The sequence below is a fragment of the Sphingomonas phyllosphaerae genome (assembly GCF_029623345.1).
GTDB lineage: Bacteria > Pseudomonadota > Alphaproteobacteria > Sphingomonadales > Sphingomonadaceae > Sphingomonas > Sphingomonas phyllosphaerae_C.
Genome location: NZ_JAPYKH010000001.1, coordinates 341,779 through 395,923 on the forward strand (window position 1 = coordinate 341,779; position 54,145 = coordinate 395,923).

At 70.5% G+C, this 54,145-nt stretch carries 52 protein-coding genes and 2 tRNA genes (1 of these 54 cut by a window edge); 24 read left to right on the forward strand and 30 right to left on the reverse strand.

Annotated features, from left to right (window positions below):
* Together QBJ89_RS01520 and QBJ89_RS01525 are read left to right on the forward strand one after the other, a co-directional pair.
* Positions 1-776, forward strand: partial view of a M48 family metallopeptidase gene (locus QBJ89_RS01520; RefSeq protein ID WP_277978767.1) — the 3' portion only. The gene continues 400 nt to the left of window position 1, outside the view; the window shows 776 of its 1,176 coding nt (coding positions 401-1,176); the start codon falls outside the window, past its left edge; the stop codon is at positions 774-776.
* Positions 773-1,366, forward strand: coding sequence for a hypothetical protein (locus QBJ89_RS01525; protein WP_277978768.1), 594 nt, complete (start codon positions 773-775; stop codon positions 1,364-1,366). The genes QBJ89_RS01520 and QBJ89_RS01525 overlap by 4 nt, the downstream gene beginning before the upstream one ends.
* 39 nt (positions 1,367-1,405) lie before the next feature.
* Here the strand turns inward: QBJ89_RS01525 and QBJ89_RS01530 are convergent, their stop codons facing one another.
* Positions 1,406-1,606, reverse strand: a complete 201-nt coding sequence (locus QBJ89_RS01530; protein ID WP_277978769.1) for a hypothetical protein — start codon at positions 1,604-1,606, stop codon at positions 1,406-1,408.
* An 11-nt stretch (positions 1,607-1,617) separates the two neighbouring features.
* A complete protein-coding gene (locus tag QBJ89_RS01535) occupies positions 1,618-1,779 on the reverse strand; it encodes a hypothetical protein (RefSeq protein WP_277978770.1) in 162 nt (53 codons plus the stop codon).
* Between the two features lie 112 nt (positions 1,780-1,891).
* Between QBJ89_RS01535 and QBJ89_RS01540 the strand changes: the two genes are divergently transcribed.
* The 5 genes from QBJ89_RS01540 to clpX all read left to right on the forward strand — a co-directional run bounded on the left by QBJ89_RS01540 (position 1,892) and on the right by clpX (position 7,109).
* Positions 1,892-1,976, forward strand: a tRNA-Leu gene (locus tag QBJ89_RS01540).
* A 58-nt stretch (positions 1,977-2,034) separates the two neighbouring features.
* The gene (tig, locus tag QBJ89_RS01545; protein WP_277978771.1) at positions 2,035-3,738 is read left to right on the forward strand and encodes a trigger factor; all 1,704 of its coding nucleotides are present in this window, start codon (positions 2,035-2,037) and stop codon (positions 3,736-3,738) included.
* A gap of 141 nt (positions 3,739-3,879) precedes the next feature.
* Complete coding sequence (locus QBJ89_RS01550; RefSeq protein WP_277978772.1) at positions 3,880-4,842, forward strand: glycosyltransferase family 2 protein; 963 nt, start codon at positions 3,880-3,882, stop codon at positions 4,840-4,842.
* A 56-nt stretch (positions 4,843-4,898) separates the two neighbouring features.
* Complete coding sequence (locus tag QBJ89_RS01555) at positions 4,899-5,588, forward strand: ATP-dependent Clp protease proteolytic subunit (protein WP_277978773.1); 690 nt, start codon at positions 4,899-4,901, stop codon at positions 5,586-5,588.
* 255 nt (positions 5,589-5,843) lie between these two features.
* Positions 5,844-7,109, forward strand: a complete 1,266-nt coding sequence (gene clpX / locus QBJ89_RS01560) for an ATP-dependent Clp protease ATP-binding subunit ClpX (RefSeq protein ID WP_277978774.1) — start codon at positions 5,844-5,846, stop codon at positions 7,107-7,109.
* A 279-nt stretch (positions 7,110-7,388) separates the two neighbouring features.
* Here the strand turns inward: clpX and QBJ89_RS01565 are convergent, their stop codons facing one another.
* Positions 7,389-8,822 (reverse strand): MFS transporter, encoded by a 1,434-nt coding sequence (locus tag QBJ89_RS01565; protein ID WP_277978775.1) that lies wholly within the window; start codon positions 8,820-8,822, stop codon positions 7,389-7,391.
* Positions 8,823-8,910: 88 nt separating this feature from the next.
* Between QBJ89_RS01565 and QBJ89_RS01570 the strand changes: the two genes are divergently transcribed.
* From QBJ89_RS01570 to QBJ89_RS01580, 3 genes are all read left to right on the forward strand, one after another.
* On the forward strand, positions 8,911-11,016 hold the full coding sequence (locus QBJ89_RS01570; RefSeq protein ID WP_431522492.1) for a prolyl oligopeptidase family serine peptidase: 2,106 nt from the start codon (positions 8,911-8,913) through the stop codon (positions 11,014-11,016).
* Positions 11,017-11,116: 100 nt separating this feature from the next.
* On the forward strand, positions 11,117-11,440 hold the full coding sequence (locus QBJ89_RS01575; RefSeq protein WP_277978776.1) for a WYL domain-containing protein: 324 nt from the start codon (positions 11,117-11,119) through the stop codon (positions 11,438-11,440).
* Positions 11,441-11,445: 5 nt separating this feature from the next.
* Positions 11,446-11,874, forward strand: a complete 429-nt coding sequence (locus tag QBJ89_RS01580) for a DoxX family protein (protein ID WP_277978777.1) — start codon at positions 11,446-11,448, stop codon at positions 11,872-11,874.
* Between the two features lie 56 nt (positions 11,875-11,930).
* Here QBJ89_RS01580 and QBJ89_RS01585 read toward each other — a convergent pair whose 3' ends face one another.
* Both QBJ89_RS01585 and QBJ89_RS01590 read right to left on the reverse strand, forming a co-directional pair.
* On the reverse strand, positions 11,931-12,425 hold the full coding sequence (locus QBJ89_RS01585; RefSeq protein ID WP_277978778.1) for a hypothetical protein: 495 nt from the start codon (positions 12,423-12,425) through the stop codon (positions 11,931-11,933).
* Positions 12,426-12,468: 43 nt separating this feature from the next.
* Entirely contained in the window at positions 12,469-14,802 is a 2,334-nt protein-coding gene (locus tag QBJ89_RS01590) for an ATP-dependent helicase (protein ID WP_277978779.1), read from the reverse strand.
* 108 nt (positions 14,803-14,910) lie between these two features.
* Between QBJ89_RS01590 and QBJ89_RS20165 the strand changes: the two genes are divergently transcribed.
* From QBJ89_RS20165 to QBJ89_RS01605, 3 genes are all read left to right on the forward strand, one after another.
* The gene (locus QBJ89_RS20165; protein ID WP_431522493.1) at positions 14,911-15,696 is read left to right on the forward strand and encodes a GFA family protein; all 786 of its coding nucleotides are present in this window, start codon (positions 14,911-14,913) and stop codon (positions 15,694-15,696) included.
* Positions 15,627-17,120: an inorganic phosphate transporter gene (locus QBJ89_RS01600; protein ID WP_431522495.1), complete on the forward strand. Its 1,494-nt coding sequence runs from the start codon at positions 15,627-15,629 to the stop codon at positions 17,118-17,120. Before QBJ89_RS20165 ends, QBJ89_RS01600 begins: the two co-directional genes overlap by 70 nt.
* A gap of 275 nt (positions 17,121-17,395) precedes the next feature.
* On the forward strand, positions 17,396-18,706 hold the full coding sequence (locus QBJ89_RS01605; RefSeq protein ID WP_277978781.1) for an MFS transporter: 1,311 nt from the start codon (positions 17,396-17,398) through the stop codon (positions 18,704-18,706).
* A 7-nt stretch (positions 18,707-18,713) separates the two neighbouring features.
* Here the strand turns inward: QBJ89_RS01605 and rsmD are convergent, their stop codons facing one another.
* Together rsmD and QBJ89_RS01615 are read right to left on the reverse strand one after the other, a co-directional pair.
* A complete protein-coding gene (gene rsmD, locus QBJ89_RS01610) occupies positions 18,714-19,253 on the reverse strand; it encodes a 16S rRNA (guanine(966)-N(2))-methyltransferase RsmD (RefSeq protein WP_277978782.1) in 540 nt (179 codons plus the stop codon).
* Entirely contained in the window at positions 19,250-20,662 is a 1,413-nt protein-coding gene (locus QBJ89_RS01615; protein ID WP_277978783.1) for a pseudouridine synthase, read from the reverse strand. Before QBJ89_RS01615 ends, rsmD begins: the two co-directional genes overlap by 4 nt.
* Positions 20,663-20,758: 96 nt before the next feature.
* Here QBJ89_RS01615 and QBJ89_RS01620 point away from each other — a divergent pair, with 96 nt between their 5' ends.
* Positions 20,759-21,202: a response regulator gene (locus QBJ89_RS01620; RefSeq protein ID WP_277978784.1), complete on the forward strand. Its 444-nt coding sequence runs from the start codon at positions 20,759-20,761 to the stop codon at positions 21,200-21,202.
* Between the two features lie 694 nt (positions 21,203-21,896).
* Positions 21,897-23,231 (forward strand): AmpG family muropeptide MFS transporter, encoded by a 1,335-nt coding sequence (locus QBJ89_RS01625; RefSeq protein ID WP_277978785.1) that lies wholly within the window; start codon positions 21,897-21,899, stop codon positions 23,229-23,231.
* Positions 23,232-23,424: 193 nt separating this feature from the next.
* Here QBJ89_RS01625 and QBJ89_RS01630 read toward each other — a convergent pair whose 3' ends face one another.
* The 10 genes from QBJ89_RS01630 to QBJ89_RS01675 all read right to left on the reverse strand — a co-directional run bounded on the left by QBJ89_RS01630 (position 23,425) and on the right by QBJ89_RS01675 (position 33,395).
* Positions 23,425-23,859 carry a DUF6628 family protein gene (locus QBJ89_RS01630; protein WP_223010637.1) on the reverse strand — a complete coding sequence of 145 codons (435 nt, stop codon included), beginning with the start codon at positions 23,857-23,859 and terminating at the stop codon, positions 23,425-23,427.
* Positions 23,860-23,928: 69 nt separating this feature from the next.
* Positions 23,929-25,257 (reverse strand): bifunctional folylpolyglutamate synthase/dihydrofolate synthase, encoded by a 1,329-nt coding sequence (locus tag QBJ89_RS01635; RefSeq protein WP_277978786.1) that lies wholly within the window; start codon positions 25,255-25,257, stop codon positions 23,929-23,931.
* An 18-nt stretch (positions 25,258-25,275) separates the two neighbouring features.
* Entirely contained in the window at positions 25,276-26,139 is an 864-nt protein-coding gene (gene accD, locus QBJ89_RS01640) for an acetyl-CoA carboxylase, carboxyltransferase subunit beta (protein WP_277978787.1), read from the reverse strand.
* A complete protein-coding gene (gene trpA, locus QBJ89_RS01645; protein ID WP_277978788.1) occupies positions 26,136-26,945 on the reverse strand; it encodes a tryptophan synthase subunit alpha in 810 nt (269 codons plus the stop codon). The genes accD and trpA overlap by 4 nt, the downstream gene beginning before the upstream one ends.
* Entirely contained in the window at positions 26,942-28,195 is a 1,254-nt protein-coding gene (gene trpB / locus QBJ89_RS01650) for a tryptophan synthase subunit beta (protein WP_277978789.1), read from the reverse strand. The genes trpA and trpB overlap by 4 nt, the downstream gene beginning before the upstream one ends.
* Positions 28,192-28,830 (reverse strand): phosphoribosylanthranilate isomerase, encoded by a 639-nt coding sequence (locus QBJ89_RS01655; RefSeq protein WP_277978790.1) that lies wholly within the window; start codon positions 28,828-28,830, stop codon positions 28,192-28,194. Before QBJ89_RS01655 ends, trpB begins: the two co-directional genes overlap by 4 nt.
* A 213-nt stretch (positions 28,831-29,043) precedes the next feature.
* Positions 29,044-29,718 carry an orotidine-5'-phosphate decarboxylase gene (gene pyrF / locus QBJ89_RS01660; protein WP_277978791.1) on the reverse strand — a complete coding sequence of 225 codons (675 nt, stop codon included), beginning with the start codon at positions 29,716-29,718 and terminating at the stop codon, positions 29,044-29,046.
* The gene (locus QBJ89_RS01665) at positions 29,718-30,089 is read right to left on the reverse strand and encodes a hypothetical protein (RefSeq protein ID WP_277978792.1); all 372 of its coding nucleotides are present in this window, start codon (positions 30,087-30,089) and stop codon (positions 29,718-29,720) included. Before QBJ89_RS01665 ends, pyrF begins: the two co-directional genes overlap by 1 nt.
* A gap of 307 nt (positions 30,090-30,396) precedes the next feature.
* On the reverse strand, positions 30,397-32,700 hold the full coding sequence (locus tag QBJ89_RS01670) for a patatin-like protein (protein ID WP_277978793.1): 2,304 nt from the start codon (positions 32,698-32,700) through the stop codon (positions 30,397-30,399).
* A complete protein-coding gene (locus tag QBJ89_RS01675) occupies positions 32,697-33,395 on the reverse strand; it encodes an endonuclease/exonuclease/phosphatase family protein (protein ID WP_277978794.1) in 699 nt (232 codons plus the stop codon). Before QBJ89_RS01675 ends, QBJ89_RS01670 begins: the two co-directional genes overlap by 4 nt.
* A gap of 110 nt (positions 33,396-33,505) precedes the next feature.
* Between QBJ89_RS01675 and QBJ89_RS01680 the strand changes: the two genes are divergently transcribed.
* Together QBJ89_RS01680 and QBJ89_RS01685 are read left to right on the forward strand one after the other, a co-directional pair.
* A complete protein-coding gene (locus QBJ89_RS01680) occupies positions 33,506-33,994 on the forward strand; it encodes a flagellar basal body-associated FliL family protein (protein ID WP_277978795.1) in 489 nt (162 codons plus the stop codon).
* 140 nt (positions 33,995-34,134) lie between these two features.
* Positions 34,135-34,305 carry a hypothetical protein gene (locus QBJ89_RS01685; RefSeq protein ID WP_277978796.1) on the forward strand — a complete coding sequence of 57 codons (171 nt, stop codon included), beginning with the start codon at positions 34,135-34,137 and terminating at the stop codon, positions 34,303-34,305.
* Between the two features lie 698 nt (positions 34,306-35,003).
* Here the strand turns inward: QBJ89_RS01685 and QBJ89_RS01690 are convergent.
* Together QBJ89_RS01690 and QBJ89_RS01695 are read right to left on the reverse strand one after the other, a co-directional pair.
* Positions 35,004-35,408, reverse strand: coding sequence for a PilZ domain-containing protein (locus QBJ89_RS01690; RefSeq protein ID WP_277978797.1), 405 nt, complete (start codon positions 35,406-35,408; stop codon positions 35,004-35,006).
* Between the two features lies 1 nt (position 35,409).
* Entirely contained in the window at positions 35,410-35,769 is a 360-nt protein-coding gene (locus tag QBJ89_RS01695) for a PilZ domain-containing protein (RefSeq protein WP_277978798.1), read from the reverse strand.
* Between the two features lie 115 nt (positions 35,770-35,884).
* On the opposite strand from QBJ89_RS01695, the gene QBJ89_RS01700 reads away from it, so the two are divergent.
* On the forward strand, positions 35,885-37,201 hold the full coding sequence (locus QBJ89_RS01700) for a chloride channel protein (RefSeq protein ID WP_277978799.1): 1,317 nt from the start codon (positions 35,885-35,887) through the stop codon (positions 37,199-37,201).
* An 18-nt stretch (positions 37,202-37,219) separates the two neighbouring features.
* Here the strand turns inward: QBJ89_RS01700 and QBJ89_RS01705 are convergent, their stop codons facing one another.
* The 3 genes from QBJ89_RS01705 to mgrA all read right to left on the reverse strand — a co-directional run bounded on the left by QBJ89_RS01705 (position 37,220) and on the right by mgrA (position 40,183).
* Positions 37,220-37,798 (reverse strand): alpha-ketoglutarate-dependent dioxygenase AlkB, encoded by a 579-nt coding sequence (locus tag QBJ89_RS01705; protein ID WP_277978800.1) that lies wholly within the window; start codon positions 37,796-37,798, stop codon positions 37,220-37,222.
* Between the two features lie 222 nt (positions 37,799-38,020).
* A complete protein-coding gene (locus QBJ89_RS01710) occupies positions 38,021-39,025 on the reverse strand; it encodes a zinc-dependent alcohol dehydrogenase family protein (protein ID WP_277978801.1) in 1,005 nt (334 codons plus the stop codon).
* A gap of 81 nt (positions 39,026-39,106) precedes the next feature.
* Positions 39,107-40,183 carry an L-glyceraldehyde 3-phosphate reductase gene (mgrA, locus tag QBJ89_RS01715; RefSeq protein WP_277978802.1) on the reverse strand — a complete coding sequence of 359 codons (1,077 nt, stop codon included), beginning with the start codon at positions 40,181-40,183 and terminating at the stop codon, positions 39,107-39,109.
* 143 nt (positions 40,184-40,326) lie between these two features.
* Here mgrA and QBJ89_RS01720 point away from each other — a divergent pair, with 143 nt between their 5' ends.
* The 3 genes from QBJ89_RS01720 (at position 40,327) to QBJ89_RS01730 (ending at position 43,366) form a co-directional block, all read left to right on the forward strand.
* Positions 40,327-40,641, forward strand: coding sequence for a DUF485 domain-containing protein (locus tag QBJ89_RS01720; protein WP_277978803.1), 315 nt, complete (start codon positions 40,327-40,329; stop codon positions 40,639-40,641).
* Positions 40,638-42,263: a cation acetate symporter gene (locus QBJ89_RS01725; RefSeq protein WP_277978804.1), complete on the forward strand. Its 1,626-nt coding sequence runs from the start codon at positions 40,638-40,640 to the stop codon at positions 42,261-42,263. Before QBJ89_RS01720 ends, QBJ89_RS01725 begins: the two co-directional genes overlap by 4 nt.
* Positions 42,264-42,382: 119 nt before the next feature.
* Complete coding sequence (locus tag QBJ89_RS01730) at positions 42,383-43,366, forward strand: SGNH/GDSL hydrolase family protein (RefSeq protein ID WP_277978805.1); 984 nt, start codon at positions 42,383-42,385, stop codon at positions 43,364-43,366.
* A gap of 52 nt (positions 43,367-43,418) precedes the next feature.
* On the opposite strand, the gene QBJ89_RS01735 is transcribed toward QBJ89_RS01730, so the two are convergent.
* From QBJ89_RS01735 to QBJ89_RS01755, 5 genes are all read right to left on the reverse strand, one after another.
* Positions 43,419-43,904 carry a nuclear transport factor 2 family protein gene (locus tag QBJ89_RS01735; RefSeq protein WP_277978806.1) on the reverse strand — a complete coding sequence of 162 codons (486 nt, stop codon included), beginning with the start codon at positions 43,902-43,904 and terminating at the stop codon, positions 43,419-43,421.
* Between the two features lie 126 nt (positions 43,905-44,030).
* Positions 44,031-44,106 (reverse strand) — tRNA-Thr (locus QBJ89_RS01740).
* A gap of 17 nt (positions 44,107-44,123) precedes the next feature.
* On the reverse strand, positions 44,124-44,987 hold the full coding sequence (locus QBJ89_RS01745) for a hypothetical protein (RefSeq protein ID WP_277978807.1): 864 nt from the start codon (positions 44,985-44,987) through the stop codon (positions 44,124-44,126).
* Positions 44,984-46,345: a serine hydrolase domain-containing protein gene (locus QBJ89_RS01750; RefSeq protein ID WP_277978808.1), complete on the reverse strand. Its 1,362-nt coding sequence runs from the start codon at positions 46,343-46,345 to the stop codon at positions 44,984-44,986. The genes QBJ89_RS01745 and QBJ89_RS01750 overlap by 4 nt, the downstream gene beginning before the upstream one ends.
* Positions 46,329-47,651, reverse strand: a complete 1,323-nt coding sequence (locus QBJ89_RS01755) for a replication-associated recombination protein A (RefSeq protein ID WP_277978809.1) — start codon at positions 47,649-47,651, stop codon at positions 46,329-46,331. The genes QBJ89_RS01750 and QBJ89_RS01755 overlap by 17 nt, the downstream gene beginning before the upstream one ends.
* 120 nt (positions 47,652-47,771) lie before the next feature.
* Here QBJ89_RS01755 and QBJ89_RS01760 point away from each other — a divergent pair, with 120 nt between their 5' ends.
* A complete protein-coding gene (locus QBJ89_RS01760) occupies positions 47,772-48,377 on the forward strand; it encodes a PadR family transcriptional regulator (protein WP_277978810.1) in 606 nt (201 codons plus the stop codon).
* A complete protein-coding gene (locus tag QBJ89_RS01765; RefSeq protein ID WP_277978811.1) occupies positions 48,374-48,664 on the forward strand; it encodes a DUF2218 domain-containing protein in 291 nt (96 codons plus the stop codon). Before QBJ89_RS01760 ends, QBJ89_RS01765 begins: the two co-directional genes overlap by 4 nt.
* Before the next feature lie 202 nt (positions 48,665-48,866).
* Here QBJ89_RS01765 and QBJ89_RS01770 read toward each other — a convergent pair whose 3' ends face one another.
* From QBJ89_RS01770 to QBJ89_RS01780, 3 genes are all read right to left on the reverse strand, one after another.
* On the reverse strand, positions 48,867-50,045 hold the full coding sequence (locus QBJ89_RS01770) for a glycosyltransferase family 4 protein (RefSeq protein ID WP_277978812.1): 1,179 nt from the start codon (positions 50,043-50,045) through the stop codon (positions 48,867-48,869).
* Between the two features lie 55 nt (positions 50,046-50,100).
* Entirely contained in the window at positions 50,101-51,876 is a 1,776-nt protein-coding gene (locus tag QBJ89_RS01775) for a cation:proton antiporter (RefSeq protein WP_277978813.1), read from the reverse strand.
* Positions 51,877-52,228: 352 nt separating this feature from the next.
* A complete protein-coding gene (locus QBJ89_RS01780) occupies positions 52,229-53,449 on the reverse strand; it encodes an NADP-dependent isocitrate dehydrogenase (RefSeq protein WP_277978814.1) in 1,221 nt (406 codons plus the stop codon).
* Between the two features lie 272 nt (positions 53,450-53,721).
* On the opposite strand from QBJ89_RS01780, the gene QBJ89_RS01785 reads away from it, so the two are divergent.
* On the forward strand, positions 53,722-54,129 hold the full coding sequence (locus tag QBJ89_RS01785; protein WP_277978815.1) for a hypothetical protein: 408 nt from the start codon (positions 53,722-53,724) through the stop codon (positions 54,127-54,129).
* Positions 54,130-54,145: the final 16 nt, after the last annotated feature.

Here is a 54,145-nt window from a genome sequence, read left to right on the forward strand (position 1 = left end):
ATTTCGAGCAGCGTCACACCTTGGCGCTCGAGCACCGCCGGCTTGGCGCGGCCGATCTGGTCGCCTGGACGGCGCTGTTCGCGGGCGGGGCAGCGCCGCTGGTCAAGCTGATCACAACCGCCAGCACCTATTCCTTCAGCCGCGCGCAGGAGAGCGAGGCCGACTCGCTCGGCCTCCGCTTCGTCGCCGCCGCCGGCTATGATCCGAGTCATGTCGCCGGGGTGTGGACCCGCCAGATGGATGAGGCCGACGCCAGGGCGGCGGGCCGGAAGCAGCGCTCGCGCCGCTATGATGGCGTCTCTCTCCTCTCCACGCACCCGACCGACCTGCAGCGCATGACCGCGCTACGCGCCGCCGCGGCGACGCTACCCGCCGGCGGCGTCACCGAGGCGGCGGCCTATGCCGCGGCGCTGCGGCCGTGGCGCGCGGCGTTCCTGGCCGATCAGATCAAGCTCAACGATTTCGGCGGCACCGACTATCTGCTCGGCCAGCTGGCACAGGACGGCTGGAGCGAGGAGCTGCTGTTCGCGCGCGCCGAGCTCTACCGCCAGCGCGGCAACCCGCGCGACTTGGTCGTCGCGGCCGACTTCTACCGTCAGGCGCTCGCGCTCGACCAGCGCCACGCCGAGAGCCACCGTGGGCTCGGCATGGCGCTGTTGCGGGGCGGCGAGTCAGAAGAAGGCCGCGCCGAGCTGCGGCGCTATCTCGAGCTCGCGCCCGCTGCCGGCGACGCCGCGATGGTTCGCGCGCTCGTCTCGGAAAGGATTACTCGATGAACCGCCCTCTCGGCACGTGCGCGCTGCTGATCGTCGCCACCGCCGCGCCCGCGCTCGCGGGCAACCGCCTGATCGACAGTGGTCACCCTGTCGCGGTGGCGCACGACACGCTGACGGTGACGCCCGATCGCGAGTGGAACGAGCTCGGCTGGCGGCCGGGCCCGCGCTGTGATCGCTGGACGCTCGATGGCCAGGCGCTCAATGCGGTCACATTCTGCGGCGCGATCGCGAGCGGCCGGCCGCTGTTCCGCGAGGCGTCGAAACACGAGCGGCCATTGCCACTTTTCTCCACGACCATGCTGCTCACCGACGTGCCTGATCTCGTCGAGAAGAGCTATCGCATCGCGCTGGGCGCAGCGCTGATTACGATCGACTCGGCCGAACCGGCGCAGCTCGACGGCGAGCGCGCGATCCGGTTCCGCTACACCTTCACGCGACAGGACGAGGAGGTTGAGCGGCAAGGCGAGGCGCTCGCGACGATCCGCGGCAAGAAGCTGTACTGGATGAGCTACGAGGCGCCGGCCATCCATTACTATGCCCGCGATCTGGAGAGCTGGCGCCGGCTCGCCGCGACCGCTCGCTTTCGTTGAGCCGGCCGGGGCGAGCGCCGGGGCCCGCTGGGTCGCGGCTCACTGCTGATTGTATTCCTGGTTCTTTACTTCGCCTCCGGTGCCGCTGTTGCCGTCGAACTCGCCGCTATCGGTAAAGCGCGCGGGCTCCTTGCCGCCCTCGCCGCGGGCGACTGCGTCGCTGCGCGCCTCGACCGCCTGCTGGATATCAGGGCGTTCGTCGTCGCGGTTCGGGATTGGGTCGATCTCTCGCTCGGTCATGTCGGTCTCGCTCAGATGCTGGGATTGGCCGGGGCCGGGTCGCCCGCGGGCGCGCCGGGGGCGGGAATATCGATGTCCGGGCCGGGCGGGTTGATCTCGGGTGGCGGCGCGTCGGGCGTGCCGGGTGAGGTCGGCTGCGGCACGTCGGGCGGGCTGACGGGGTTGGTGGCCATCGCTTTTCTCCTTTACGCGTCAACGTACCGCAACCCGCGGAGTTGCCCATTCACGACGCTTGCTCCGGCCGCGCCCGCGGTATAGAGCCCGCCGACCGGCGGTGTCCGACTTGCGGGCGTGGCGGAACTGGTAGACGCGCCAGATTTAGGTTCTGGTATCGCAAGATGTGGGGGTTCGAGTCCCTTCGCCCGCACCAGTCCCCGCGCTTCACGCGGGGTGGCCATCACTCATTCTATTCCAGACGAAAGCGGCCTATGCAGACTGTCGAGACGTTGAACGAGGGCCTGAAGCGCGCCTATACCGTGACCATCCCCGCCAGCGCGATCGCGGGACGGGTCGACGCCGAGCTGAAGCGCGTCGCGCCGCAGATCCGCATGCCCGGCTTCCGCCCCGGCAAGGTGCCCGCCAATCTGGTGCGCAAGATGCACGGCCCGGCGCTGCACCAGGACGCGCTCAACACCTCGATCCAGGAGGGCATCCAGGCGCTGATCAGCGAGAAGCAGCTGCGCCCCGCGATGCAGCCGTCGGTCGAGCTGGCCGAGGGTTATGAGGCGGGCAAGGACGCCGAGCTCAAGGTCGAGCTGGAGGTGCTGCCGCAGGTACCGGCCCCCGCGATCGAGGGGCTGAAGCTGGAGCGTCTCACCGTGCCGGTCGACGATGCGGCGATCGACGTGCAGCTCAAGCGCTTCGCCGACATGCAAAAGCGCTGGGAGGATGCCGGCGACAAGGCGGCCGAGACCGGTGATCAGGTGACGATGGACTTCGTCGGCAAAACGCTCGACGACGTCGCCTTCGAGGGCGGCACCGGCAGCGACATGGCGGTCGAGCTCGGCGCGGGCCAGCTGATCCCGGGGTTCGAGGACCAGGTCGTCGGCGTCAAGGCGGGCGACGAGCGCCAGATCACCGTGACCTTCCCCGAGGATTACGGTGCCAAGGAATTGGCCGGCCAGCAGGCAACCTTCGATCTCACGATCAAGGCGGTGAAGACCGCCGCCGCGAGCGTGATCGACGAGGAGCTCGCCAAGCAGCTCGGGCTGGAGAGCCTGGACCAGCTGCGCGGGCTGCTGCGCGGCCAGATCGAGCAGGAGCACAACCAACTCACGCGCACCTATATGAAGCGCAAGCTGCTCGATCAGCTCGCCGAGGGGCATGATTTCGAGGTGCCGCCTTCGATGGTGGAGGCCGAGTTCAACCAGATCTGGCAGCAGCTCCAGCACGAGGCGTCGCACGAGCCCGACCCGCAGGCGGCGTTGGCCGAGATGGAGGCCGAGCGCGACGATTACCGCAAGATCGCCGAGCGTCGCGTGCGCCTCGGGTTGCTGCTGAGCGAGATCGGCCAGGCCAACGGCGTGGAGGTGACGCAGCAGGAGATGAACCGGCTGATCGCCCAGGCCGCGCAGCAGTATCGCGGCGAGGACCAGCAGCGCTTCGTCCAGTATATCCAGCAGGATCCGATGGCCGCCGCGCAGCTGCGCGCGCCGCTGTACGAGGACAAGGTCGTCGACTTCCTGTTCGACAAGGCCGAGGTGACCGAGCGCGAGACGACGCGCGAGGAACTCGAGGCGGCGATCGAGAGCGAGGACGGCTTCGCGACCGGCACGCACCACCACGACCACGACAATCACAAGCCCAAGCAGACGCGTGGCAAGAAGAAGCCGGCCGCGAGCGACGGCGAGGGCGGGGCGAGCCAGGGCGAGGCGCCCGCGGCCGAGAAGCCGGCGAAGAAGCCTGCCGCGAAGAAGGCTGCCAAGGTCGACGAGGCCGCCGGGGACGACGCTGCCGCTGACGAGGCGACGGCCGAGGCGCCCGCGAAGAAGCCGCGCGCCAAGAAGGCCGCGCCGCTGAGCGAGGAGACCCAGGTGCTCGAGTCCGATCCGGCTGCGGCCGAAACGGCAGCGGGCATCGAGGCGGCCGACGCGCCGGCACCGAAGCGCACGCGCGCCAAGAAGGCCGAGTAAGGGCGACGACGTCACCGCGACAGCGAAGGAGCCGGGTTGCCAGGACGCAACCCGGCTCTTTTACGTTTCGGTCGGGATCATCGTCTAGGATGACGTTAAGGTGAGCGGATCAGGGCGGCGGGACGGCAGATGCAGGGCGGCATGACGGTGGACGAGACGCGGTCAACGCCGCGCGTGGCGGTGCTGCTGCCATGCTACAACGAGGAGGCCGCCATCGCCGAGACCATCGCCGGCTTCCGCCGTGCGCTGCCGGCCGCGACCATCTACGTCTACGACAACAACAGCCGCGACGGCACTGTCGCGGTGGCCCGCGCTGCGGGGGCGGTGGTGCGCAACGAGCGGATCCAGGGTAAGGGCGCGGTGGTGCGGCGCATGTTCGCCGACGTCGACGCCGACGTCTATGTCATGGCCGACGGCGATGCGACCTATGACTCCGCCTCCGCGCCCGCGATGGTCGCGCGCATGCTTGACGAGCAACTCGACATGATCGTCGGCACGCGCGTGGGCGAGGCGACCGCCGCCTATCGCCGCGGCCATCGGCTCGGCAACAGCCTGCTCACGGGCATGCTCACGCGGCTGTTCGGCCGGAGCTTCAGCGACATCCTCAGCGGCTATCGCGTCTTCTCGCGGCGCTTCGTGAAGAGCTTCCCGGTGCTGTCGGTCGGGTTCGAGATCGAGACCGAGATCAGCGTCCACGCGCTCGAGCTCAAGATGCCGCTCGGCGAGGTCGAGACGCCGTATTTCGCGCGCCCGGAGGGCTCGGTGTCGAAGCTCAGCACCTATAGCGACGGCTGGCGCATCCTGCGCACGATCGCGACCTTGTACCGGATCGAGCGGCCGCTCTGGTTCTTCGGCGGGGCGGGGGCGCTGCTCGCGCTTGTCGCGGTGGTTTTGGCCGTGCCGCTGGCGCTGACCTACGCGCACACGGGACTCGTGCCCCGCTTGCCGACCGCGGTATTGGTCACCGGGCTGATGATCCTGGCGGCGCTGTGCGGTTTTGCGGGGCTGATCCTCGATACGGTGGTGCGCGGCCGGCGCGAGGTGCGGCGGCTCGCTTATCTCGCGCAGCCGGCGCCGCGGCGGGGTGCCGGCGACGGGGCTTGAACAAGCTGCGGCGAGCGCCGATGTTGGCCGCCTTCAGGGCATAAGAGAGTTTTTCCATGCACAATCCGTTCGAGACCGGCGATTTCGCAGGCGCCTTGGCGCGCGCCGGCGTCGGCATGCAGCAGACCCACGCCGGGCTCGTCCCCATCGTGATCGAGCAGTCGAACCGCGGCGAGCGCTCGTTCGACATTTTCTCGCGGCTGCTGCGTGAGCGGATCGTGTTCGTCACCGGTGGCGTCGAGGACGGTATGGCCTCGCTGATCTGCGCGCAGCTGCTCTTCCTCGAGTCGGAGAACCCGAAGAAGGACATCTTCATGTACATCAACTCGCCGGGCGGCGTCGTCACGGCGGGCATGGCGATCCACGACACGATGCAGTACATCCGACCGCGCGTCGGCACGTTGTGCATCGGTCAGGCGGCGTCGATGGGCTCGTTCCTGCTGGCCAGTGGTGAGCCGGGCATGCGCGTCGCCACCACCAACAGCCGCATCATGATCCACCAGCCCTCGGGCGGGGCGCAGGGCATGGCCGCGGATATCGAGATCCAGGCGCGTGAGATCCTGCGCATGCGCCACTTCCTCAACTCGTTGTATGCGAAATATACGGGGAAGCCGCTTGCGGAGATCGAGCTGTCGATGGATCGCGACAAGTTCATGAGCGCTGAGGAGGCCAAGGAGTTCGGCCTGATCGACGAGGTGTTCGACAAGCGTCCCGCCCCGAGCGAGGATGTCAGCGCGGCGGCGTGATCCAGTCGTCCGGCGCGGCCGATCGCGGCGCGCCGGCCTGTGGCACGGGCGGGCTTGGCGGTGCGGGTCAACGCCGCGCCGCTACGCCCTTGAAGCCGCACGGCAGAGGATAGATATTGCGGTCCGGCGACAATGCGTGACCGCGCCGGCGATGGCCAGATTTTCGCGGCATTGTACGTTGTTGCTTAAGGTGCAGTGCGATAGCCTGCGCCGCGCCCAGGGCAGGCGCCACGCCTGCGACGAAGGATGATCTGAATGACGAAACTCAGTGGCGGCGATAGCAAGAGCACGCTCTATTGCTCGTTCTGCGGCAAGTCGCAGCACGAGGTGCGCAAGCTGATCGCTGGTCCCACCGTCTTCATCTGCGACGAATGTGTCGAGCTCTGCAACGACATCATCCGCGAGGAGACGAAGTCGGCGCTGGTGGCCAAGAAGGACGGCGGCGTGCCGAGCCCGCAGGAGATCTGCGACGTGCTCGACGATTATGTCATCGGACAGAAGCGTGCCAAGCGCGTCCTGTCGGTGGCCGTGCACAATCATTACAAGCGCCTCAATCACGGCGCCAAGGGTGCCGATGTCGAGCTGAGCAAGTCGAACATCCTGCTCGTCGGCCCGACCGGCTGCGGCAAGACGCTGCTCGCCCAGACGCTCGCCCGGATCCTCGACGTGCCCTTCACCATGGCGGACGCGACGACGCTCACCGAGGCGGGCTATGTCGGCGAGGACGTCGAGAACATCATCCTCAAGCTGCTCCAGGCGTCCGACTATAACGTCGAGCGGGCGCAGCGCGGCATCGTCTATATCGACGAGATCGACAAGATCAGCCGCAAGGCGGAGAATCCTTCGATCACGCGCGACGTGTCGGGCGAGGGCGTGCAGCAGGCGCTGCTCAAGCTGATGGAGGGCACCACCGCCAGCGTGCCGCCGCAGGGCGGTCGCAAGCACCCGCAGCAGGAGTTCCTGCAGGTCGATACGACCAACATCCTGTTCATCTGCGGCGGCGCCTTCTCGGGTCTCGAGAAGATCATCGGCGACCGTCTGCAGGGCAAGTCGATCGGCTTCGGCGCCTATGTCGCCTCGCCCGAGGAGAAGCGGACGGGCGAGGTGCTGCGTCAGACCGAGCCGGAGGACCTGCTCAAGTTCGGCCTGATCCCCGAGTTCGTCGGCCGCCTGCCGGTGATCGCGACGCTTGAAGACCTCGACGTGCCCGCCTTGGTCAAGATCCTGGCCGAGCCGAAGAATGCGCTGGTGAAACAGTATCAGAAGCTGTTCGAGATGGAGGAGGTCAAGCTCGGCTTCACCGACGACGCGCTGACCACGGTCGCCAAGAAGGCGATCGAGCGCAAGACCGGCGCGCGCGGGCTGCGTTCGATCCTCGAGGCGATTCTGCTCGACACGATGTTCGACCTGCCGGGCATGGACTCGGTCGACGAGGTCATGATCGATCGCGACGTGGTCGAGGGACGCAAGGAGCCGGTCCGCGTCTATGCCGAGAAGAAGAAGGCCGGCGAGGTCGCCTGATCTCGGTGGCGCCTCCCGACCGTTGACGCAGGCGAGAGCACCAAGTCCCGGGCGCCCGTTCCCGGCTCGTGCTCTCGCTGGCGCACGGCCTGTCGGCAGCTGGTGCCGTGCGGGCGGTGGGAACAGGGCGCGCTCGATCGGCGGCTTGCAGGCTTCGTCTGGCGCGCGGACGCGGCGTCCCGCTCGCTTCACGCGAGGGACATCTGCTGCGCTGATGAAGCTAGCAAGGCGGAGCCGATCGGTCGCGGGCCGAGCTCACGCGTGAGCACATGCCCGCGCTTACCGCACCGTGGCCGCGGGTAGCGCCTCGGCCTCGCCGCCGTGCGCCTCGCGGACCGAGGGACGCAGCCGTGCGAGGCTACACAGCCCTGCCACCAGCGCCAGTCCGGCTGACACCAGCGGAGGTATCGCTCCCGCGCCGACGCCGATCGCGAGCAGCGCCGCCACCAGCGTCGCGCCGGTGGTCTGGCCGACCAGCCGCACCGTACTCACCAGCCCGCCCGCCGCGGCGACGCGCCCACGTGGGGCGGAGCCGATGATCAGCCGCGCGTTGGGCGGCAGGAAGGTGCCGAAACCCGAGCCGCACAACGCCATCCGCCAGGCCACGTCGAAGTAGCTCGGATCGGTCGGCATCAGCGCGATCAGCATGAGCGCGACGATCGAGATCGCCATACCGATCCCGCCGAGCAGCCCCGCCGGCACGCGGTCGGAGAGCCAGCCGGTGAGCGGGGCGACGATCATGTTGGTCAAAGGCCAAGGGGCGATCGCCGCGCCGACCTCGGCCGCGCTGAAACCATATTCGTGGGTCAGTCGGAACGGCGTCGACAGGAGCAGCGTCATCGACGCGACGAACGCGGTGAAGCCGCCGATGGTCGACAGCGCGATCACCGGCCGCGCGAGCAGGTCGACCGGCAGGATCGGGTCGGCGGTCCCCCGCTCGCGCCGCACATAGATCACACCGATCGCCAGCCCGAGCAGGACGATCGCGGCGGACACCACCGGGCTGTCGCCGTGAACCGCGCTCTCGGCGCCGCCGATCACCAGTCCGAACATCGCCGCGCACATGACCGCGCCGAGCACGTCGAAGCGCCGGTCGCGCGGCGCGGGATCGGGGAGCGCGCGACCGAACAGCAGCGAGGCGAGCGCGAAGGGGATCGCGCTGGCGAACACCCAGGGCCAGGGTGCCACCGCGAGCACCAGCCCGCCGATGGTCGGCGCCGCCGCGGCCGAGCTCGACACCACCACCGAATTGATGCCGAGCCCGCGCCCCAGCTGCGCGCTCGGGTAGGTCTGGCGGATCAGCGCCGAGGCGACCGACAAGGCGCCCGCCGCGCCGATCGCCTGCGCCGCGCGCACCACCAGCAAGAAGGGAAGGCTCTTGGCGAAAAAGCAGAGCAAGGTCGCGACGGTGAAGACCAACTGACCGAGCTGGTACATGCGCTTCAGACCGATTCGCTCGCCCAGTCCCGCGAACGGCAGCAGCAGCATGACGAGCATCAGCTGGTAGATGGTCACGATCGCCACCACCGCCGACGAACCCACGCCGAGATCGCGCGCGATCGTCGGCAGCGCGACGTTGGCGACGCCGCCGTCGATGATCACCAGCGCGGTGCCGAAGCAGAGCGCCGCGACCGCGGCGTAGCGGCGCGGTGCGGGCAGTCCGTCGGCGCGGGCGGCGGCGGGGATTCGTCGGGTCGGGTCAATGGGCGGCATCGTCGCCTGCCCGACTCGTGACGTTCCCGCTTGTTCCATGCGGCCCTGCGCCGCAAGGGTGGCGGCGACGAAGAGAAGGGTCGCAGCGATGAGGACGACGGACCGTGGCCGGCTGGCCACCGGCATGGCGATGGCGGCCGCGCTTGCGGGCGCACCGGCGCTCGCTCAAAGCAAGGCGATGACCGACGATCCCTATATTTGGCTCGAGGACAAGGATGGCGCCAAGGCGCTGGCCTGGGTCGAGGCCGAGAACAAGCGCACGCTGCCGCGGCTGCAGAACGATCCGCGCTACCAGACCTTCTACGAGGAGGCGCTGGCGATCGCAGCGGCGAAGGATCGCATTCCGATGCCGAGCCAATTGTATGGCCGCATCTATAATTTTTGGCGCGATGCCGACCATCCACAGGGTATCTGGCGCTGGACCAGCGAGGCCGATTACGCCCGGCCGCAGCCGACATGGACGACGGTCCTCGACCTTGACGCGCTGTCGAAGGCGGAGGGAAAGAAATGGGTGTGGAAGGGGGCGACCTGCCTGCCTCCGGAGGAGCGGCTCTGCCTGGTCGCGCTGTCCGAGGGCGGCGAGGATGCGATCAGCTATCGCGAATTCGACCTTGCTTCCGGCGACTTCGTCGCCGGCGGCTTCGCGCTGCCCAAGTCGAAACAGGACGCGAGCTGGCTCGACAAGGATACGCTGCTGGTCAGCCGCGATTGGGGCGCGGGGACGCTGACCGCGTCGAGCTATCCGTTCGTGGTCAAGATGGTGAAGCGCGGCCGGCCCTTGGCGGCGGCGACCGAGGTCTATCGCGGCCAGCCCAGCGACCAGCTCGGCACCTATGCCGGGGTGATCACCGACGGTCAGGGCCATCGGCTGGTCGCGATCACACGGCGCACCACCTTCTTCGGTGGCGAAACCTATCTCTGGACGCCGGCGGGAACGCGCAAGCTTGACGTGCCGGCGCGAACGTTCCCGGAGGCCATGGTCCATGGCCAGGTGCTGTTCCGCACCAGCGACCCATGGGGCGAGGTGCCGGCGGGGGCGATCGCGTCCGTGCCGCTGGCCGATGTGGAGAGGGGGACGCTGAACCCGATCGTGGTATTCGCGCCCAACCCGCGCCAGTCGGTCGACGAGGTGGTGACCACCCGTGATCGGCTGGTGGTGATCTACAACGACAATGTGCGCGGGCGGGCAACGGTCTACACGCCGGGGGAGCACGGCTGGACGGCGCGACCGGTCGCGCTGCCCGACAATGCGTCGCTGGGCGTGGCGAGCGCCGACGACAAGAGCGACCATGCCTATGTGACGGTGACCGGTTTCCTGACGCCGACGACGTTGCTGCCGCTCGACACCGCGACGGCGACGGCGGGGCTGCCGGTGAAGACGTTGCCGGCGAAGTTCGACGCCGCCGGGCTGGTCGTCGAACAGCATGAGGCGACCTCCACCGATGGCACCAAGGTCCCCTATTTCATCGTCCACAAACAGGGCATCCGCGACGGCAGCACGCCGACGATCATGACCGCTTATGGCGGATTCGAGCTGCCGATGCTGCCGAGCTACTCGGCGATCACCGGCAAATTGTGGCTCGAGCGCGGCGGCGCTTATGTGCTCGCCAATATCCGTGGAGGGGGCGAGTTCGGCCCGGCGTGGCACGATGCCGGGCGCAAGACCAAGCGGCAGGTCATCTACGACGATTTCGCCGCGGTGGCGCAGGACCTGATCGCGCGTCGGCTGACCAGTCCGCAGAAGCTGGGCATCTATGGCGGATCGAACGGTGGGCTGCTGATGGGGGTCGAGTTCAACCAGCATCCCGAACTGTGGCAGGCAGTCACGATCCAGGTGCCGCTACTCGACATGCTGCGCTACGAACAGATCGCGGCGGGCGCTTCCTGGGTGGACGAATATGGCTCGGTCAGCGTGCCCGGGGAGCGCGCCTTCCTCGCCCGCATCTCGCCTTATCAGAACATCCGCACGGGCGTGCGCTACCCCGAACCCTATATCTGGACCACTACCAAGGACGATCGAGTCGGCCCGCAGCACGCGCGCAAGTTCGCCGCGCGACTGAAGGAATATGGGCTTCCGTATCTCTTCTACGAGGACACGGCGGGGGGCCATTCGGGCGACGCGGACATCGAGCAGGGCGCGCGGCTGCAGGCGTTGCAGATGACCTACTTCGCCCAGAAGTTGATGCCGCGCTGAGCGGTTTTCCGTGCTACAATTGGAACGTAGCCGATCGCGCGAGGGTTCTTGCTGCAACGCAGCGCGATCGGCTAGGGGCAGCGTGATGAATGCTCAGACGATGAACAAGCCAAGTGCCGTTCCCGACACCGTCCCGATCGTTTTCGAGGCGATCGTCAAGCAGCAGGCGATCGCCGCGACCTACAACCGCGGCGAGGTGACGCTGGCGCCGCACGTCCTCTACACCAAACACGGCGAGATCTATCTCGATGCGCTGACACTCGAGCGCGACGGTCAGCCGCCCAAGGAGGCCAAGATCGGCGCGTTCAAGCTAGCCGGACTGACGGGGCTGCGCATCACGCCGCGACGCTTCAAGCCGAGCGAGTTGTTCGTGCCAGGGAACGACAAATACGAGGGCGTGACGCTGCTGGCCGTGGAGGACTGACCGGCTTGCCGGTCGATCGCTACGCTTCCTACGGCTTCAAGCGCCAGCGCGAGAGTGACGCGCGGCGCTGGGGTCGGTGGGCGCTCGCGCTGTTCTATGCGCTGGGCGGGATCGCGCATTTCGTTTTCACCGACGCGATGGCGGCGATCGTCCCGCCCGCGATCCCGCTGCCGGTGGCGGTGGTGGCGGTCACCGGCGTGATCGAGCTCGCCGGCGCCGCGATGCTGCTGCCGCGCGCCACACGGCGCTTCGCGGGATGGGGGCTGGCGGCGTACGCGCTGTGCGTGTGGCCCGCCAACATCTACCACGCGATGCTCGATCTCGGCAGTGATACGGGCTTGCCGATCTGGTACCATGTGCCGCGGTTGCTGCTCCAGCCCGCCATCATCTGGTGGGCGCTGTGGGGAAGCGGTGCGGTGGAGCTGCGCGAATAGGAACGGTGTGCCCTGGCCTGCGCCGGGTCACAAAGCTTGTCGATGATCCTACAACATCAGCTCGCGAGCGCCTTCGCCAGCTCGTCCTTGCTCATCGTCGAGCGACCGGGAATGTCGCGCTTCTTCGCCTCGGCGTAGAGGTCGGCCTTGGAGCGATGGTCGCGGTACGGCCGCGTCTTCTCCGCCACATCGTCGGGCTGAGCGGAGAATTGCTTGCCCCTTCGCGTGTCCGCGCGTTTCTTCGCGCTGGTGCGCGCATAATCCTCGTCGGAGAGTGCCTCGCGCGCGTTCTTCGGCAGATAACGCTCGCCACTCTCCTCGCTCTTCGCGCCAGACTTGGTGCCCCAGTCCTCCTCGCTCCACTGATGCAGCAGATTGTCCTCGTCCTTGCCGCCCCTATAGCCGCCGCCACGCTTCTTATATTCGGCAACCGCCATCTGCGCTTTGCGCGCGGACCATTGCCCCTTCTTGCCGCCTTTGACGCCGGCGATGATCTCGTCTTTGACCTTCTCCCAAAGATCGGGATCGGTCTTCTCGGCGGTCTCAGACATCGCACACCTCCGCCGCCGACAACCCGGAGGCGGCGCGAAAGTCTCAGCCGGCGCTGACGAAACTGTCCATCACGCGCTTGCGCCCGGCCTGCTCGAAATCGATCTCGAGCTTGTTGCCCTCGATCTCGGCGATCGCGCCATAACCGAACTTCTGGTGGAACACGCGCTGCCCGACCGCCAGGTCGCCGCGGCCCTTGTTGCCTATGCTGACCGCCGAGGCGCGGCTCTCCACCACGCGGACCGGCTCGCGCGAGAAGGTGCGGCTGGTCCACTCGCCCCCCGGCTTGGTGCCGCCGGGCGCGCCGCCCTGTGCGCCGAGCGTCCCCGCCGCGCGCTGCCAGCCCGGACCGCGCCCGGTGCCGCGTGCGACGTCGGCGAAGGGATCGGCGCGCTCGCTCCAATTGGCGCGCCACAGGCTCTCGCCACCCGACATGCTCGTCTCGCTATCGACATGCGCGTCGGGCAGCTCGCCGACGAAGCGCGACGGCAGCGAGCTGGTCCACTGCCCGTAGATGCGCCGGTTGGCGGCATGGAGGATGGTGGCGCGGCGGCGCGCGCGCGTGATCGCGACATAAGCGAGGCGACGCTCCTCCTCGAGACTGCGCGTGCCGCCCTCGTCGAGCGCGCGCTGCGACGGGAACAGCCCTTCTTCCCAGCCGGCGAGAAAGACGGTGTCGAACTCGAGCCCCTTGGCGGCGTGGATCGTCATGATCGTCACCTTGGGATCCTCGCGCGTCGCCTCATTGTCCATGACCAGGCTGACGTGCTCGAGGAAAGCGGTCAGGCTCTCATATTCCTCCATGGCCCGCACCAGCTCGGTGAGGTTCTCGAGCCGCCCCGCCGCCTCGGCCGACTTCTCGGCCTGCCACATCGCGGTGTAGCCGCTCTCGTCGAGGATCTGGCGCGCCAGCTCGGCGTGGGGCAGGTCATTGGCCATGTCGCGCCAGCGCGCGATATCGCCGACGAAGCGGCCGAGCGCCTTGCGCGCCTGCGGGGTGAGCTCGTCGCTGTCGAGGATGCGCGCCGCAGCGATCGACAGCGGCAGCCGCTCGGCACGCGCGAGCTGGTGGAGCTTGGCAATCGCCTTGTCGCCGAGGCCGCGCTTGGGCGTGTTGACGATCCGCTCGAAGGCGAGGTCGTCGGCGGGCTGGTGGACGACGCGCAGATAGGCGAGCGCGTCGCGGATCTCGGCGCGCTCGTAGAAGCGGAAGCCGCCGACGATGCGATAGGGCAGGCCGATCGCGATGAAGCGATCCTCGAATTCGCGCGTCTGGTGCTGCGCGCGCACGAGGATGGCGACATGGTCGAGGCAGGTGCCGTCGCGCTGCGCCGTCTCGATCTCCTCGCCGACGCGGCGCGCCTCCTCGGGGCCGTCCCACACGCCGAGCACGCGCACCTTCTCGCCCGCGTCGAGCTCGGTCCAGAGTTCCTTGCCGAGCCGCCCGCCGTTGTTGGCGATCACGCCCGAGGCGGCCGCGAGGATATGCGGGGTGGAGCGGTAGTTCTGCTCGAGCCGGATTACCTTGGCGCCGGGGAAGTCCTTCTCGAACTTGAGGATGTTCTCCACCTGCGCGCCGCGCCACGAGTAGATCGACTGGTCGTCGTCGCCGACGCAGCAGATGTTGCGACGCTCCTGCGCGAGCAGCCGCAGCCAGAGGTACTGGACCGAGTTGGTGTCCTGATATTCGTCCACCATGATGTAGCGGAATCGCTGCTGATACTGTTCCAGTACCGTGCGCTCGCGCTTCAGGATCGTCAGCACGTGGAGCAGCAGGTCACCGAAGTCGCAAGCGTTCACCGCGCGCAGCCGGTCCTGGTACTGCTGGTAAAGCTCGCCGCCGCGGCCGTTGCCGTAGCGCTCGCTCTCGCCTGCGTCGATCTCGGACGGGACGAGCCCCTTGTTCTTCCACTCGTCGATCAGCCCGGCGAGGCTGCGCGCGGGAAAGCGCTTCTCGTCGATGTCGGCGGCCAGGATCAGCTGCTTGAGCAGGCGAAGCTGGTCGTCGGTGTCGAGGATCGTGAAATTGCTCTGCAGCCCGACCAGTTCGGCGTGCCGGCGCAGCATCTTGGCGCCGATCGCGTGGAAGGTGCCGAGCCACGGCATGCCCTCTACCGCGTCGCCGACAAGGCGCCCGACACGGTCACGCATCTCCCGCGCGGCCTTGTTGGTGAAGGTGACACTGAGGATCTCGGACGGGTAGGCCTTGCGCGTCCACAGGAGGTGCGCCAGCCGCGCGGTGAGCGCCGCGGTCTTCCCGGTGCCCGCGCCGGCGAGCACGAGCACCGGCCCGTCGGTGGTGAGCACCGCGTCGCGCTGCGGCGGGTTGAGCCCGGCGAGATAGGGCGGATCCTGGAGGGTGTTGGCTGGCTCGGTCACCCCCGAACAGGTAGGGAACGTCGCGCCGCGGAGCAAGCACGCCGCTTGCAAGATACATGATCTCGTAGGAACATACTGGCAACATCGGTCGAGTCGGGGGAGAGCGAGATGGCGGAGCAGACGACGATTGCGGGAGGATGCCACTGCGGCGCAATCCGCTACGAGGCGGAGGGGGCGCCCGAGCACCACGCTCTATGCCACTGCACCGACTGCCGCGGCTGGTCGGGCGCGCCGGTGCCGGGCTGGATCGCCTTTCGCGAGGATCACGTCAGCATGACCGGCGAGCCGGTGACGTATCAATCGTCGGAGCACGGCGAACGCCAGTTCTGCGGGCGCTGCGGTACCGGGCTGTTCTATCGCAACGCAAGCGCGCTGCCCGGTCTGGTCGACGTTCAGTCGGGAACGCTCGACGACCCGGCGCCGTTTCCGCAGCGCGCAGATCATGGTCAACGAGCGGCTGCCTTGGACCGCGGCGATGTCGGATCTACCCGCGTTCGCGACCTATCCCGGGCTGGACTGACGCATGATGGCGGTAAGCGCTGGTCGTCGGCTGAGCGTGAGGAATTACCTTTGCCGAGGGCATGCGATCGGCTGGCCGCCGACCTGCCGCTACTGCCTCATCATGGGACATTAATCGTCATTAAAGTGTCACGTTGGAGGAGGAAGGCGGTGCCACCATGGCAACCACCGTCCTCGCGGCCAGCGAGTCGCCGCCGTCGCTTGCTGCTGCGCGACGATTTGACGCGCCGGTTCATCCCGGCGCGCGCCTCCTGTTCCTGCTGCTTGCCGCAGCAGGGCTCCTCTACGCCGGAATCAGCATCGTCATCGACACGCAGCAGGTCGGCGAGCAGCTCGCCGTGGGCGTGTTCCTGTTCCTCGGCCTCGCCCTGTTGATCGCGCTGGGATTTGAGTTCGTCAACGGTTTCCATGACACCGCCAATGCCGTCGCGACGGTGATCTACACCAACTCGTTGCCGGCCAATCTGGCGGTGGTGTGGTCCGGCTTTTTCAATTTTCTCGGCGTGCTTCTGTCGTCGGGGGCGGTGGCTTATTCGATAATTACGCTGTTGCCGGTCGACCTGATCCTCAACGTCGGCTCGGGCGCGGGTTTCGCGATGATCTTCGCGCTGCTGCTCGCCGCGGTGATCTGGAATCTCGCGACTTGGTACGTCGGCTTGCCCAACAGCTCGAGCCACACGCTGATCGGGTCGGTGTTGGGCGTCGGGCTCGCCAACCAGCTGCTCACGTCGGGCGCGGGCGGCACCGCCGGGGTCGACTGGAGCCAGGCTACGAGGGTGCTGACGGGCCTCTGGATGGCGCCGCTGATCGGCTTCTCGGCCGCGGCGCTGCTGCTGCTGGTACTGCGCCGCGTCGCACGCTCGCCCGAGCTGATGCGGGCGCCCGAGGGTGGCACGCCGCCGCCGCTCGGCATCCGCGCGCTGCTCGTGTTCACCTGCACCGCGGTGTCGTTCAGCCACGGCTCGAACGACGGGCAGAAGGGCATGGGGCTGATCATGCTTATCCTGATCGGCTGCGCGCCGACCGCCTACGCGCTCAATCGCACCTTGCCCGCGAGCGAGACGCCCGCCTTCCTTGCCAGCGCCAGCGACGCGAGCGGAACGCTGACCCGGCACGGCGCCGCCGCGGTGCCGCTCGAGCGCGCGCGACCGCTGCTCAAGGATGCGCTGGAGCAACGCCGCGCGGTGTCGCCCCAGGCCTATGGCGCGGTGGTGGCAGTGTCGCGTGACCTATCGCAGCGCGTCGGCGGTTACGGGGCGCTCAGCAACGTTCCGGCGCAGGCCGCGCCCAACGTGCGCAACGACATGTACCTGGTGCTCGACGCGACGCGGATGATCGTCGCCGATAAGACGTCGCGGCTGAGCGACGTGGAGAAGGACGCGCTCGCCGATTATCAGAAGCGACTGGAGCGCGGCACGCGGTTCATTCCCTTGTGGGTCAAGGTGGCCGTCGCGCTGGCGCTCGGGCTCGGCACGATGATCGGCTGGAAGCGGATCGTCGTCACGGTCGGCGAAAAGATCGGCAAGCAGCACATGACCTATGGCATGGGCGCCTCGGCCGAGCTGGTCGCTGCGGCCACGATCCTGGCGGCGGACCGTTTCGGGCTGCCGGTGTCGACGACGCATATCCTCTCCTCGGGCGTGGCGGGCGCCTCTGTGGCGAGCGGGCAGGGGCTGCAGCGCCGCACGCTGCTGCAGCTCGCCGCGGCCTGGCTGCTGACGCTGCCGGTCGCGATGGCGCTGTCGGGCGCGCTGTTCTGGCTACTGCGCGCCCTGGTGCGGACCGCCGGGCTGTCGTGACGCTGCAGCGGGCGACTTGCTAGTCGCGCTGCATTCGCGTTCCCGCGCTGTCGGAAAAGCCGGGGCGGCCCTCGCGAGCCGCCCCGTAGTCCAGGGAAGGATCGGACGAGGGGGAGTGTCCGACCATCACGGCGCCACACAGGGGGAGCGGCGCCGTCATCCGCGTTATAGCCACGCAACGTTGCTGCTGTGTGTCGGTCGCAGAGCCTTTCGTGACCATGCGGCAAACTTTTCCCGGTTGACCCGGGGCCGACGGCCGCTCGATGACCGTGGTCATGTCAGCGTCCCCGCTCCCGACCGCCCCGCACCCTGGCGCCTCGCACCGCCGTATCCTGCTCGCCAGCCTGGTCGGGACATCGGTCGAATTCTACGACTTCTACATCTACGCCACCGCCGCCTCGCTGGTGTTCGGGCCCTTGTTCTTCCCGACCGGCGACCCCGCGGTGGAGCTGCTGGCCGCTTACGGCAGCTTGGCTGTCGCCTTCTTCGCGCGGCCGATCGGCGCCTGGGCCTTCGGTCACTTCGGCGACCGCGTGGGACGCAAGTCGACGCTGATCGCGAGTCTGCTGCTGATGGGCGGCTCGACCATGGCGATCGCCTTCCTGCCGACCTTCGCGCAGGCGGGCTATATCGCGCCGCTGCTGTTGTGCTTGCTGCGCTTCGGGCAGGGCTTCGGACTGGGCGGCGAGTGGGGTGGGGCGGCGCTGCTCGCCGTGGAGAACGCGCCGCCGCACCGTCGCGGTCGCTATGGCATGGTCCCGCAGCTCGGTGCGCCGGTCGGCTTCATCGCGGCCAACGGGCTGTTCCTGCTGCTCGGCGCGACGATGGATCGCGACGCCTTCATGGCCTGGGGCTGGCGGCTGCCGTTCCTGCTCTCCTCGGTGCTGATCGCGCTGGGGCTGTGGGTGCGGCTGACGATCGCGGAAACGCCCGCCTTCGCCGCCATGATCGAGGAAGGGCCGCCGCCCGCGGTGCCGATCGGCGAGCTGCTGCGCCACCATTGGCGCGCCGCGCTGGGCGGGACGTTGGGGGCGGTGGCGTGTTTCGCGGTCTATTATGTCGCGACCGCCTTCGCGCTCGGCTTCGCGGTAACGCGCGGGTTCGACCGGCAGCTGTTCCTCGCGCTCCAGCTCGGCGCGATCCTGTTCATGGCGCTCGGGATCGCCCTGTCGGGTGAGTGGAGCGACCGGCGCTCGCCCGCGCATGTGCTGCGCTGGGGCTGCGTCGGTGCGGTGGTCGCCGGCTTCGCGCTGGTGCCCGGGCTCGGCTCGGGCGCGCCGCTCGCGGTCTTTGCGACGCTCGCTTTCGCCTTGTTCGTCATGGGCTTCGTCTATGGCCCGCTCGGCGCCTGGCTGCCCGGGTTGTTCCCCGCTCGGGTGCGCTACACCGGGGTGAGCCTCGCCTTCAACATGGCCGGCATCATCGGCGGCGGGCTCACCCCGATCGCGGCGCAGACGCTGGCGCAGCGCGGCGGACTCGTTCCGGTCGGCGTCTATCTCGCCGCCATGTCGCTGCTGAGTCTCGTCGCGCTGCTGGTCATGCGCCCGGCGCGCCACGTCGACGCGGTGCCGGTCGAGGGGCCGTGACGCGCGCTCAGGCGAGCCGCAGTAGCGTGACCTGAGCGCGCCCATAGACTCGCTCCACGATCGTCTCAAACCCCGTCGCCGTGACCGCCTCGCCGCGCGCGGTCTCGACCGTGACCCAGGTGGCGGGGCCGATCCAGCCGAGCCGCGCGAGCTTGTCCGCCGCCACCGCGCCTGCGCCGGTGCCATAGGGCGGGTCCATCATCACGAGGTCGAACGGCGCGGTCGCGGGGCCGAGCGCGAGCACCGAGCCCGCGCGCACGTCCGCACCGGTCGCACCCAGCTTGGCCACGTTGGCGCGCAGCGAGTCGAGCGCGGCCTTGTCCTGCTCGACGAACAAGCAGGAGCGCGCGCCGCGCGACAGCGCCTCCAGCCCAAGCGCGCCCGAGCCGGCGAAGAGATCCGCCACCGCGAGTCCCTCGAAGCTGCCGACGCGGCTGAGCAGCATCGAGAACAGCGCCTCGCGCGTGCGGTCGGCGGTGGGTCGCGTCGTCTCGCCCGCGGGCGTGATGAGCGCGCGGCCGCGCCAGCTGCCGGCGACGATCCTCATCGGCGCCCCTTGCGCGGCGGCCCCGAGCGCGGCTTGGGCTTGGCCCAGCCGGGCTGGCGCTTGGGCCGCTCGGGGCGGGTCGGCGGGGTGGCGTCGGCGTCGCCCGGCGCGCGCGGCGACGACGCGCCGGCGCGCGGCGCGGCGCGACGGGCGCGCTGATCGTCGTCGGCACGCGGCGGGCTGCGGCGGGTGCGCGCGTCATCGTCAGGACGGAAGGGGCGCTCGACCGACGCTCCAGCGCGCGACGGCGCGCGACCGGTGCGCTTGTCCTCGGCGACGCGGGGGCGCTCGGCCGGTGCGCCGGTGTGCGGCGTGGTGCGGCGCGCGCGCTGGTCGTCGGCGGGACGGGTCGGGCGCTCGGCCGCGGCGGTGCTGTCGACCACGCGCGCGCGCCGACCTGTTCCGGCAGGGGCGCGCGCCGCGAGCGCCGCGCTCGGCGCTTCCGTTCGAACGCCACGCGGGGCACTCGCGCGCGCACTCGCGCCTGCGGCCGGTCGCACCGGCCTACCGGCGCCGTACCGCTCGCTCGTTCCTCCCGCCGGCCGCGCTGCTCGCGCGTCGCCCGTGCCGCCTGACGGCCGCATCCCAGCGCCGCGTCCGGCACGCTGGTCGCGTACCGTCACTGGCTCGGTCGGCAGCCGCGTCGCCGCCGGCGAGCGCAACGTCTGGCGGAACCCGGTGAGATCGGCGGCGCGCACCTCGCCCACCCCGCCCACCGGCAGGTCGCCGAGCACGAACGGGCCGTAGCGCGTCCGGATCAGCCGCCCGACGCGCAGTCCGAGATGCTCGAGCACGCGCCGCACCTCGCGATTCTTGCCCTCGCGCAGCGTCATCTCGATCCACACGTTGGCGCCGGTGCGGCGCTCGAGATTGGCGTCGATCGCGCCGTAGCGCACGCCCTCGACCTCGACGCCGTGGATCAATTCCTCGAGCTGCGCCTGGGTCACCGCGCCATAAGCGCGCGCGCGATAGCTGCGCTCGACGCCGGTGGCGGGGAGCTCGAGCTCGCGCTTGAACTCGCCGTCGGTGGTGAGCAGTAGCAATCCCTCGGTGTTGAGGTCGAGCCGCCCCACCGGCACCACGCGCGGCAGGTCCTTGGGCAGGCGGTCGTAGATCGTCGGCCGGCCGCTGAAGTCGCGCTCGGTGGTCAGCACGCCGGCGGGCTTGTGGAACAGGAACAGCCGCGCCGGTGCGGGCGCCGCCACGGGCTCGCCGTCGACGGTGACGCCGTCGAGCGAGGCGAGCAGCGTCGCGGGGGTGTCGAGCACGACACCGTCGCGCGCCACGCGTCCCTCGGCGATCATCCGCTCGATCTCGCGCCGCGACGCGACGCCGGCGCGTGCGAGCAGCTTGGCGATACGGTGCTCGGCGCGTCCCGCCGCGCGCTGTTCGGGATGGGGATCGACCATCGCGGCCGCTTAGCCGATCGTCGCGCACTTAGCGGCATTTATTTGCACCCGCGCGCCCGCCCGCGCGTTGAGCCCGCGTAACCATGGGGAGGGCATATGGTCTTCGGGCGCAAACAGCGGGTTCTCGAGCGGCTGCTCCTGGTCGAGGACGAACCGCTGGTGGCGTTCGACGCCGAGCATCTGCTCACCGACCAGGGCTATAGCATCGTCGCGACGGTCGACCGCGTCGCCGACGCGCTGGCGGTGCTCGCCGCCGAGACGCCGATCGACCTGGTGCTGGTCGACGTGACGCTCGCCGACGGTAGCGGCGTCGAGGTGGCGCGGGTGGCGCGCGCGCGTGGCGTGGCGGTGCTGTTCGTCACCGGCGACTGCCCTGACGACGCCGCCACCCTGGCGAGCGGCTTCCTCGCCAAACCCTATGCGCAGCGAGACCTGCTCGGCGCGATCGTGGCGATCGAGCAGAGCGTCGCCGGCAAACCGCCGCGTCGGCTGCCCGGGGGTTTCCAGCTGTTCCACACCGGCGGCGCGGCGACCGCCTGAACCCGCGCGAATGTTGCGAATGTTGAGTCGCTGGCGCGGTTCTGGTGCGGGACTCAACATTGGCTTGGAGCGGAGACTCTCGGTGAGATCCTGCTTATAAGGTGCAGTATTCGTGAGCCTTTCCTCATGCCTCTGGCCTTGAGGGAGGATTGAGGCGCGATGCTCGCGCTGAGCGAATGTTGAGTCATGTTGGAGCGAGGTCGGGGTCGCCCGGGTCGATGCGACCGCATGATCGGTGGCGGAAGACGGCATGCGTCCGCTTTGCCACGACTACGCAGGTGTAGGACAGCGCGACCGCTTCTGGCCGTCGCGAGACTGCGTGCCGGGCCATGGCGGTCCGGACGTACCAATTAGTGATGCGGCGACGCGAAGATGCGAGGACGCCAAGGAGAAGGATTGTTCGTGCGGAGAGGCGGAGGGCGCCTTCAAGCCGCGGCGCGCACCCGAATGATGCGCGTTGATGAGAGCCGCTGCGCGCGCGGCGGCGACATCTTTCCTCCGCGCCTCCGCGCGACAGACCTGATCGCGCCTTCGCGTGCGCTCAAGCTCATGCGTCGCCTCCGCCCCGTCCACTACCCGCACCGCCCTGCCGCAAGCCCGCACGTACCGCGCCTTCCGCTCGCGGCGGCGATGGTCTAGCGCTCGCTGTCCGGCGCGCGCCGCGGCGGGGCAGAGGACGGAGCGGATCGAGTTGATGGCGACGCGCGCGGACGGCACGACCTGGCGGGACGGGATCAGGCCCTATGTCGAGCGGGGGCCGCTCGCCGCCTTCGCGCTCGGCGTGTCCTCGGGCTTCCCCTATGCCATGATCGCCGCCACGCTGACGACGCGGCTGGCGCAGGACGGAATCGACAAGAAGACCGTCACCGCTTTCAGCCTCGCCTTCCTCGCCTATAATCTCAAGTTCCTGTGGGCCTGGGTGGTCGATGGCGTGCGGCTGCCGGTGATCGGGCGGCTGGGCCAGCGAGTTTCGTGGCTGCTGTTCGCGGGCACGCTGGTGATCGCCGCGGTGGTGCATCTTGCCTTCGCCGATCCGCGGGCGAGCATCGCCGCGACCGCGGTCGCCGCGGTGCTCGTCGGTGTCGCGGGCGCTACCTATGATATCGTCATCGACGCCTATCGCATCGAGATACTCGAGCCGCGCCAGCTCGGCGTCGGGTCGGGGATGAGCCAATATGGCTGGCGCATCGGCTCGGCCGGCGCGGCCTCGCTCGCGCTGATCATCGCCGCGCGCTACGGCTGGGCCGCGGCCTATTGCGCCTGCGCGACGCTGGCGCTGCCCGCGATGCTGGCGGCGCTGGTGGTGGGCGAGCCGCGACGCCACCGCGACCCCGTCCGCCGGCGCGGCATCGGGGAGGCGCTCGCGGCGACGTGGCAGCCGTTCACCGAATTCTTCCAGCGGCCGGGGGCGGCCGTGATCCTGCTGTTCATCCTGATCCACAAGATCGGCGACACGCTCGGCTCGCTGGTGCTGCGCCTGATGCTCGACTCGCTCGGCTTCAGCAACGACGAGATCGCCTTGTACGACGTGGGCGTCGGCTTCTGGGCCTTTCTCGTCGGCATCTTCATCGGCGGCTGGCTGTACGCGCGGCTCGGCATGAAGCGCTCGGTGCTGCTCAGCCTCGTGCTGATGGCGGTGTCCAACGTCAGCTTCGCGCTGCTCGCCGCGGCGGGGCACAGCAACGTCGGCCTCGCAGGCGCGATCCTGTTCGAGAACGTCGCCTCGGGGATCGGCGGGGTCACCGTGGTCGCCTATTTCTCGGCGCTGTGCGACCTGCGCTTCACCGCCGCGCAATATGCGCTGATCTCGGCCGCCTCGAGCATCGTCGGGCGGGTCGTCACCGGCACCACCGCGGGCGCGCTGGTGGAGCGGTTCGGCTACGTCGGCTTCTACTGGCTGACAGTCGCGGCCGCGCTGCCCGGGGTGCTGCTGTTCTTCTGGATGGGGCGCTCGGGGCTCATCGACCGCTCGGTCGGCAGCGCCGGCACCGAGGGGCCGGGCGACGCGCGCGACGGGCGGAGCGGGTAGGGGGCGCGTTCCTTTCTCCTCTGATACGTCATCCCTGCGCAGGCAGGGATTCAGAACCGCGGCCGTCGCGGCTCAACCGCAGGCGTCAGCGTTTCTGGATCCCCGCCTCCGCGGGAATGACGGTTAGAGGGCGATAGGATGCCGGATGGAGCGGCGGCCGCCTGAGCCTCTCTCCCTGCGTTCGCCCGCGCCCTCACAGCGACACCGGCCGCCCCTCGTCGGCGAAGGCCGCGGCGACCGCGGCGGCGCTGGCGAGCACGCCGTCGACGTGACGCTGGCCGAGCAGGTCCTGCAGCAGCAGCCGCGCGCTCTCCACCCGCGTCTCGACGCGCGCCAGGATCGACAGCAGCACCTGCTCCGAGGGAGTCATGCGCGCGCAGCAGCATGGCGCGATCGCGATCGGCGCGGCGGCATTGGCCGCCATGTCCGCCATCAGCGCGCGGATCAGCGTGAGCGGGCGCCGGAACGCCTCGCCGAAGGCGGTGAACAGCGCGTGCGCGGCGCGCGCGTCGGCGAGACCGTGCGCGCCCATCCGGCGCATCGCGAACAGAATGACGCGGGCGTTGCCGCACTCGGGCAAGGCATAGGGCAGGGCCTGGAGGGTGGCGGCGGCGGACAACTCGGACATACGGGCGACTCCTCGTTCGGCCCGCAGGGTCGTTCACGCGCTATTGATAGTCAATCGCAAACTTGCGAGTCAGTCGGGCAGCTCGTCGTTCGCGCTCAACACCTCACCGGCGAGATAGAGCGAGCCGAGCACCAGCACCGCGGCGGGCGCAGCGACGGCGTTCGCCACGGCGGCGACCGCCTCGGTGATCGATCCAGCGGTCGCCGCGGCGGGGACGCCCATCTCGCGCGCGAGGGCGGCGAGATCGGTCGGGTCATGGTGCGCGTGGCCCGGCACGGGCAGTGCGACGAACAGCCCGACGCGGTGCGCGATCGGCGCGAGCAGCCCGCGCGGGTCTTTGTTGGCGAGCATGCCGAGCACCACCGCGAGCGAGCGCGCCTCGCCCGCGCCGGCGACCCGGTCGAGCGCGGCGCCGAGCGCGCGCCCCGCCGACTCATTGTGGCCGCCGTCGAGCCACACCGGGGTGGCGCCGAGCGGCGCGGTGAGCCGCCCGGCGGCGAGGCGCTGCAGCCGCGCGGGCCAGCGCGCCCCACGCGCCGCCGCGGCGAGCGCCGCCTCGTCGAGCCCGAGCCGGTCCTGCGCGCGCAGCATCGCCGCGGCTAGCGCGAGATTGTGCGCCTGGTGCGCGCCGGGGAGCGCGGGAAGGGGGAGGGTGACGGTGCCGCGTCGATCGCTGAGCTCGACGGCGGAGTCGGTCACGCGATGCCACCACGCCTCACCCTCGACGAGCAGGGGCGCCCCCGCGGCGGCGGCGGCGCGCGCCACGGGCGCGGCCGCCTCGGGCGGGTAACGCATCGTCACCAGCGGCGTGCCTGGCTTGGCGATCCCCGCTTTCTCCGCCGCGATCTGCGCGAGCGTGTCGCCGAGAAAGGCCTGGTGGTCGATCCCCAGCGCGGCGATCCCGCAGACGAGCGGCGCGGGCAGCACGTTGGTGGCGTCGAGTCGGCCGCCGAGCCCGACCTCGATCACGCAGCCGTCCGCCGGGGTGCGCGCGAAGGCGAGGAAGGCGGCGGCGGTGGTCACCTCGAAGAAGCTCGCGCCGAGGTCGCCCGCCTGGTCGAGCACCTCCGCCAGCAGCGCGGCGACCGCGTCGTCCTCGATCAGCCGGCCGGCGAGCCGGATGCGCTCGTTGAAGCGGACGAGGTGCGGGCTGGTGTAGGCGTGGACGCGATACCCCGCCGCCTCCAGCGCGGCGCGCAGATAGGCGCAGGTCGAGCCCTTGCCGTTGGTGCCCGCGACATGGAACACCGGCGGCAGGTGACGCTGCGGGTCGCCCAGCCGCGCGAGCAGCCGCGTGATCCGCTCGAGCCCGAGCACGTCGGCGCCGGGCGAGAGCGCCCACAGCCGGTCGAGCTGCGCCTGGACGCGCGGGTCGGCGGAGACGGCGTGGTCGGCCATCGGGCGGGGCGCGTCGCCTCAGGCGGCGCGGCGCTCGCCGCAGAGATAGCCGATCACGGTGGCGAGCCGGTCGCGCAGCTCGCGGCGGTGGACCACCATGTCGATCAGCCCGTGCTCCAGATAATATTCGCTGGTCTGGAAGTCCTCGGGCAGCTTCTCACGGATCGTGTTCTCGATCACGCGGCGCCCGGTGAAGGCGAGCGTCGCCTTGGGTTCCGCGATCTGGACGTCGCCCAGCATCGCATAGGCCGCCATCACCCCGCCCGAGGTCGGGTCGGTCAGCACGACGATATAGGGCAGGCCGGCGTCGTGAAGCAGCTGGATCGCCACGGTGCTGCGCGGCATCTGCATCAGGCTGAGGATGCCCTCCTGCATGCGCGCCCCGCCGCTCGCGGTGAAGACGATGAACGGCGCGCGGTCCTTGATCGCGGTCTCGACACCCTGGACGAACGCCTCGCCGACGGCTTGGCCCATCGAGCCGCCCATGAAGGCGAAGTCCTGCACGCCGATCACGACGCGCTGGCCGTGGATCGTGCCGCGCGCGTTGACGAAGGCGTCCTGCTCGCCGGTGCTGACGCGCGCCGCCTTGAGCCGGTCGGCGTAGCGCTTCGAGTCGCGGAACTTGAGCGGGTCCTCGGCGGCGCGCGGCGGCGCCAGCGGCTCGGCGCTGCCCTCGTCGAGCAGATAGGCGAAGCGCTGCTTCGGCCCGATGCGCTCGTGATGGTCGCAGTTCGGGCAGACGAACAGGTTGTCCTCCAGCTCCTTGTTGAACACCATCGTGCCGCAGCCCTTGCACTTGTGCCAGAGCGTGTCGGCGCCCTGCGTCTTGGCGCCGGGCACGAACCCGCCGATCGCGTTGCGGACGTTGCTGAGCCAGCTCATGCGGTCATCTCTCTTGCCTCGGCGGTGGCCGCCACGGCCGCCGCGAGCGATTGGACATAAGCGGTGACGGGCGCCGCCGCGGCCGCGCCGTGCTGCGCGACGAGCTCGACGATCGCCGAGCCGACCACCACGCCGTCGGCGACGCGCGCGATCGCGCCGGCCTGTTCGGGGGTGCGCACGCCGAAGCCGACCGCGACGGGCAGGTCGGTCGCCGCCTTGAGCCGCGCCACCGCTTCCTCGATCGACGCCTGCACCGCCTGCTGCTTGCCGGTGATGCCCGCGACCGAGACATAATAAAGGAAGCCGTCCGCGCCCGCGAGCACCTCGCCGATCCGCTCGCCCACCGTCGTCGGCGTGGCGAGGCGGATCATCGCCACGCCCGCGTCGCGCAGCGCCGGGCCGAGCGCCTCGTCCTCCTCGGCGGGAATGTCGACGCAGATCACGCCGTCCACCCCGGCGTCGCGCGCCGCGGCGGCGAACCACGCGGGGCCGCGGCGCAGCATCGGGTTGGCATAGCCCATCAGTACGAGGGGCACGTGCGGGTGGCGCGCGCGGAAGCCGGTCGCGATCCGCAGGATGTCGGCGGTGCGCGTGCCCGCGCCGAGCGATCGGATGTTCGCCGCCTGGATCGCGGGCCCGTCCGCCATCGGGTCGGTGAAGGGCATGCCCAGCTCGATCACGTCGGCGCCGCCCGCGACCAAAGCGTCGAGGATCGCGGGAGTAGCGCCCGCGTCGGGGTCACCCGCGGTGACGAAGCACACGAGCGCGGCACGGCCCTTGGCGAAGGCGTCGGACAGCCGCGTCACATGCTCACTCCCAGCGCCTCGGCGACGGTGAAGATGTCCTTGTCGCCGCGCCCGCACAGATTGGCGAGGATGATGCGGTCGGCCGGCATGTGCTTGGCGCGCTGCGCCACCGCGGCGATCGCATGCGACGGCTCGAGCGCGGGGATGATGCCCTCGGTGCGGCACAGCAGCTGGAAGGCGTCGAGCGCCTCGCGATCGGTCACCGCGGTATACTCGACGCGGCCGATGTCCTTGAGCCAGGCGTGCTCGGGGCCGATGCCGGGATAGTCGAGGCCGGCCGAGATCGAATGCGCCTCGGCGATCTGGCCGTCCTCGTCCTGGAGCAGATAGGTCTTGTTGCCGTGGAGCACGCCGGGGAAGCCGCCGGCGAGGCTGGCGGCATGCTTGGCCTCAAGCCCTTCGCCCGCCGCCTCGACGCCGAGCATCGCGACGTCATCGTCGAGGAAGGGATGGAACAGGCCGATCGCGTTCGACCCGCCGCCGATCGCGGCGACGAGCAGGTCGGGCAGGCGCCCCGTGCGGTCGAGCAACTGCGCGCGCGCCTCGCGCCCGATCACGCTCTGGAAGTCGCGCACCAGCTCGGGATAGGGGTGCGGGCCGGCGGCGGTGCCGATGATGTAGAAGGTGTCGTGGACGTTGGCGACCCAGTCGCGCAGCGCCTCGTTCATCGCGTCCTTGAGCGTACGCGCGCCGCTCTCCACCGCGCGCACCTCGGCGCCGAGCAGCTTCATGCGGAAGACGTTGGGCTGCTGCCGCTCGACGTCCTTGGCGCCCATGTAGATCACGCAGGGCAGGCCGAAGCGCGCGCACACCGTGGCGGTGGCGACGCCGTGCTGGCCTGCGCCGGTCTCGGCGATGATCCGCGTCTTGCCCATGCGGATCGCGAGTAGGATCTGGCCGATGCAATTGTTGATCTTGTGCGCGCCGGTATGGTTGAGCTCGTCGCGCTTGAACCATACCTGCGCGCCCATGCCCGGCTCCGCGCTCTGGCGCAGCGTCTCGGTCAGCCGCTCGGCGTAGTAGAGCGGCGAGGGGCGGCCGACATAATGTTCGAGCAGGTCGTCGAACTGCGCCTTGAACGCCGGGTCCTCCTTGGCCGAGCGATAGGCGCGGTCGAGCTCGAGGATCAGCGGCATCAGCGTCTCGGCGACGTAGCGGCCGCCGTAATCGCCGAAATGGCCGCGCGTGTCGGGCTGCTGGCGCAGGCTGTTGGCGCGCGCCGCGGGATCGGGGGTGAGCGTGTCGGTCATAGTCGGGCGACCCGTTGCAGGAAGGCGGCGATCTTGTCCACGTCCTTGACGCCGGGCGCGCGCTCCACGCCGGAGGAGACGTCGACCAGGCGCGCGCCGGTTTGCGCCGCCGCCTCCGCGACATTGCCGGCGTCGAGCCCGCCTGAGAGCGCCCAGGGCAGCGGATGGCGCGCGCCGTCGAGCAGCCGCCAGTCGAAGCGCACGCCCATGCCGCCGGGCAGCGCCGCGTCGTCGGGGGTCTTGGCGTCGTAGAGCAGCCGGTCGGCGGCGCCGGCATAGGCAGGGGCGGCGGCGAGATCGGCCGCGGTCCTCACCGCGAGCGCGACCCAGGTCTCCACGGCCGCGGTCTGGCGCAGCGCGGCGGCGCGCGCGGGGGTCACCTTGTGGAGCTGTATCGCATCGAGCCGCGCCGCGACGACCGCCTCGGCGACGAGCGAGTCGGTCGGGTCGACGAAGACACCGACGCGGCGCGCGCGATCGCCGGCGCGCGCCGCGAGCGCGGCAGCCTGGTCGAACGCGAGGTGGCGCGGCGAGGGCGGGAAGAAGACGAAGCCGACATGGCTTGCCCCACCGTCGAGCGCGGCGTCGAGCGTGGCGGGTGTCGAGAGGCCGCAGATCTTGGCAGTGACGGGCATGGGGAGCGATCTAGGCGCGGAGACCGGGTCGCGCCAGAGGCAGGCTATGCGGGCGCGAGCGCGGGATCGTATCGAGCCGACCGGGCAAAGGTGCGTCCAGCTCGGCGCGGCGGAGCGTGTTGATCGTCTTCACGTCGCGCTTGCTTTGGCAGATCACGCCGCTTTCGCGCGGCACGCGGGAAATAGCCGCTGAACCGCTCGCTCGGAAGACGGCTACAACGTCGCGGCGATCGCGCGCGCGGCCGCGTCGGGGTCCTCGGCCTGGGTGATCGGGCGGCCGATCACGAGGATCGAGGCGCCGGCGTCGGCGGCCTGACGCGGCGTCACCACGCGCTTCTGGTCGCCGACCACGCCGTCCGCCGGGCGCACGCCGGGCACCACGAAGAAGCCGTCCGACCACGCCGCCTTGGCCGCGCGCACCTCGGCGCCCGAGCAGACGACACCGTCCAGACCCGCTTCCTGCGCCAAGGCGGCGAGACGCAGCACGTGGTCGTGCGCGCTGCCCGCAACGCCGATGTTGGCGAGGTCGCGCTCGTCGAGGCTGGTCAGCATCGTTACCGCGACCACCTTGGTGTCAGGGTGCGCTGCCGCCTTGGCGTCTTCCAGCATCGCGCGCCCGCCGGCGGCGTGCACGGTCAGCACTGCGGGGGCGAGCGGCGCGAGCGACTGTACCGCCTTGGCGACGGTGTTGGGGATGTCGTGGAGCTTGAGGTCCAGGAAGACCGGCAGTCCGACTTCCTCGAGCGCACGCACTCCGGCGGGGCCGTTCGCGCAGAAGAACTCGAGCCCGAGCTTGATCCCGCCGACGTGGTGACGGACCCTGGCGGCGAGCGCCTGGGCGCGCGCGAGATCGGGCGTGTCGAGCGCGACATAGACGCGGCTGCTCATCACGCGACTCCCGGCGGCACGGCGGTGGGGATCGCGGCGGGTGGCGGAGGAGTGACCGGAACAACGACGCCCGCGCCCGGCGCGCCCGGCGCGGCCGGCTCGCTCGCGCGCGCGGCGGCCAGAGCGCGCTCGGTCTCGAGCGACCGTTCCGCGGCGGTGAGCCGCTGGCGCAGGCGGAAGCGCAGCCATTGCTGGTAGACGAGCGTCGGCACGAAGCCGAGCAGGAAGGTGGTGAGCAGCAGCAGCGGGAGGTTCACCTCCGCCACCAGGCCGCCGAACAGCTGGATCGAGACGTTGGTCCAGTTGCCGAAGGTGAACACCGCGGCGAGGAACGCCATCAGGCACCAGAACAAGAGCTTCAGGAATTGCATCGCGCCACGCTAGGCGGCGCGTCCCGAATTTACCAGCGCGCGGTGGCGCATCGCGGCGGCGCGGAATGGGACTGGCACGGCTCGAAAGGGGGAGGGGGCACGGAAGGCTACGTGGGTACCCGTCGTATGGATCCCGCATCGTCGCTTCGGTGAAGCACCTTTCCCCCAACTTCCGTCATCCCCGCGCAGGCGGATCCAGACGCGCAGACGTTGCGGCAAGAACCGCGGCGGCAGCGTGCATCGATCCCCGCCTCCGCCGGGATGACGCGAAGAGGCGGAGGGGCGCACGCCACCCCTGCTCACCTGATCACCCCACCTCGCGCCGCAGCGCCGCGACCAGCCCGGGCGAGTGCGTCAGCCGCGCCTCCTCCTCGTCGAGGATGGCGCGGAAGGCGGCGCGTTTGATCGCGGCGACGCGGCCCGGGCGCAGCCGCGTCGCCGGCGGCAGCGTGGAGACGGTGATGTCGATCATCCGCTCGGCGCCGTGCAGCCGCCCCCAGAGATAGTCGTTCTCGCGATAGGCGCGACTGAAGAAGGCGCCGAAACTGTTGAACTGGATGCCCTTCAGCGTCGCCGTCGCGCCGCCCGAGCGGATCGAGCGGGCGTCGTCGGGCGAGATGCGGTCGACCTTGACCGGGTCGAACTCGTCGAGCCCCTCGCCCTGGAGCAGCGGCAGCGTCGCCACGTCGACGAAGGGGAAGCCGAGATAATTGAGCAGCATCGGCCGCCGTATCTCGCGCGGCACCGCGGACAGCGCGGCGGCCATGCGCGCGTCGGTGGCGGCGTCCCGCGCGGTGAGATCGAGCGAGGCGCCGAACGCGTCGAGCAGCGGCCCGGCGTCGTCGCGCAGCGCGCGCACCTCGCGCCGCAGCGCCGCGTGCGTGTCGGTGCGCTTGGCGGCGAGATATTCAGTGAGCGAGTCGTAGATCGCGTCGCGCAGCGGCTGAAGCGCCGCGGCGCTCGCCTCATGCTCGAGCTCGCCGAGCCGCCGCGCGAGCAGCCGCAGCCGGCGCACCCGGAAGTTGAGATCGAAGGTGCGCAGGAAGGCGACCATCGCGTCGCTCGCGCCACCGGCATAGACCGCGTCGGCGCCGAGCCCGCGCGCGGCGAGCGCGGCGTCGAGCCGCTGGCGCGTGCGGCTCCACCTTTGCACCCCGGGCGCGCCGCCGACGGCGTAGAGCAATGCGGCGACGAACTCGACCACGCCTGCGGCCTTGAGCTGGCCGTAGCCGACATAGCTGAAGCCAGCGCGCTCGGCCGCCGCCGCCTGCGCGCGGCGGCGCCACGCCACCAGCCGCGCCGGGGTCGGACGGTCGAGGAAGAAGGTGCGTCCGAACAGTTCCTCGATGGCCGAGTCGACCTGCGGCCGGATCGCCTCGGTGATCGCGCGCATCCGCTCGATCCGGCGCGACCGCTCGGCGAGCGCCTCGAGATTGTCGCGGATCGGCTGCTGGCGCGGCAGTTCGCTGATCGCGCCGAGGATGGTCTGGAAGAAACCCGGCGGTCCGGCGGTGCTCCCGCCGAGCGTGAGCTTGTGACCGGGCGACGGGTCGACATAGACGAAGCGTCGGTCGATCTCGCGCTTCGCCGGGCGTTCGCGCAGCGCGTCGATGGCGGGGCGGAACGGCGCGTTGGCGAGCACCGAGCCGTCGATCAGCACCGCGCGCTCGGCGGCGCGCGCGGCGGCGTGGCGCGGCAGCACGCGCTCGAGGAAGTCGTGCCGCCCCGGCCAGCGCCGCCGCCGCGCGCGCAGTACGCGGTCCAGCTCGGCCACCGTGAAGGGCGGGAAGGCACCGGGGAAGCTCGAGGTGGCGCGCGCGGCAAAGGCGAGCTCGGGCACGGCGGCGAGCGTGTCGAGCGCGACGCCATGGTCGCTGAACGGCAGCACCAGCCGGTGCTCGGTCTCCATCACCTCGGGCGGCGAGTGGAGCTGGAGCCGCTCGGGGTGGCCGCCGAAGTCGGTGACGGTGACGAACAGGTCGAGCGGCTGTCCCGGCGGCAGCAGACGGGGCCCGCGCGGCGCTGCCGCCATCGCCTCGAACGCGTCGAGCAGCATCGCGGTGAAGCCCTCGCCCGAGAAGGGCGGCTCGAACCAGCGCGAGCGGACGAAATGCGACAGCTTGGCCCGCACCTCGTCGCGGGTCGCCTCATCGAGCGCCTCGAGCTGGTCGGCGCTGCGCCCCGCCGCCATCCAGGCGAGCGGCAGCGCCCAGACCTTGGAGAAGCGCGAGGCGGGCGCGGCGTCGGCGTCGATCAGCCGCTCGACGTCGGCGCCGTCGAGCCACAGATCGGTGAGCGGATCGAGCGACTGGCCGCTCGCGATCGCCTGCGCCAGGAACACGCCGTTGATCCCGCCCGCGCTCGCCCCCGCGACGATATCGGGCAGCACGCGTAGGCGCCAATGCGCGCTCTCCTCGATCTCGTCGAGCAGCGCGCGATAGACTCGCGCGCTCGCGCCGTCGCAGGGCGCGTCCTCGCGCGCCGCCCTGCTGGCACGGGCGAGGTGCCACACCTCCTTGACGATGCCGTGCATGTACACCGCCAGGCTGATTCCGCCGTAGCAGACGAGCGCGAGCCGCAGCTCCTTCTCGCGCACCGCCGGCTGGCTCATGCGGCGTCGATCTCCGCCCAGATCGGCAGGTGGTCCGAGGCGACCCGCGCCGCGGGCGACTGGTGGACGCCGCAGGCGGCGACGTGCAGCGCGCGCGACACCATGATGCGGTCGAGCCGCGCGATCGGGCGACGCGCGTGGAAGCTCGGTCCGGTCTCGGCGAAGTGGAAGTCGCGCGCGAAGTCGCTGAGGCAGCCCGAGGCGCGGCTCCACTCGTTGAGGTCGCCCATCATCACCGTCGCGGGGCCGGGGGCGCGATGCGCGGCGTGCTGCAGGATCGCCGCGGCCTGCCGGCGCCGCCATAGGCCCGAGAGATCGAGGTGCATGCCGATCACGCGCACTGCCGCGCCCGCGACGTCGAGATCGACGCTGACCGCGCCGCGTGGCTCGAGCGCGGGCAGGTGGAGCTGCTGGCAGTCGAGGATCGTCGCCGACTTGCGCACCAGCAAGGCGTTGCCGTGCCAGCCCATACTGGTCGCGCGCATGCCGAGCCCGACCGAGCGCCAGTCGCTGTGCTCCTCGAGCAGGTGCGGGGTGAGCACCGCGGCGCGCTGGCCGAAGCGGCGGTCGGCCTCCTGCAACGCCACCACGTCGGCGTCGATCTCGCGCAACACCTGGAGGATCCGCTCGGGATTGCGGCGGCGGTCGGTGCCGATCGCCTTGCGAATGTTGTAGCTTGCGACCTTGAGCCTCATCGCACGCGTAACGAGTCGGCCCGCCCAGCGGTTGCAGCCGCCGGTGCTAGTTAGCGCGACAGTAATCACCTGGCGTTACGATGCTCCGCGAGGCAGCGGATGGACGCGGGATGAAGCGAGGAACTAAGCTGGCGCTGGTGCCGGTGGCGGCGGTGCTCGTAATCGGGCTGGGTGCGGCCGGCGGGGTGGTGCTGTCGCATGACGGCGGCGCCGCGGCGATCGAGTCGGACGTGCGGGCGGACGCGGCTCCCGCCGTGCCGGCGGTGCTGCCGGTGCAATTCTACGCCTTCGACCCGCCGCTGACGGTCAACATCAAGGACACCGACGCGGTGCTCCAGGCGGCCGTGTCGGTGAGCACGCGCGATCCGAAGGTGCTCGAGGGGCTGCGGCGCGACGACCCGGCGTTGCGCTCGGCGATGATCCTCGCTTTCGGCGACGCCAGCGAGGCTGCCGACATGACCGACGCGGGCAAGCAGCAGCTGCTCGGCGCGATCACCGGCGCGGTCAATCGCCAGCTCGCCGCCGACGGCTATACCGGCCATGTCGACGCGGCTTATTTCACCGACTTCATCGTTCAGGGCGGCAGCGACGACCAGTGAGCTGGGTGCGACGCGACGTGGAACGGCGGATCGGCCGGCCGGTTTGTGACACTTCGATGGCGCACGCTGGTGCGCTGCGGGCGGCGCCACGTGCCGCGACGAACCGGAGGGTCAGGGTGAGCGCTAGAGTCTGCACCAGCGTGCCGCTGGTCGCCGCGCGTGACGGCATGGTGATCATCGAATCGAGTTGCGGCCGCTCGTTCAACCTCAGCGCCGAAGTGGCGATGCAGATGAGCGAACATCTCATCCGCAGCGCCGCGCGCGCGCGCGGGCAGCATCGCATGGCCGAGGAGCGCGCCGAAGGCGTATAGGGTTTGTCATCGGACGCAGCCTCGCTGCGTGAGAGGATGGTGTCCCCCCAAGGCGACATCGCGCCACGGCCCGTCGTCATGGTGGCGCTGAGCCGGGTCCATTCCTCGGCGGGAGCATTGCCGGCGACGCCCGCGGCGCCATGGATGGCGAGTCGAGCCGAGATGACGGTTCGACGGAGGCGTTCGCGCTGCGGTGTACGCCATGCGGCCGGATCCAGATCTCCGCGAGGCGACCCCTCCGCGCGAGCGGACCTGCGAATGTCAGGATAAGGCCGGCATGAAGAGGGGTGGCGTCGAGTATCGACACCGGTCGAGCCTGGTGCTCGCCCGCCGTCCGGCGTTTACTGTGCTGAGGGTCCGCCGACGCCCGATCGACGTCGATCGCACTCACGCTGCATAGCATGTCGCAAGCACAATGTTCTTAATATGTTCTGTCCTACATCGCCGCTCCGCGTTATGGCTGAGCGCGTGGAAGGAGGTGCCCGATGATCCTGCTCGACGCCCCGCTGATCACTGCGCTGGCCGCGGTGATCGGCAGCTTGGCCGCGTTGGTCTGGTCCTGCCGCCGGCGGCCGTGACGACGACGATCAGCTGAGCCGCGCTCCTGCGCCGCCAGGGACCGCGGTGCTCAGCGTCCTGATCGTACGAGACCGAGCTCCTGCGCCCGCGGGAGCGCCTTTTCACCCACTCCTCCCGCCTCAGCGGTCGTAGGCGCCGCGGATATGGCCCAGCCAGCCGGCCTTGCCGAGCGGTTCGTCGCGCTGGCGGGTCGGCGCGCTCGGCTTGGCGACGAAGGTCTTGGACCGCGCATCGTCGGGGTCGATTGGCTGGGCGAAGCGGAGTCCGGCGGCGCCCTGTTCGACCCAGATCACCGTCGCGCCCACCGCGGCGAGCGAGCCCACGGTCACCAGCACGGTCGCGCCGCGCTGCAGCCGCTCGGCCTGGTCGACCCGCACGCCGGTGGTCGACAGGTCACGCACGCGATGGCGAGTCGCGCCGCCGTGGCCGAAACGCTCGATCAGCGCGCCCAGCATCACGCGATGGCGCTCGGCGCGCGGCTGAAGCTCGTGCTTGGTCGAGTCGCTGCTGACCGGGCCGCTCACCTCAGATATCCTCGTAGCCGTCGTCGTCGCGCGCGCCGCCCGACAGCAGCATGATCACCGCACGCGGCAGGCGCTGCTCGAAGCGGATGCCCGCCTCGCCGTCGTCGCACCAGGCCACCGTGCCGACCAGCGTCTCAAGGCCGCCGATGCGCAGCCACACGCGCTGCGCCGCCTTGAGCGTGACGCCGCGCAGCCGGCAACCGCGGTTGGAGACATCGACCACCTGGACCGACTCGCTCTCGCCCAGGAACAGGCGCAGACTGCCCTCTAGCGCGGTCGGCACGCGCAGCTCGCGGCGGTTGTCGCTCCACGACGCCGCCTCCAGCCACACGTCATCGCCGCCTGCGCTCACCTGCTCCACGTTACCTCCACCTGCCTCGCACGATGATCCGCTTATCGCTCAATAGGCTTAACAGGCCGTAACATGCTGACGGCGCGGCGCTGGCCTTTTCGGCCCGGTGCAGTAGGAGCGGGGCATGTCCGACACGCGCACTTCCGCCGCCGGCCAGCGGCGCTGGACCGCGCGGCGCTATCTCGCGCTGCTCCGCGCGCAGGGACCGCGCTCGGTACGCTTCCGCACGCGGCTGGCGATCCTCACCGGCGCGGTCGCGATCGGCGTCGCCGCTACCCTGTTCGCGCTCGCTGCCGACGCGGCGGGCGGGCTGTTCGCGCAATATGCGCATCGCTACCGCTACGCGCCGCTGCTCACCACGCCACTGCTGTTCGCGGCGCTGGTGTGGGTGACGCGGCGTTGGGTGCCGCTCGCGCGCGGCTCGGGTATTCCCCAGGTGATCGTCGCGCAGCAGGATCCGGAGCGTGCCACCGGCTCGCTCGTCTCGCTGCGCACCGTCACGGCCAAGGCGGCGCTGACGCTCGCGGCGGTGCTCGGCGGTGCCTCGGTGGGCCGGGAGGGGCCGACGGTGCAGATCGCCGCGGCGGTGATGGGGCTGAGCCACCGGCTGCTGCGCGTGCCGCTGCGCGGTGCGGTGCTGATCGCGGGCGGCGCGGCGGGCGTGGCGGCGGCCTTCAACACGCCGCTCGCCGGACTGCTGTTCGCGATCGAGGAGCTCGCCTCGGCCTATGAGCAGCGCGTGACGCTGCTGGTGATCGCGGCGATCGTGATTGCGGGCATGGTCGCCCAGTCGGTGCAGGGCGACTACGTCTATTTCGGCGTGATCGGGGCGCATCTCACGCTCGGCCCGGCGCTGCTGGCGGTGCCGGTCGCGGGGATCGCAGGCGGGCTGAGCGGCGGGCTGTTCGCGCGGCTGATGCTCGCGCTCGCCACCGGCCGCGGCCGCCTGACGATCTGGTCGAAGCAGCGCCCGGTCGCCTTCGCGGCGCTCTGCGGCGTGGTGGTCGGCGGCCTTGGTGTGGCCACCGGGCTGACCTGGGGCACCGGCTATGACGCGGCGCGCGCGATGATCGTCGGGGTCGACGCGCCTTTGTGGTTCGGCCCCGCCAAGTTCCTGGCGACGCTGGCGACCGCGGTGGCGGGGCTGCCCGGCGGCATCTTCGCGCCGTCGCTGGCGGTGGGGGCCGGGCTGGGCAACCTGCTGCGCCCGCTCTTCCCGGACGAGCCCGCCTCGGCGATCGTGATCCTCGGTATGGTCGGCTATTTCGCCGGTGTGGTGCGCGCGCCGCTGACCGCGGTGATCATCCTCTCCGAGACGACCGCGAGCCGCGGGCTGATGCTGCCGATGTTCGCCGCCGCCTTCCTCGCCGACGGCGCGAGCAGCCTGGTGTGTCGCGAGAAGCTATACCACGGGCTGGCGCGCACCTTCGCACGGCCCTGAAGCTCACCTGGCTTCTGCTCAGCCACCGACAGCGCCGCGCCCGCGCTCGGACAGGCTGCGCAGCGTGATCGACCAGCGCGTCGCCGCCATTGCGGCGATGCTGTGCTCCCATTCGTACCGCGCCGCGCCAGCGAGATGGTAGAGCCCGCGTGGCGGCAGCGGCGCGTTGCGGCGCTCGAACCGCTCGCCGACGCGGCGACGGAAGCGCATCGCCGCGGGAGCGCCGAGCGAGACGCCGACGACGTGGTCGAAATGTGGGCGATCGCGATGCCAGCCGATGCTCGCGCCGGGATCGTAGCGGATCAGCAGCGCCTGCTCGAGCGTGCCCGGCGCGAGGCCGATCGCCACCTCGGCACGGTCGCGCACCGCCGCGAGCCACGGCGGCAGCGGGTCGGTGCGCGCCAATGCGGCGCGATCGAAATCATAGTGAATGCCGAAGCTGTGCGTCAGTCGCTTGCCGAGCCAGCCCTGGAAGCGGAACGGCGCGAGCGCGAGCGAGTCGATCCGCTCGACCAGGGCGCGCTCCTCGTCCGCGCCGATGAAGGCGGCGACGCTGCGCAGGCCGGGGAGCAGCGGCAGGTCGAAGAGATCGTCCATCGGGCTCTCACATAAGCGAGAGGCCGCCCCTTACGGGACGGCCTCTCCATTGTCGGCCGGGGCCGGCAGTGTGTCAGGCGGCGGCATGCCCCGCAGAAGCGATCATGCCCGCGCCCTGTGCCGTAACCGGCTTGTGACAATGAGACATTCGATCACCTCCTTCCCGTTGTTGACGATGACGCGAAGATGGTTGTTTTCCTTAGGCTTTCAAGTGGCGATCGATCACCACTCAATCCCGATCTTGCCGAAATGCCCGGCCGACTGCTGGAAGCGGAAGGCGTCGGGCAGCCGTTCGAGCGGGAAGCGGCGGTCGATCACCGGGCGGATGCCCGTGGCCTCGATCGCGCGGACGAACTCCTGCTGCTGGCGGCGCGAGCCGACGATCAGCCCTTGCAGCCGCGCCTGCTTGCCCATCAGCGCCGCGGTCGGCACGTCGCCGGTCACCCCCGCAACCGTGCCGATCAGCGCGATCTGCCCGCCAACGCGCACCGCCTCGATCGACTGGGTCAGCGTGCCCGCGCCGCCGAGCTCGAGCACATGGTCGACCCCGCCGCCGCTCCAGTCGCGCACCGCGCGGCCCCAGTCCTGCACCTCGCGATAGTTGACGACATGGTCGGCGCCGAGGTCACGTGCGCGCTCCAGCTTCTCGCCCGAGGAGGACGTGACGATCGCAGTCGCGCCCATCGCCTTGGCGATCTGAAGCCCCCAGATCGCGACGCCGCCGGTGCCGAGCAGCAGCACGGTGTCGCCGGCCTTGAGCGCGCCCTCGCCGACCAACGCGCGCCAGGCGGTGAGCCCCGCGGTGGTGATCGTGGCCGCCTCGACCGCGTCATAGCCCTTGGGTGCGCGCGTGAAGGCGGTGGCAGGGCGGACGACGGCTTCGATGGCGTGACCGTCGATGCCGTCACCGGGGGTGCGACGGAAGTCGCCGATGGTGGGCGCGCCGTCTTGCCAATCGGGGAAGAAGCAGGAGACGACCGCGTCGCCAGCCTGGAATTCGGTTACGCCGTCGCCGACCGCCTCCACCGTGCCCCCGCCATCGGCGAGCGCGATGACGCGGTCGCCCGCGGGCATGCCGCCAGTGACGACGCCGAGGTCGTGATAGTTGAGCGAGCTGCCGTGCAGCGCGACGCGGATCTCGCCGCGGCCGGGCGCGCCGGGGTCGGCGCGTTCGGTGAAGCCCAGCGAGTCGAGGGTGGGCGGGGCGCCGATCGTCATGGCCTTCATGTCGGGTCCTTCATGCTTCGCTTCTCGGGTAAGCAGCCGGCGATGTCGTGTCGCCGCCCACGGGTTCAAGCGCGATGGCGCTCAGGCGGGTAAACCCTGCGCCGCCGGAAGGTCGACGATGTCGGACGATTCCGCCCACAGGTTGAGGCCGCCGTCGCGCGCGAGCGAGTCGATCCGCGCCAGTTCGTCGTCGGCGAAGTCGAGCCGCTTCACCGCGTCGAGCGAGTCGTCGAGCTGCTCGACCGTGCGCGCGCCGATCAGTGCCGAGCTGACGCGCGGGTCGCGCAGCACCCAGGCGATCGCCATCTGCGCCAGCGTCTGGCCGCGCGCCGCGGCGATCGCGTTGAGGTCGCGTATCGCGGCGAGGTTCTGCTCGCTCAGCAACGACCGGCCGAGCGAGCCGCCGCGCGCGGCGCGCGCGCCCTCCGGCACGCCGTGGAGGTATTTGTCGGTGAGCATGCCCTGCGCCAGCGGCGAGAAAGCGATGCAGCCGGTACCCAGCGACTCCAGCGTGTCGAGCAGGCCGCGCTCGATCCAGCGGTTGAGGATCGAGTAGCTCGGCTGGTGGATGAACAGCGGCACCTTCTCCTCGGCCAGGATCGCCGCGGCGCGCGCGGTGAGGCCGGGCTCGTAGGAGGAGATGCCGACATATAGCGCCTTGCCCTGGCGATGCAGCTGCACCAGCGCGCCCATCGTCTCTTCCAGCGGGGTGTTGGGGTCGACGCGGTGCGAGTAGAAGATGTCGACATAGTCGAGCCCCATGCGGCGCAGGCTCTGGTCGCAGCTGGCGATGAGATATTTGCGCGACGAGCCGACGTCGCCGTACGGCCCGGGCCACATGTCCCAGCCCGCCTTGGTGGAGACGATCAGTTCGTCGCGGTGCGCGGCGAAGTCGGTCGCGAGCACGCGGCCGAACGCCTCCTCCGCCGAGCCGTAGGGCGGGCCGTAATTGTTGGCGAGGTCGAAATGGGTGACGCCGCGGTCGAAGGCGCGGCGCAGGATCGCGCGGCCGGTCTCGAACACGTCGCTGCCGCCGAAATTCTGCCACAGGCCGAGGCTGACGGCGGGCAGGCGAAGCCCGCTGCGGCCGACGCGTCGGTACGGCATGCGGCCGTCATAGCGAGCGGGATCAGCGGTATAGGGTGCGGGGAAGGGCATGCGGCGGCTCCGTGTCGATCGCGTATTGGCGCCCCTAACGTCCGTCGCCGCGGCACGGTCCCGCCGAAGGCGACGACACGCGATCACCGCTCGCCAAACCGCCGCGAGCCTTTATGATCCGGCGGCAGAGGGGAGAGGCGAGGATGGAGCAGGGCGAAGCCGCGCTCGAGCGGTTGGCGGAGGACCCGCGCTACCGGCGGCTGGTGCGGCGGCGCGGGCGGCTCGGGGTGGCGCTGACGGCGGTGATGCTCGTCGCCTATCTCGCCTTCGTGCTGCTGGTCGCCTTCGACAAGCCGCTGCTGGCGCGGTCGCTGGCGGGCGGGGCGACCTCGCTGGGTATCCCGATCGGGCTGGGGGTGATCCTGCTCGCGATCGCGCTGACCGGGATCTACGTGTACCGCGCCAACAGCGAGTTCGACGCCGAGGTCGCCGCGATCGTCGCCGAGGCGCGGCGATGACCGGCTCGAGCGGCAGTATCGGGTGGCCCGCGCTGGCGATGTTCGGCTGCTTCGTGCTGCTGACGCTGGCGATCACGCGCTGGGCGGCGCGACGGACGCGCACCGCGGCCGATTTCTACGCCGCCGGCGGCGGCATCACCGGCTTCCAGAACGGCCTGGCGATCGCGGGCGACTTCATGTCGGCGGCGTCGTTCCTCGGCATCTCGGCGCAGATCTTCGCGGACGGCTATGACGGGCTGATCTACTCCATCGGTTTCCTCGTCGGCTGGCCGATCGTGCTGTTCCTGATGGCCGAGCGGCTGCGCAATCTGGGCCGGTTCACCTTCGCGGACGTCGCCTCGTTCCGCTTTGCGCAGACACCGGTGCGCACGCTGGCGGCACTGTCGACGCTGCTGGTCGTGCTGTTCTACCTGATCGCGCAGATGGTCGGGGCGGGACAGTTGATCCGGCTGCTGTTCGGGCTGCCTTACCCCTATGCGGTGGCGATCGTCGGCGTGATGATGACGCTGTACGTGCTTTTCGGCGGCATGCTCGCGACCACCTGGGTGCAGATCGTCAAGGCGGTGCTGTTGCTCGGCGCGGCGAGCTTCATGGCGGCGGCGGTGCTGTGGCAGTTCGGCTCGCCCGAGGCGCTGTTCGCGCGCGCGGTGCAGGCCAAGACCGCCGCCGCCGCGGCCAAGGGCGCGACGCCGGCCGCGGCGCTCGCCGCCGGGCGCGCGATCATGGGGCCGGGCGGCTTTATCAAGGACCCGGTCTCGGCGCTCTCGCTCGGTCTCGCGCTGATGTTCGGCACCGCCGGTCTGCCGCACATCCTGATGCGCTTCTTCACCGTGCCCGACGCGCGCGCGGCGCGTACGTCGGTGCTGTGGGCGACGGGATGGATCGGCTATTTCTACCTGCTCACCTTCGTGATCGGCTTCGGCGCGATCGTGCTGGTCGGCACCGACCCGCGCTACCTCGACGCCGCGGGCGCGCTGCGCGGCGGCGGCAATATGGCGGCGGTCCACCTCGCGCATGCGATCGGGGGCGACCTGTTCCTCGGCTTCGTCTCGGCGGTGGCGTTCGCGACCATCCTCGCGGTGGTCGCTGGGCTGACGCTGTCGGGCGCCTCGGCAGTGAGCCACGACCTCTACGCCAGCGTGTTCCGTCGCGGCCGCGCCGACCAGACGGCGGAGCTGCGCGTCTCGCGCGTGACCGTGGTGGTACTCGCGCTCGTCGCGATCGCGCTCGGCATCCTGTTCGAGAAGCAGAACGTCGCCTTCATGGTCAGTCTCGCCTTCGCGATGGCGGCCTCGGCCAACTTCCCGGTCCTGCTGCTGTCGCTGCTGTGGCGCGGCTGCACCACCCGCGGCGTCGTCGCGGGCGGAGCCGTCGGGCTGGCGCTCGCGCTGGGACTGACGATCCTGTCGCCCGCGATCTGGGTGACGGTGCTGGGTCACGCTGCCGCGATCTTCCCCTATGGCTCGCCCGCGCTCTTCTCGATGCCCGCGGCGTTCGCGACGATCTGGCTGGTCTCGCTCGCCGATCGCAGCGGACGCGCGGCGCTGGACCGCGCCGGCTATCTCGCACAGCGGGTCCGATCCGAGACCGGGATCGGCGCCGCTGGCGCGAGCGGCCACTGATCCGACCGCGCCGGCGGCAAAGAATCTTTACGCAGCGTTAACCACCCCTAGTCAGATCATCGTTTCTGCGGCACGGTCTGTCGTGTGGTGCGCCATCTCGGCGACACGGGAGACCGAAGATGAAGAGGGAATGGACCTTGGCGGTGGGCGCGCTGGGGCTGATCGCGGCGCAACCGGCGAGCGCCGACCGAAGCACTGCTCAGTTCACCTCAGTGACGGTGTTCGGTGACAGTCTAGTCGACGCCGGCAACCTCTATATCGCCAACGGCGGTACCCGCCCCGACCCAAGCCAGGGCTATTTCCAGAACCGCTTCACCAACGGCTTCGACTATCCCGATCTGATTTCGCTCAAGCTCTTCGGCACGCCGACCACGCCCTCGCTCGCCGGCGGCAGCAACTATGCCTTTGGCGGCGCGCGCGTGGTCGACACCGGCGACGCCATCCCCGACCTTGGCGCGCAACTCAGCACTTTTGCCGCCTCGGGCAAGGCGGTCGATCCCAACGGGCTGTATATCCTCAACTTCGGCGGCAATGACGTGTTTGGCGCCGAGGGCGTGTTCGGCCCGGTCGGGGCGATCGGCGACTACCCCGACGTGAGCAGCTACCTACAGGCGGCGGCCAACCAATATGTCGCCGGGATCAAGGCGCTCAACGATCGCGGCGCGCGCAACATCCTGTTCACCGACTTCCCCAACGCCGTCGACCCGTTGACGATCCAGGCCAACGGCTATCTGCGCACTGCGTTGAGCGGCTTGAGCGTCAGCGCCGGAACCGACCTGTACTTCTACAGCCTCAGCGACTTCAACGTGCGCGTGCTGCAGCACCCCGACCAGTTCGACCTGCCGCCGTTGCGCGCCGACACCAGCTGCGTCGCGGCGGGGGCGCAGGCGAGCGGCTGCAAGGGCTTCTTCTCCTTCGATGGCGTCCACGTGACCGGCGCGGTGCAGGCCGCCGGCTTCCGCGACATGGACCAGCGCTTCGGCCTGACCAGCGCGGTGCCCGAACCGTCGGTGTGGTCGATGCTGATCCTCGGCTTCGGCCTGGTCGGCGCGGCGTTGCGGTTCGGCCGCCGGCGCCGTGGCGCCGCGGCACACGCGGCCTGACCGAACGACCTGCTGCGCAGTCAGTCGCGCGGACGATGGTGCGCGAAGAGGCTCACGGCGATCGTCCCGGCGGCGCCGGGACGACGTTGGCGTGACGCGCGAGCCAATACCAGCGGCCGTGGTGGCGCTGGTAGATGTTGGTGTAGCGCCGTCGCAGCGGGGCGGTGCCGTAGGTCCGCCCCAGCTCACTCGCGGCGGTGGGGGTGAACAGCTCGCTGCCCATCACCACGCCGGTATCGCCACTGACGCGGACGCGCTCGATCTTCCGCTCGAACTCCTCCGCGCCGATGCGTCCGTCCCGCATCATCGTGAGGAATTCCGCACGCGAGAGGACGCGCCCGGTCGGGGCGTTGATCGTGAGCTCGGGCGCGGACAGCGCCGCCAGCTTCGCGACGTCGGCATGCGCCACCATGTCTTTCTGCGCCATGTCGAGCCGCGCCAGCGCCTCCTCGACAGGGCGAGGGGCGGCGGGCGCGGTTGTGGCGACCGCGGAGAGGACGCCCGCGACGCCGGTCGCGACGATCGACAGCTGACGCACCGCTGATCTCCCCATTTGAGCCAGGCAGCATGGACCGGAGCGTGGCCCGACGCAATCGTCCTAACGGGGCGCGGCGGCGCATCGGGCTGGTGCTGGGACGCTGCCGCGCGATCCACGCCGGAGGGATGGTGCCGGTTGCAGGGATCGAACCCGCGACCTTCGGTTTACAAAACCGCTGCTCTACCAGCTGAGCTAAACCGGCGCGGCGGCCCTCATGCGTCAGCCGACGCCGAAGGTCCAGCCCTCGGTCCGCGCCACCGCGGCGGTGAGCCCCCGCGGCTGCCACAGGGCGGGCTCGTTCACGCGCGCGCGCAGCCACGCGGCGGCAAGGATCGCGTCGGTGGCATGGTCGTCGTAGCGCCTCAGCGGTGCGTGCGCGGCGCTGCCGAGCACCGCCAGCGCGGCGTCGAGCGCGGCAGCGTCGCGCAGTTTGCTGCGGCCCTTCCTCAGCCCCGCGGCGCGCGCCGCGATCGCGGTGTAGATCTCCACCACCAGCGTGCCGGCCGGCGGCACCGCGTCGAACGGCCATACCGCGACTCGGCCGTCGAGGTGGTGCAGCAGCCGCATGCCGGCGAAGCTCGCCTTGGCGACCTGGGCGGCGCCGATCGCGTCGTAGACGGTGGACGGCTTGGTGCTGCCGTCATGCGCCACCTCGCAGGCGCGCCAGTGGAGGAAGTCGCGCTTGGCGCCATCGGCCGCACCGAGGTAGAAATGGCGCCCGCGCCGCGCCTCGAGGAAGGAGGCGGCGCCAAGGTCCTCGTCCGCGCTCGCCGCGTCGACGTAGCGCCATAACGCGCGCGCGTCGCGCGTCGCGGTCTCGCCGGGCAGATGCGCACCGCGCGCGACGAACGGGGCGGAGAAGCTGAAGTCGAAGCCGACCAGCATGGCGCGCTCGCGGCGCGCGACGAGCCAGTCGAGCACCTCCTCGCGCGACCAGTCGCGGCCCGGCGGCGCGACCAGCATCGGGGCCGCATCGCCGAGGCCGCAGCGCGCCACCGCGATGCCTCGATGCCGGCGCCCGCGCGCGCCCGACCAGTCGATCGCGACGAACTCGGCGAAGCGGCCCGGCGGCGGCGCGGTCACCGCGCCGCGATCACGTCCGCGGTGAAGCGCGCGACGTCGAAGCGCGCGCCGGTCGGGTCCTCGCCGCGGCGCACCACCACCAGCCGCTCGGACGGCACCACCATGACATATTGCCCGCGATTGCCCTGCGCCGAGTAACTGCCCGCGGGCAGCCCCTGACGGGGGCCGAACAGCCAGATCGAGGCGCCATAGCCCTCGTCACGCTCGGGCTGGGGCAGGCGCGGTGTCGTCATGTAGCGCATCCAGCCGGCGGGCAGCAGGCGCCGCCCCTGCCACACGCCGTCCTGCAGCCAGAACTGGCCGAGCCGGGCGAGGTCGCGCGCGGTGGTCCACACCGCACTGGAGAGCAGGTAATTGCCCTGCCAGTCGCTCTCGACCACCGTGTGTTGCATGCCGAGCGGCCGGAGCAGCCGCCCCGGCAGCGCGCGGTAGCGTGCCTCGCCGAGCGACGCGCGCAGCGCCCGCACCGCGAGCAGGATATCGTTGTTGGCGTAGCGGAAATGCGTGCCCGGACGCGAGGACAGCGGCCAGCCGGTGGCCTGCTCGGTCACCGCGGTGCCGCCGAAATAGAGCGCGTCGGTGCGGTTGCCGGCGGTGTCGCTGTGCAGCCCCGAGCTCATCCGCAGCAGCTGGTCGAGCGTGATCCGCGCGCGCGGGTCGCCGGCGCGGCGCCACTCCGGCACGGTCGCGGGGCGCCGCGGGTCGATGCCGCTCATCCCGACCAACGTACCCGTGATGCTCTTCGCCACCGACCAGGTACGATTGGGGACATAGGGGCCGAAGCCGTCGCGGTAGCGCTCGGCGATGACCTGGCCGTCGCGCAGCACGACGACGCCCAGCGTCTCGGTGCCGCGCCCGTAGGCGCCGTCGAACGCGCGCGCCACCGCGCCGGCCAGCGCGGGGGCGGGGCGGGGGGCGATGCCGGCGTCGCCGAGCGGCCAGCGCCGTGGGTCGGGACCGGGCGCAGGCGACCGGCCGGCGGCGGGTGCGCGCGCGATCGCCTCGGCACCGATCGGCGCGAGCGTGCAGCCAGCGCCCGCCGCCCAGCTGGCGTGGCGCGGCGGCTGGGCGGGATCGAAGGCGACGCTCACCGTCCGCCCGGGTCGGTCGACCCGCGCCGCCAGCGTTGGCACGATCGCATCATATTCCGGATAGATGCCGCGCAGCTCCAGCGCCTCGACCTGGCGCTCGCTGCGTCCCGCGGTGAACAGCCCGTCGCACAGGTTATAGGCCTTGTACCCAGCCGCGATCGCGCGCGCGTAGCGCTGATGGTCGTCGTAGCGCACCGACTGCGGCGACTGCGCCGTGGCAGGGAGGGCGAGCAGGGCGAAGGGGAGGAGCTTAGTCGCGGTGCGCATGCCGCCGCTCATCCCACCAGGCGAGCCGCTCGGCAACGCGCTTCTCATAGCCGCGGTCGGTCGGCGCGTAGAAGCGCTGCGGCGGCAGCTCGTCGGGCCAGTAGTTCGCGCCCGAGAACCCGCCCTCGCTGTCGTGGTCATATTCGTAGTTCGCGCCATAGCCGATCTGCTTCATCAGCTTGGTCGGCGCGTTGAGGATGTTGGCGGGGGGCATCAGCGAGCCGGTCTCGCGCGCCGTCTTCCACGCCGCCTTCTGCGCGGCATAGACCGCGTTCGATTTCGGCGCGGTGGCGAGATAGACGCAGGCCTGCGCGATCGCCAGTTCGCCCTCGGGTGACCCGAGAAAGTCATAGGCCTCCTTGGCGGCGAGGCATTGCGCCAGCGCCTGCGGGTCGGCCAGCCCGATATCCTCGACAGCAGCGCGGGTCAGCCGGCGCAGCAGGTAGAGCGGCTCCTCGCCCGCGGTGAGCATCCGCGCGAGGTAGTAGAGCGCGGCCTGCGGGTCCGAGCCGCGAATCGCTTTATGCAGCGCGCTGATGAGGTTGTAATGCCCCTCCCGGTCCTTGTCGTAGACCGCCACGCGGCGCTGGAGGAAGCTCGACAGGCCGGCCGGGTCGAGCGGGGTGGGCAGGGCGACCGAGAAGAGCGTCTCCACCTGGTTGAGCAGGAAGCGCCCGTCGCCGTCCGCGCTCGCCACCAGCGCGTCGCGCGCGGCGGCATCGAGCGGGAGGGCGCGGCCGATCTCGGCCTCGGCGCGCGCGATCAGCTGCTCGAGCGCGGCGCGGTCGAGCCGATGGAGGATCAGCACCTGCGCGCGGCTGAGCAGCGCGGCGTTGAGTTCGAACGACGGGTTCTCGGTGGTGGCGCCGACCAGCGTCACGGTGCCGTCCTCGACATAGGGCAGGAAGCCGTCCTGCTGCGCGCGATTGAAGCGGTGGATCTCGTCGACGAACAGCAGGGTGCGCTTGCCCAGCCGGGCGTGGTCGCGCGCCTCCGCGAAGGCCTTCTTGAGGTCGGCGACGCCGGAGAAGACTGCCGAGATGGCGACGAAGCGCAGCCCCACTGCCTGCGCGAGCAGCCGCGCGATCGTGGTCTTGCCGGTGCCGGGCGGTCCCCACAGGATCATCGACGAGAGCCGTCCCGCCGCGACCATCCGCCCGATCGCGCCCTCGGCGCCGGTGAGATGGTCCTGCCCGACGACCTCGTCCAGCGCGCGCGGGCGCAGCCGGTCGGCGAGCGGCGCATCGGCCGCGGCGGGCGGATCGGGGGGAGCGGCCGGGTCGAGCCCGGCGAACAGGTCGGCCATCGCGCCGATGTAGGCGCGCGCGGCCAGCGCGTCATCTCGCGATCTCGCGATATATCGCAAGGCATCTTGACGACACACTTTGACGATATATCTTGAGTGCATCGAAGAATGGAGTCGATGATGTTTGGACGTATGGATGGGCATGGCCGCCACGGCGGCATGGGACGCGGCTGCGGGCCGCGCGGCGGTCGCGGCGGCGGCTGGGAGCGGGTCGCGGCGGAGTTCGCGACGCGCTGGGACGAGGCGGCGCGCGGCGGCGGCGGACGGCGGCGGATGTTCGACGGCGCCGAGCTGCGGCTGGTGCTGCTCAAGCTGATCGCGGACGCGCCGCGCCACGGTTACGAGCTGATCAAGGCGATCGAGGACCTCACCGGCGGCGCTTATGCGCCCAGCCCGGGCGTGGTCTATCCCGCGCTGGCGATGCTGGCCGAGATGGAGCAGATCGAGGAGCAGGCGAGCGAGGGTGCGCGCAAGCGCTTCGCTGCCACCGCGACGGGGCGCGCGCACCTCGTCGAGAATGAGGCGCAGGTGGCGATGCTGCTCGAGCGGCTCGCGGGCCTGGGTGCCGAGCGCTCGCGCGGCGACCATGCCCCCGTGCGGCGAGCGCTGCACAATCTGCGCCACGCGGTGCAGAACCGGCTGCACGGCGCGACCGACGAAGAGGAGATGTTCCAGGTCGCCGCGCTGATCGATGAGCTGGCGCAGACGATCGAGCGGCGGAAATGAGCGTCTCGGTCGCGCGCGTGCCGACGCACTCGGCCAGCCGCTATCTCCAGCAGCTCGCCAAGCACTGGAGCCACAAGATGACGGTGCGCTACTCGGCGGAAGAGGGCGAGATCGACTTTCCCAACGGCGCGCGCCTGGCGATGCGCGCCGACAGCGCGACGCTCGACGTGGCGCTCACTTCGCCCGAGGGCGAGGACGTGGCGCGGATGCGCGAGGTGGTGTCGAGCCATCTCGACCGCTTCGCCTTCCGCGAGGCGCCGCTGACCTTCGACTGGCACGAGGGATGAGGAGGGACGACAGCAAGCTCAGCCACGAAAGGCTGGCGGTTCTCACCATCATTCCTGCCTTGTGCCCCGGCGAAGGCCGGGGCCCAGTTGGGTGATGCCGGCGGCTCTCACTTCGACCTTCCCAGCTGGGCTCCGGCGTGTGCCAGCGCACGGTTAGGTAGGAGGGCGTCGCGCACGAAAGTCGTCGCCCGCGCCGACAGCGTCACCGCCGAGCGAGCAACTCGCGGTAGACGTCGAGCACCGCTTCGTTGGCGGTGTCCCAGCGGAAGCTCTTGGCGTGCTCGTGCGCGGCCGCGCCCATCGCGCGGCGACGCGCCGAGTCGCACGCCAGCGTCGCGATCGCGGCGGCATAGCCCTCCACGTCCTGCGGCGTCACCAGCAGCCCGGTGACGCCGTCGTCGAGCAGGTCGACCGCGCCCGTTGCGCGCGCCGCCACCACCGGCACGCCCGCGGCCATCGCCTCCGAGGTCACCTGCCCCCAGGTTTCGGTGACGCTGGGGTTGAACAGCAGGTCCATCGACGCCACCGCGCGGCCGAGGTCGTCGCCGCTCTGGAAGCCGGCGAAGGCGGCCTGCGGCACGCGCTCGGCGAACCAGTCGCGCGCGGGGCCCTTGCCGACGATCAGGACGCGGTGCCGAATCCCCATGGCGTCGAGCCGCGCCAGCACGTCCGCGAAGACACCGAGCCCCTTCTCCAGCACCAGTCGTCCGAGGAAGCCGATCGCCAGCTCGTCGTCGGCGATCCCCAGCGCGCGCCGCCACGCCAGGTCGCGCGCGGACGGGTGGAAGCGGCGGTGGTTGACGCCGCGGCCCCAGAGCGACACCGGCGTGGTCACGCCCAGCCCACGGATCACCTCCGCCATCGACGGGGTCGGCACCAGCACGCGGTCGGCGCGGTCGTAGAAGCGGCGCAGGATCCACTTGATCGCCGGCTGCACGACGGCGAGGCCGTAATATTCGAAATAGGTCTCGAAGCGCGTGTGCACCGCCGACACCACGGGTATGCCGCGCCGCCGCGCCCAGGTCACCGCGGCATGGCCGAGGAACTCGGGCGACGAGACATGGACGATATTGGGTGCGAACGCCTCCAGGTCGCGGCGCGGGCGCGCGGGCAGGCCGCGCCCGAGCTTATACTCGCCGCGCCCGCCCGGCATCGGGATGGCGGGCACGTCGACCACGGTGCCGCGCGCCTCGAACGCCGGGGTCGGCGTCGTCGGCGAGTAGACCCGAACCGCCACGCCGCGGTCGAGCAGGTGGCCGACCAACAGGTTCTGCGCCTGGTTGGCGCCGTCGCGGACGTAATTATAATTGCCGCTGAAGAAGGCGACGCGCGGCAACCGGGCGCTGCCGTCGATGGCGGGGGAGGCGGGAGGCGAACTCATCGCGCGCCCGCTAGCCCGTTTCTGCGGCAAAATCGCGGCTGATCGGCATCGCGGGTCAGACCGGCTCGATCTCGTCGCTACGGCGCAGCCGACGGATGCGCGGCTCGCGATCGAGCATCGCGACGCGCCGGATCGTCTGGCGGAGCTCGTCGCGCTTGTCGTGGATCGAGGCGATCACCGGCCCCATCGCCACGCCGAGATCGACCAGCACCGCCTCGGAGAGCTGCAGCGAGCTCTCCAGCGTCTCGGGCACCGCATCGGTGACGCCGGCCTTGTAGAGTTCGGCGGCATGGACCGTGTCGCGCGCGCGCGCGATGATCGGCAGTTCGGGGAAGGACTCGCGCAGCCGCCGCGCCAGCCGCACCGTCAGCACGGGATCGTCCATCGTCAGGATCAGCGCGCGCGCGCTGGCGAGGTCGAGCCGATCGATCAGCTCGGCGCGCGAGACGTCGCCAAAGACGACCGGATAGCCGGCGGCGCGCGCTTCCGCGACCGCGTCGATGTCGGCCTCCACGGCGACGAAGGGCTGCTGGTGGCGCGCCAGCATGTCGGCGACGAGCTGACCGACGCGACCGAAGCCGAACACCACCGCGCGCGTTCCCTGTTCGACCGAGACCGCGTCCGGCAGCGGGTCGCGTCCCTCGATCCGCCGCGACACGACGCGACCCAGCTTGGCGAGCAGCGGCGTGATCGTCAGCCCGATCGCGGTGACCGTCTGCCAGAAGGCAGCGGTGGAGCCGAGGATCAGCTGCGCCTGCGCCGCGGTGGCGAGCACGATCAGCGTCGTCTCGGACGGGCTGCCCATCAGCAGCCCCGTCTCCGCCGCGATACCGCGGCGCGCGTTGGCGACGCGCAGCAGCAGATAGGTCACCACCGCCTTGGCGCTCACCACCCCGATCACCGCGGCGAGCAGCGACCCCCAGTTGGCGAGGATCAGCTTGAGGTCGAGGCTCATTCCCACGGTGATCAGGAACACGCCGAGCGCGAGACCTTTGAACGGCGCGGTCATCACCTCGACCTCGCTGTGATATTCGGTCTCGGCGATCAGCAGCCCGGCGAGCAGCGCGCCGACGATCGGCGACAGCCCCGCCGCGGTGGTGGCCACGCTGGCGACGATCACCACCAGCAGCGAGGCGGCGAGGAACAGCTCGGGGCTCTTGGTCCGCGCCGCCTGCGCGAACAGCCGCGGCAGCACCAGACGGCCGCCGACATACATCACCACCACGGTGAGCGCGCCGCGCAGCGCGACCCCCGCGATGCCGACCCAGCCGGCCGCCGCGGTCGGTGCCATCGCGCCGAGCGCGAAGATGATCGGCACCAGCGCGAGGTCCTGGAACAGCAGGATCGCGAAGGCGCCGCGCCCGACCGGGCTCGACGTGCCGACCAGCGGCAGTACCAGCGCGGTGCTCGACAGCGCCAGCGCGAGCCCGAGCCCGGCCGAGCCGCTCCAGTCTTGGCCGAGATAGTGGAGCGTCACGCCGATCAGCAGCGACGAGCCGAGCAGCTGCATCGACCCCGTGCCGAAGACTAGCTGTCGCATCGCCCAGAGGCGCCGGAAGGAGAGCTCGAGCCCGATCGAGAAGAGCAGCAGCACGATGCCGAACTCGGCGAAGGGCTCGATCGCCCCGGGGTCGGAGATGGTGAGATAATAAAGCCATGGCGCGCGCGGCACGAGTGCGCCGAGCCCGGCGGGACCGACGAGCACGCCGACGAGGATGAACCCGATCACCGGGCTGATGCGGAAGCGAGCGAACGCCGGAATGACCAGCCCCGCCGCGCCGAGGATCACGAGCGCGTCGCTGAAGCCCTCATTCTGAAGTCCGATTGCCATGATGGGGTTGTAAGCGGGATCGGTCGCGCTTGTCGCGCCGCGCGGCGAGAAAAAGTACCGGCGCTGGGCGGAAGGGCAGGTCGGACTCGTCGCCTGTCGAGCACGTCATTTCCGCGCAGGCGGGGCTCCAGGCGCGTGGACCAGCGATCGAGCCGCAACGTCAGCGGCTATGGATCCTCGCCTTCGCGGGAATGACGGCGGGGCGTGAGGAGAGGAGCGGGACGTGCCCCCGTCGCTCGCTCCGCAGGCCAGGGTTGGCGCGAGCGCGGGAGTCAGGGCATTCGCGACCTTGGCCGCGCGCCATGCGCGAGCGATGAAGGCGGCGCGCCGGGACGCGCCGCCCTCCCTCGGCTCAGGCCCAGCTGGCCATCTTTTCCTCGAGGTTGACGCGCACCGCCTCGAAGAACTGCTCGGTGGTCATCCACTTCTGGTCCGGCCCGATCAGGATCGCGAGATCCTTGGTCATGTCGCCGCTCTCCACCGTCTCGACGCAGACCTGCTCCAGCGTCTCGGCGAAGCGCGTCACGTCGGGCGTGCCGTCGAACTTGCCGCGATACTTGAGCCCGCCGGTCCAGGCGAAGATCGAGGCGATCGGGTTGGTCGAGGTCGCCTTGCCCTGCTGGTGCTGGCGATAGTGGCGGGTGACGGTGCCGTGCGCCGCCTCGGCCTCGATCGTCTTGCCGTCGGGCGTCATCAGCACCGAGGTCATCAGCCCGAGCGAGCCGAAGCCCTGCGCGACCTGGTCCGACTGGACGTCGCCGTCGTAATTCTTGCAGGCCCAGACGAACTCGCCGTTCCACTTGAGCGCCGATGCGACCATATCGTCGATCAGGCGATGCTCGTAGACGATGCCGGCCGCCTTGAACTGGTCGACGAACTCGCTCTCGAACACCTCCGCGAAGATGTCCTTGAAGCGGCCGTCATAGGCCTTGAGGATGGTGTTCTTGGTCGAGAGATACACCGGCCAGTTGCGGCCGAGGCCGTAGTTGAGCGAGGCACGCGCGAAGTCGCGGATCGACTCGTCGAGGTTGTACATGCCCATCGCGACACCGGCCGAGGGGAAGTCGAACACCTCGTGCTCGATCGTCTCGCCGCTCTCGCCTTCCCACTTCATCGTCAGCTTGCCCTTGCCGGGCACCTTGAAGTCGGTCGCCTTATACTGGTCGCCGAAGGCGTGGCGGCCGACGACGATCGGGTGCGTCCAGCCCGGGATCAGGCGGGGCACGTTCTTCATCACGATCGGCTCGCGGAAGACCACGCCGCCGAGAATGTTGCGGATCGTGCCGTTGGGCGAGCGCCACATCTTCTTGAGGCCGAACTCCTCGACGCGCTGCTCGTCGGGGGTGATTGTGGCGCACTTCACGCCGACGCCGTACTTCTGGATCGCCTTGGCGCTCTCCACCGTGACGGCGTCGTCGGTGGCGTCGCGATGCTCGATGCCGAGATCGTAATAATCGAGATCGATGTCGAGATACGGCTTGACCAGGCGCTCGCGGATCCACTCCCAGATGATCCGCGTCATCTCGTCGCCGTCGATCTCCACGACGGGCGTTTTCACCTTGATCTTGGCCATGCCGGTGTCCTTGCTGAGAAGCGTTGCCGCGGTCGATAGGGGCAAGGGCGCGGGGGATCAACCGGGGGGCGCAGCTCCCTTCTCCTGTCGTCATCCTGAGCTCGTCTCAGGATCCGCCGTGCCGCACCTTCAGTGGCGGCAATGCCTGCGGGACCGTGGATCCTGAAACGAGTTCAGGACGACGCTGGGAGTGAAGGTCAGCCTATAGAAGATAGGCATGCTTCTGTAGCGCCGACCTCCCGCGCCGTTATGGCGCGACGGCAACGTCCCTCATGTCGCGGGAGCCTTTCGTCCGTATCGCCGTTCGTGTCGCGATGCGAACGATCCGCTACCCCGCCGTTCTCGCGCTGCTGCTACCGGTGCCTGCGCTCGCCGACACGCTGCCGCTCACTCGCGGCTATTATGTCGAGACCGGGACGCCGTGCCGCGGGGCCCCCAACGTGGCGCTGCGCGACTATCGGGGCGACGGGATCGGCTCGAGCAAGGCCGGCCAGTGCCACGCGCGCATCCTCGCCCGCATCGGCCAGCGCTACACGCTGCGGCAGAGCTGCGTCCAATATGGCGGTCCACGCCAGTATCGCGCCGCCGAGCGGCTCAAGATCCGCGTCGACAGCCGCGCCAGCTACACCGACCTGCGCGCCGGCGCGCAGTATCGCTGGTGCCGGACGACTAACCTGTGACGGTGAGGCCGGCCAG

What these genes read in the sequence shown, in the direction of transcription:
- QBJ89_RS01525 (WP_277978768.1), top strand. Translation starts at nt 773, where the DNA reads ATGAACCGCCCTCTCGGCACGTGCGCGCTGCTGATCGTCGCCACCGCC.
- QBJ89_RS01530 (WP_277978769.1), bottom strand. Translation starts at nt 1,606, where the DNA reads ATGACCGAGCGAGAGATCGACCCAATCCCGAACCGCGACGACGAACGC.
- QBJ89_RS01535 (WP_277978770.1), bottom strand. Translation starts at nt 1,779, where the DNA reads ATGGCCACCAACCCCGTCAGCCCGCCCGACGTGCCGCAGCCGACCTCA.
- tig (WP_277978771.1), top strand. Translation starts at nt 2,035, where the DNA reads ATGCAGACTGTCGAGACGTTGAACGAGGGCCTGAAGCGCGCCTATACC.
- QBJ89_RS01550 (WP_277978772.1), top strand. Translation starts at nt 3,880, where the DNA reads ATGACGGTGGACGAGACGCGGTCAACGCCGCGCGTGGCGGTGCTGCTG.
- QBJ89_RS01555 (WP_277978773.1), top strand. Translation starts at nt 4,899, where the DNA reads ATGCACAATCCGTTCGAGACCGGCGATTTCGCAGGCGCCTTGGCGCGC.
- clpX (WP_277978774.1), top strand. Translation starts at nt 5,844, where the DNA reads ATGACGAAACTCAGTGGCGGCGATAGCAAGAGCACGCTCTATTGCTCG.
- QBJ89_RS01565 (WP_277978775.1), bottom strand. Translation starts at nt 8,822, where the DNA reads ATGCCGCCCATTGACCCGACCCGACGAATCCCCGCCGCCGCCCGCGCC.
- QBJ89_RS01570 (WP_431522492.1), top strand. Translation starts at nt 8,911, where the DNA reads ATGAGGACGACGGACCGTGGCCGGCTGGCCACCGGCATGGCGATGGCG.
- QBJ89_RS01575 (WP_277978776.1), top strand. Translation starts at nt 11,117, where the DNA reads ATGAACAAGCCAAGTGCCGTTCCCGACACCGTCCCGATCGTTTTCGAG.
- QBJ89_RS01585 (WP_277978778.1), bottom strand. Translation starts at nt 12,425, where the DNA reads ATGTCTGAGACCGCCGAGAAGACCGATCCCGATCTTTGGGAGAAGGTC.
- QBJ89_RS20165 (WP_431522493.1), top strand. Translation starts at nt 14,911, where the DNA reads ATGGCGGAGCAGACGACGATTGCGGGAGGATGCCACTGCGGCGCAATC.
- QBJ89_RS01605 (WP_277978781.1), top strand. Translation starts at nt 17,396, where the DNA reads ATGTCAGCGTCCCCGCTCCCGACCGCCCCGCACCCTGGCGCCTCGCAC.
- rsmD (WP_277978782.1), bottom strand. Translation starts at nt 19,253, where the DNA reads ATGAGGATCGTCGCCGGCAGCTGGCGCGGCCGCGCGCTCATCACGCCC.
- QBJ89_RS01615 (WP_277978783.1), bottom strand. Translation starts at nt 20,662, where the DNA reads ATGGTCGATCCCCATCCCGAACAGCGCGCGGCGGGACGCGCCGAGCAC.
- QBJ89_RS01620 (WP_277978784.1), top strand. Translation starts at nt 20,759, where the DNA reads ATGGTCTTCGGGCGCAAACAGCGGGTTCTCGAGCGGCTGCTCCTGGTC.
- QBJ89_RS01625 (WP_277978785.1), top strand. Translation starts at nt 21,897, where the DNA reads ATGGCGACGCGCGCGGACGGCACGACCTGGCGGGACGGGATCAGGCCC.
- QBJ89_RS01630 (WP_223010637.1), bottom strand. Translation starts at nt 23,859, where the DNA reads ATGTCCGAGTTGTCCGCCGCCGCCACCCTCCAGGCCCTGCCCTATGCC.
- QBJ89_RS01635 (WP_277978786.1), bottom strand. Translation starts at nt 25,257, where the DNA reads ATGGCCGACCACGCCGTCTCCGCCGACCCGCGCGTCCAGGCGCAGCTC.
- accD (WP_277978787.1), bottom strand. Translation starts at nt 26,139, where the DNA reads ATGAGCTGGCTCAGCAACGTCCGCAACGCGATCGGCGGGTTCGTGCCC.
- trpB (WP_277978789.1), bottom strand. Translation starts at nt 28,195, where the DNA reads ATGACCGACACGCTCACCCCCGATCCCGCGGCGCGCGCCAACAGCCTG.
- QBJ89_RS01655 (WP_277978790.1), bottom strand. Translation starts at nt 28,830, where the DNA reads ATGCCCGTCACTGCCAAGATCTGCGGCCTCTCGACACCCGCCACGCTC.
- pyrF (WP_277978791.1), bottom strand. Translation starts at nt 29,718, where the DNA reads ATGAGCAGCCGCGTCTATGTCGCGCTCGACACGCCCGATCTCGCGCGC.
- QBJ89_RS01665 (WP_277978792.1), bottom strand. Translation starts at nt 30,089, where the DNA reads ATGCAATTCCTGAAGCTCTTGTTCTGGTGCCTGATGGCGTTCCTCGCC.
- QBJ89_RS01670 (WP_277978793.1), bottom strand. Translation starts at nt 32,700, where the DNA reads ATGAGCCAGCCGGCGGTGCGCGAGAAGGAGCTGCGGCTCGCGCTCGTC.
- QBJ89_RS01675 (WP_277978794.1), bottom strand. Translation starts at nt 33,395, where the DNA reads ATGAGGCTCAAGGTCGCAAGCTACAACATTCGCAAGGCGATCGGCACC.
- QBJ89_RS01680 (WP_277978795.1), top strand. Translation starts at nt 33,506, where the DNA reads ATGAAGCGAGGAACTAAGCTGGCGCTGGTGCCGGTGGCGGCGGTGCTC.
- QBJ89_RS01700 (WP_277978799.1), top strand. Translation starts at nt 35,885, where the DNA reads ATGTCCGACACGCGCACTTCCGCCGCCGGCCAGCGGCGCTGGACCGCG.
- QBJ89_RS01705 (WP_277978800.1), bottom strand. Translation starts at nt 37,798, where the DNA reads ATGGACGATCTCTTCGACCTGCCGCTGCTCCCCGGCCTGCGCAGCGTC.
- QBJ89_RS01710 (WP_277978801.1), bottom strand. Translation starts at nt 39,025, where the DNA reads ATGAAGGCCATGACGATCGGCGCCCCGCCCACCCTCGACTCGCTGGGC.
- mgrA (WP_277978802.1), bottom strand. Translation starts at nt 40,183, where the DNA reads ATGCCCTTCCCCGCACCCTATACCGCTGATCCCGCTCGCTATGACGGC.
- QBJ89_RS01720 (WP_277978803.1), top strand. Translation starts at nt 40,327, where the DNA reads ATGGAGCAGGGCGAAGCCGCGCTCGAGCGGTTGGCGGAGGACCCGCGC.
- QBJ89_RS01725 (WP_277978804.1), top strand. Translation starts at nt 40,638, where the DNA reads ATGACCGGCTCGAGCGGCAGTATCGGGTGGCCCGCGCTGGCGATGTTC.
- QBJ89_RS01730 (WP_277978805.1), top strand. Translation starts at nt 42,383, where the DNA reads ATGAAGAGGGAATGGACCTTGGCGGTGGGCGCGCTGGGGCTGATCGCG.
- QBJ89_RS01750 (WP_277978808.1), bottom strand. Translation starts at nt 46,345, where the DNA reads ATGCGCACCGCGACTAAGCTCCTCCCCTTCGCCCTGCTCGCCCTCCCT.
- QBJ89_RS01755 (WP_277978809.1), bottom strand. Translation starts at nt 47,651, where the DNA reads ATGGCCGACCTGTTCGCCGGGCTCGACCCGGCCGCTCCCCCCGATCCG.
- QBJ89_RS01760 (WP_277978810.1), top strand. Translation starts at nt 47,772, where the DNA reads ATGTTTGGACGTATGGATGGGCATGGCCGCCACGGCGGCATGGGACGC.
- QBJ89_RS01765 (WP_277978811.1), top strand. Translation starts at nt 48,374, where the DNA reads ATGAGCGTCTCGGTCGCGCGCGTGCCGACGCACTCGGCCAGCCGCTAT.
- QBJ89_RS01770 (WP_277978812.1), bottom strand. Translation starts at nt 50,045, where the DNA reads ATGAGTTCGCCTCCCGCCTCCCCCGCCATCGACGGCAGCGCCCGGTTG.
- QBJ89_RS01775 (WP_277978813.1), bottom strand. Translation starts at nt 51,876, where the DNA reads ATGGCAATCGGACTTCAGAATGAGGGCTTCAGCGACGCGCTCGTGATC.
- QBJ89_RS01780 (WP_277978814.1), bottom strand. Translation starts at nt 53,449, where the DNA reads ATGGCCAAGATCAAGGTGAAAACGCCCGTCGTGGAGATCGACGGCGAC.
- QBJ89_RS01785 (WP_277978815.1), top strand. Translation starts at nt 53,722, where the DNA reads ATGTCGCGGGAGCCTTTCGTCCGTATCGCCGTTCGTGTCGCGATGCGA.